General features: G+C 70.7%; 43 protein-coding genes and 1 riboswitch. Of the genes, 26 read left to right on the top strand and 17 right to left on the bottom strand.

Annotation, left to right across the window (positions count from 1 at the left end; all coding sequences use genetic code 11):
• Positions 1-114 precede the first annotated feature (114 nt).
• From BGO46_RS09635 to BGO46_RS09615, 5 genes are all read left to right on the top strand, one after another.
• Positions 115-1,311, top strand: coding sequence for an ATP-binding protein (locus BGO46_RS09635; protein ID WP_292678397.1), 1,197 nt, complete (start codon positions 115-117; stop codon positions 1,309-1,311).
• Positions 1,304-1,963: a response regulator transcription factor gene (locus BGO46_RS09630; RefSeq protein WP_292678395.1), complete on the top strand. Its 660-nt coding sequence runs from the start codon at positions 1,304-1,306 to the stop codon at positions 1,961-1,963. The genes BGO46_RS09635 and BGO46_RS09630 overlap by 8 nt, the downstream gene beginning before the upstream one ends.
• A 37-nt stretch (positions 1,964-2,000) precedes the next feature.
• Positions 2,001-4,460: a UvrD-helicase domain-containing protein gene (locus tag BGO46_RS09625; RefSeq protein WP_292897836.1), complete on the top strand. Its 2,460-nt coding sequence runs from the start codon at positions 2,001-2,003 to the stop codon at positions 4,458-4,460.
• A 29-nt stretch (positions 4,461-4,489) separates the two neighbouring features.
• The gene (locus BGO46_RS09620; RefSeq protein WP_292678325.1) at positions 4,490-5,536 is read left to right on the top strand and encodes an SseB family protein; all 1,047 of its coding nucleotides are present in this window, start codon (positions 4,490-4,492) and stop codon (positions 5,534-5,536) included.
• Positions 5,537-5,719: 183 nt separating this feature from the next.
• Complete coding sequence (locus BGO46_RS09615) at positions 5,720-6,748, top strand: ATP-dependent DNA ligase (RefSeq protein ID WP_292678321.1); 1,029 nt, start codon at positions 5,720-5,722, stop codon at positions 6,746-6,748.
• Positions 6,749-6,756: 8 nt separating this feature from the next.
• Here BGO46_RS09615 and BGO46_RS09610 read toward each other — a convergent pair whose 3' ends face one another.
• Together BGO46_RS09610 and BGO46_RS09605 are read right to left on the bottom strand one after the other, a co-directional pair.
• Positions 6,757-8,091, bottom strand: a complete 1,335-nt coding sequence (locus BGO46_RS09610; protein WP_292678319.1) for a threonine/serine exporter family protein — start codon at positions 8,089-8,091, stop codon at positions 6,757-6,759.
• Between the two features lie 202 nt (positions 8,092-8,293).
• Complete coding sequence (locus BGO46_RS09605) at positions 8,294-9,346, bottom strand: ATP-dependent DNA ligase (RefSeq protein WP_292678318.1); 1,053 nt, start codon at positions 9,344-9,346, stop codon at positions 8,294-8,296.
• Between the two features lie 224 nt (positions 9,347-9,570).
• On the opposite strand from BGO46_RS09605, the gene BGO46_RS09600 reads away from it, so the two are divergent.
• Entirely contained in the window at positions 9,571-11,298 is a 1,728-nt protein-coding gene (locus tag BGO46_RS09600) for an acyl-CoA dehydrogenase (RefSeq protein WP_292678316.1), read from the top strand.
• Between the two features lie 81 nt (positions 11,299-11,379).
• On the top strand, positions 11,380-12,537 hold the full coding sequence (locus BGO46_RS09595) for a pyridoxal phosphate-dependent aminotransferase (protein ID WP_292678315.1): 1,158 nt from the start codon (positions 11,380-11,382) through the stop codon (positions 12,535-12,537).
• Positions 12,538-12,846: 309 nt separating this feature from the next.
• Here the strand turns inward: BGO46_RS09595 and BGO46_RS09590 are convergent, their stop codons facing one another.
• The gene (locus BGO46_RS09590) at positions 12,847-13,521 is read right to left on the bottom strand and encodes a TetR/AcrR family transcriptional regulator (protein WP_292678313.1); all 675 of its coding nucleotides are present in this window, start codon (positions 13,519-13,521) and stop codon (positions 12,847-12,849) included.
• A gap of 187 nt (positions 13,522-13,708) precedes the next feature.
• Between BGO46_RS09590 and sucC the strand changes: the two genes are divergently transcribed.
• Both sucC and sucD read left to right on the top strand, forming a co-directional pair.
• Complete coding sequence (gene sucC, locus BGO46_RS09585) at positions 13,709-14,875, top strand: ADP-forming succinate--CoA ligase subunit beta (RefSeq protein ID WP_292678311.1); 1,167 nt, start codon at positions 13,709-13,711, stop codon at positions 14,873-14,875.
• A gap of 64 nt (positions 14,876-14,939) precedes the next feature.
• Positions 14,940-15,842 carry a succinate--CoA ligase subunit alpha gene (gene sucD, locus BGO46_RS09580; protein WP_292678309.1) on the top strand — a complete coding sequence of 301 codons (903 nt, stop codon included), beginning with the start codon at positions 14,940-14,942 and terminating at the stop codon, positions 15,840-15,842.
• An 83-nt stretch (positions 15,843-15,925) separates the two neighbouring features.
• Here the strand turns inward: sucD and BGO46_RS09575 are convergent, their stop codons facing one another.
• The 6 genes from BGO46_RS09575 to BGO46_RS09550 form a co-directional block, all read right to left on the bottom strand.
• A complete protein-coding gene (locus BGO46_RS09575) occupies positions 15,926-16,255 on the bottom strand; it encodes a hypothetical protein (protein ID WP_292678307.1) in 330 nt (109 codons plus the stop codon).
• A gap of 13 nt (positions 16,256-16,268) precedes the next feature.
• Positions 16,269-16,820 (bottom strand): hypothetical protein, encoded by a 552-nt coding sequence (locus BGO46_RS09570; RefSeq protein WP_292678305.1) that lies wholly within the window; start codon positions 16,818-16,820, stop codon positions 16,269-16,271.
• Positions 16,817-17,413 (bottom strand): hypothetical protein, encoded by a 597-nt coding sequence (locus BGO46_RS09565; RefSeq protein WP_292678303.1) that lies wholly within the window; start codon positions 17,411-17,413, stop codon positions 16,817-16,819. The genes BGO46_RS09570 and BGO46_RS09565 overlap by 4 nt, the downstream gene beginning before the upstream one ends.
• Positions 17,401-17,916 carry a hypothetical protein gene (locus BGO46_RS09560; RefSeq protein WP_292678301.1) on the bottom strand — a complete coding sequence of 172 codons (516 nt, stop codon included), beginning with the start codon at positions 17,914-17,916 and terminating at the stop codon, positions 17,401-17,403. Before BGO46_RS09560 ends, BGO46_RS09565 begins: the two co-directional genes overlap by 13 nt.
• Positions 17,913-19,229, bottom strand: coding sequence for a hypothetical protein (locus tag BGO46_RS09555; RefSeq protein WP_292678299.1), 1,317 nt, complete (start codon positions 19,227-19,229; stop codon positions 17,913-17,915). Before BGO46_RS09555 ends, BGO46_RS09560 begins: the two co-directional genes overlap by 4 nt.
• A gap of 124 nt (positions 19,230-19,353) precedes the next feature.
• Positions 19,354-20,775 (bottom strand): NCS2 family permease, encoded by a 1,422-nt coding sequence (locus tag BGO46_RS09550; RefSeq protein WP_292678297.1) that lies wholly within the window; start codon positions 20,773-20,775, stop codon positions 19,354-19,356.
• Between the two features lie 81 nt (positions 20,776-20,856).
• On the opposite strand from BGO46_RS09550, the gene BGO46_RS09545 reads away from it, so the two are divergent.
• From BGO46_RS09545 to BGO46_RS09515, 7 genes are all read left to right on the top strand, one after another.
• On the top strand, positions 20,857-22,395 hold the full coding sequence (locus tag BGO46_RS09545; protein WP_292678296.1) for a DUF6350 family protein: 1,539 nt from the start codon (positions 20,857-20,859) through the stop codon (positions 22,393-22,395).
• Positions 22,396-22,424: 29 nt separating this feature from the next.
• Positions 22,425-23,087, top strand: a complete 663-nt coding sequence (gene purN, locus BGO46_RS09540; protein ID WP_292678294.1) for a phosphoribosylglycinamide formyltransferase — start codon at positions 22,425-22,427, stop codon at positions 23,085-23,087.
• 26 nt (positions 23,088-23,113) lie between these two features.
• A complete protein-coding gene (gene purH / locus BGO46_RS09535; protein WP_292678292.1) occupies positions 23,114-24,721 on the top strand; it encodes a bifunctional phosphoribosylaminoimidazolecarboxamide formyltransferase/IMP cyclohydrolase in 1,608 nt (535 codons plus the stop codon).
• 218 nt (positions 24,722-24,939) lie between these two features.
• Positions 24,940-26,601, top strand: coding sequence for an AlkA N-terminal domain-containing protein (locus BGO46_RS09530; RefSeq protein ID WP_292678393.1), 1,662 nt, complete (start codon positions 24,940-24,942; stop codon positions 26,599-26,601).
• Positions 26,598-27,092 carry a methylated-DNA--[protein]-cysteine S-methyltransferase gene (locus tag BGO46_RS09525; protein ID WP_292678290.1) on the top strand — a complete coding sequence of 165 codons (495 nt, stop codon included), beginning with the start codon at positions 26,598-26,600 and terminating at the stop codon, positions 27,090-27,092. Before BGO46_RS09530 ends, BGO46_RS09525 begins: the two co-directional genes overlap by 4 nt.
• A gap of 565 nt (positions 27,093-27,657) precedes the next feature.
• Positions 27,658-29,562 carry an ABC transporter ATP-binding protein gene (locus BGO46_RS09520; protein WP_292678288.1) on the top strand — a complete coding sequence of 635 codons (1,905 nt, stop codon included), beginning with the start codon at positions 27,658-27,660 and terminating at the stop codon, positions 29,560-29,562.
• Positions 29,559-31,376: an ABC transporter ATP-binding protein gene (locus BGO46_RS09515; protein ID WP_292678286.1), complete on the top strand. Its 1,818-nt coding sequence runs from the start codon at positions 29,559-29,561 to the stop codon at positions 31,374-31,376. The genes BGO46_RS09520 and BGO46_RS09515 overlap by 4 nt, the downstream gene beginning before the upstream one ends.
• A gap of 146 nt (positions 31,377-31,522) precedes the next feature.
• On the opposite strand, the gene BGO46_RS09510 is transcribed toward BGO46_RS09515, so the two are convergent.
• Entirely contained in the window at positions 31,523-31,975 is a 453-nt protein-coding gene (locus BGO46_RS09510; protein WP_292678284.1) for a GNAT family N-acetyltransferase, read from the bottom strand.
• A 163-nt stretch (positions 31,976-32,138) separates the two neighbouring features.
• Here BGO46_RS09510 and BGO46_RS09505 point away from each other — a divergent pair, with 163 nt between their 5' ends.
• Together BGO46_RS09505 and BGO46_RS09500 are read left to right on the top strand one after the other, a co-directional pair.
• Positions 32,139-34,355 (top strand): NADP-dependent isocitrate dehydrogenase, encoded by a 2,217-nt coding sequence (locus BGO46_RS09505; RefSeq protein ID WP_292678283.1) that lies wholly within the window; start codon positions 32,139-32,141, stop codon positions 34,353-34,355.
• Positions 34,356-34,623: 268 nt separating this feature from the next.
• Positions 34,624-34,863: a hypothetical protein gene (locus BGO46_RS09500; protein ID WP_292678281.1), complete on the top strand. Its 240-nt coding sequence runs from the start codon at positions 34,624-34,626 to the stop codon at positions 34,861-34,863.
• Between the two features lie 106 nt (positions 34,864-34,969).
• Here the strand turns inward: BGO46_RS09500 and BGO46_RS09495 are convergent, their stop codons facing one another.
• Both BGO46_RS09495 and BGO46_RS09490 read right to left on the bottom strand, forming a co-directional pair.
• On the bottom strand, positions 34,970-36,547 hold the full coding sequence (locus BGO46_RS09495) for a L,D-transpeptidase (RefSeq protein ID WP_292678279.1): 1,578 nt from the start codon (positions 36,545-36,547) through the stop codon (positions 34,970-34,972).
• Positions 36,548-36,699: 152 nt separating this feature from the next.
• Positions 36,700-37,182 carry a hypothetical protein gene (locus tag BGO46_RS09490; RefSeq protein ID WP_292678277.1) on the bottom strand — a complete coding sequence of 161 codons (483 nt, stop codon included), beginning with the start codon at positions 37,180-37,182 and terminating at the stop codon, positions 36,700-36,702.
• Between the two features lie 98 nt (positions 37,183-37,280).
• Between BGO46_RS09490 and BGO46_RS09485 the strand changes: the two genes are divergently transcribed.
• From BGO46_RS09485 to BGO46_RS09460, 6 genes are all read left to right on the top strand, one after another.
• Entirely contained in the window at positions 37,281-38,456 is a 1,176-nt protein-coding gene (locus BGO46_RS09485) for an ROK family transcriptional regulator (protein WP_292678274.1), read from the top strand.
• 86 nt (positions 38,457-38,542) lie between these two features.
• Positions 38,543-39,835: an extracellular solute-binding protein gene (locus tag BGO46_RS09480; protein ID WP_292678272.1), complete on the top strand. Its 1,293-nt coding sequence runs from the start codon at positions 38,543-38,545 to the stop codon at positions 39,833-39,835.
• Positions 39,836-39,961: 126 nt separating this feature from the next.
• The gene (locus BGO46_RS09475; protein ID WP_292678270.1) at positions 39,962-40,945 is read left to right on the top strand and encodes a sugar ABC transporter permease; all 984 of its coding nucleotides are present in this window, start codon (positions 39,962-39,964) and stop codon (positions 40,943-40,945) included.
• Entirely contained in the window at positions 40,942-41,898 is a 957-nt protein-coding gene (locus BGO46_RS09470; RefSeq protein WP_292678268.1) for a carbohydrate ABC transporter permease, read from the top strand. Before BGO46_RS09475 ends, BGO46_RS09470 begins: the two co-directional genes overlap by 4 nt.
• Positions 41,898-42,848: an ROK family protein gene (locus BGO46_RS09465; protein ID WP_292678266.1), complete on the top strand. Its 951-nt coding sequence runs from the start codon at positions 41,898-41,900 to the stop codon at positions 42,846-42,848. The genes BGO46_RS09470 and BGO46_RS09465 overlap by 1 nt, the downstream gene beginning before the upstream one ends.
• Positions 42,841-43,620, top strand: a complete 780-nt coding sequence (locus tag BGO46_RS09460) for a glucosamine-6-phosphate deaminase (protein WP_292678263.1) — start codon at positions 42,841-42,843, stop codon at positions 43,618-43,620. The genes BGO46_RS09465 and BGO46_RS09460 overlap by 8 nt, the downstream gene beginning before the upstream one ends.
• A 117-nt stretch (positions 43,621-43,737) precedes the next feature.
• Here BGO46_RS09460 and BGO46_RS09455 read toward each other — a convergent pair whose 3' ends face one another.
• From BGO46_RS09455 to BGO46_RS09435, 5 genes are all read right to left on the bottom strand, one after another.
• Entirely contained in the window at positions 43,738-45,105 is a 1,368-nt protein-coding gene (locus BGO46_RS09455) for an FAD-linked oxidase C-terminal domain-containing protein (RefSeq protein WP_292678260.1), read from the bottom strand.
• Positions 45,102-45,515 (bottom strand): YrdB family protein, encoded by a 414-nt coding sequence (locus BGO46_RS09450; RefSeq protein WP_292678258.1) that lies wholly within the window; start codon positions 45,513-45,515, stop codon positions 45,102-45,104. The genes BGO46_RS09455 and BGO46_RS09450 overlap by 4 nt, the downstream gene beginning before the upstream one ends.
• A 38-nt stretch (positions 45,516-45,553) precedes the next feature.
• The gene (locus BGO46_RS09445; protein WP_292678256.1) at positions 45,554-47,443 is read right to left on the bottom strand and encodes a sigma-70 family RNA polymerase sigma factor; all 1,890 of its coding nucleotides are present in this window, start codon (positions 47,441-47,443) and stop codon (positions 45,554-45,556) included.
• Between the two features lie 396 nt (positions 47,444-47,839).
• The gene (gene nagA / locus BGO46_RS09440) at positions 47,840-48,976 is read right to left on the bottom strand and encodes an N-acetylglucosamine-6-phosphate deacetylase (RefSeq protein WP_292678254.1); all 1,137 of its coding nucleotides are present in this window, start codon (positions 48,974-48,976) and stop codon (positions 47,840-47,842) included.
• Entirely contained in the window at positions 48,973-50,529 is a 1,557-nt protein-coding gene (locus BGO46_RS09435) for a family 20 glycosylhydrolase (RefSeq protein WP_292678252.1), read from the bottom strand. Before BGO46_RS09435 ends, nagA begins: the two co-directional genes overlap by 4 nt.
• A 93-nt stretch (positions 50,530-50,622) precedes the next feature.
• Positions 50,623-50,705, top strand: a riboswitch (ZMP/ZTP riboswitch).
• A gap of 89 nt (positions 50,706-50,794) precedes the next feature.
• On the opposite strand from BGO46_RS09435, the gene glyA reads away from it, so the two are divergent.
• Together glyA and BGO46_RS09425 are read left to right on the top strand one after the other, a co-directional pair.
• On the top strand, positions 50,795-52,078 hold the full coding sequence (gene glyA / locus BGO46_RS09430) for a serine hydroxymethyltransferase (protein ID WP_292678250.1): 1,284 nt from the start codon (positions 50,795-50,797) through the stop codon (positions 52,076-52,078).
• Positions 52,075-52,956, top strand: a complete 882-nt coding sequence (locus BGO46_RS09425) for a bifunctional methylenetetrahydrofolate dehydrogenase/methenyltetrahydrofolate cyclohydrolase (protein ID WP_292678248.1) — start codon at positions 52,075-52,077, stop codon at positions 52,954-52,956. The genes glyA and BGO46_RS09425 overlap by 4 nt, the downstream gene beginning before the upstream one ends.
• Positions 52,957-53,107: the final 151 nt, after the last annotated feature.

The following is a 53,107-nucleotide window of genomic DNA, read 5'->3' as shown; positions in this document are numbered from 1 at the left end:
GCCGCCGGCGCTGCCGCGCCCGCAGGCCCCGCGCGAGCCGCGGCCCCGGCCCGACCGCCGCGCCCCGCGGCCCCGGCCCGCCCGCGGCGCCCCGCGCGACCGCCGCGCTCGCGCGTGCCCGCGGCGCCGCGGCCGGCACTGCAGCGCCCGCGCGAGTGCGCTGTCTCCGGTGTCTCGGCTGGCCTCGCGCGCCACCTGGGCGCACCCGTGTGGGCCGTGCGCGCGCTGTTCGTCGTGCTCGCGCTGTGCGGCGGAGCGGGCATCCTGCTCTACCTCTGGTGCTGGGCGTTCATGCCGTGGGAGCACGGTGAGGTCGCGACCACGCGCACCGTGCCTGTTGCCTGGGTGCTCGTCGCGGGCGGGGCGGCGGGGTTGCTCAGTATCGTCATCGCCACCCGTGACCCGTACGAATCGTCGTGGATGCTGACTCCCGCACTGCGCTTCCCGTTCCCGTGGCTGCTCGTGGTCACCGTCGGCGCGACAACAGTCCTTGCCACCGCCGCGGGAGTATGGGCGGCTCTCGTCGATCGCAAAGATCCCGCGCGGGGGCCACGGCACGCGACCTGGGTGCGCGCGGCGGCGACGGGCATCCTCATCGTCGCGTTTCTGCTGCCGCTGCCGGCGCAGGGGTCGACGTACGGTGGCGCACCGACCGTGCTCGTCCCGCTGATTCCACTCGTCGGCATCGCCGCGCTGCTCTCCTCGAACCTCGTGGAGCGCTGGCGCGAGCTGTCGGGCGAGCGCGTCGCGCGCGTCCGCGAAGAGCAGCGCGCCGAGATGGCCGCGCATCTGCATGATTCGGTGCTGCAGACCCTCGCGCTGATCCAGAACCGCGCCGGGGCCTCGAGCGAGGTCGCGCGCCTCGCCCGTGCGCAGGAGCGCGAGTTGCGCGCGTGGCTCTACGACGGCGACCAACCCGCCGACAGCGACCTGCCGACCGACCTGCGCGACTACGCCGGAGCGCTCGAGCTCGACTATCCCGTCCGCATCGACGTCGTCTCAGCGGGGCTGTCGACCGAGCGTGCGAGCGGCGAGCTCGCGGCGGCGGCCCGCGAGGCGATGCTCAACGCGGCGCGCCACGCGGGCGGCGAGGTCTCGGTCTACATCGAGGGCGGCGCGACGGGCGTCGACGTCTTCATCCGCGACCGCGGCGACGGATTCGCGATGGATGCCGTGCCGGCCGACCGCCTCGGCATCCGTCAGTCGATCATCGGGCGCATGCGCCGCGCGGGCGGCATCGCGACGGTGCGCTCGACGGATGCCGGCACCGAGGTCCACCTGCACTTCGGCGGAGGTGACGACCGTGGGTGATGCCGTGCGGGTCGTGATCGTCGACGACCACTCGATCTTCCGGTCGGGGCTGCGCAGCGACCTCGACGAGACCGTCGTCGTCGCGGGCGAAGCCGCCGATGTGCCGTCCGCGATCGCCGTCATCGCCGAGGCGCGGCCCGACGTCGTGCTGCTCGACGTGCACCTGCCGGGCGGCGCGGGGCAGGACGCGACGGGCGGCGAAGAGGTCATCCGCGGCAGCGGGGGCGTGCCGACGCGGTTCCTGGCGCTGAGCGTGTCGGATGCGGCGGAGGATGTCGTCCGCGTCATCCGGGCGGGCGCGCGCGGATACATCACGAAGGGGTCGTCGGGCGTCGAAGTGAGCCGCGCAGTGCACGCCGTCGCGGGCGGCGACGCCGTGTTCTCGCCGCGGCTGGCCGGCTTCGTGCTCGACGCCTTCGGCGCCGTCGCGGGCGAGACGGCGGCCACGGGCGACGAGCTCGACCGCCTGTCGGCGCGCGAGCAGGAGGTCATGCGCCTCATCGCCCGCGGCTACGCCTACAAGGAGGTCGCGGCCGAGCTGTTCATCTCGGTCAAGACGGTCGAGACGCACGTCTCCGCCGTGCTGCGCAAGCTGCAGCTGTCGTCGCGGCACGAGCTGACCGCGTGGGCGAGTGAGCGGCGGCTGCTCTGACGCCCGTGTCGGGGCGCCGACCTAGACTTGACGGGTTATGAGCGACCCGATCAAGCCCGTCATCGTCGGCATGCCAGCGGCAGGAACGGGTGCGCCCGGCGCCGCCGACGACGACCTGCTCGCGGGCCTCAACGAGCCGCAGCGCGAGGCCGTCACCTACCGCGGCCAGGCGTTGCTGATCGTCGCGGGCGCCGGCTCCGGCAAGACGAGCGTGCTCACCCGCCGCATCGCGTCGCTGCTGCGCTCGCGCGAAGCGTGGCCGAGCCAGATCCTCGCGATCACGTTCACCAACAAGGCCGCCGGCGAGATGCGCGAGCGCGTGCAGGGCCTCATCGGCGACGTCGCGCAGGGCATGTGGATCTCGACCTTCCACTCCGCGTGCGTGCGGATCCTCCGCCGCGAGGCCGACCAGTTCGGCTTCACCAAGAACTTCACGATCTACGACTCCGGCGACTCCCGCGCCCTCATCAAGCGCCTCGTCAAAGAGCACGAGGCGGATGCCTTCGGCCTCACCCCCGCCGGCGTCCAGGGCCGCATCTCGAAGCTCAAGAACGAACTGGCGGATGCCGAGTCGTTCGCCCGCACGGCGAACATGAGCGACCCCGCCGAGCGCCTGTTCGTCGAGATCTTCGCCGACTACCAGCGCGCACTGCAGCGCGCGAACGCGTTCGACTTCGATGACCTGATCGGCCAGACGGTCTACCTCTTCCGCGCGTTCCCGCACGTCGCCGACGTGTACCGCAAGAGGTTCCGGCACATCCTGGTGGACGAGTACCAGGACACCAACCACGCCCAGTACGCGCTCATCCACGAGCTCACCCGGCCGCCGGGGGCGGACGGCGCCGCCCACGACAGCGGCATGATGATCTTCGATGCGCCGACCGAAGACGCGGCATCCCTCACCGTCGTCGGCGACTCGGACCAGTCGATCTACGCGTTCCGCGGCGCCGACATCCGCAACATCACCGAGTTCGAGCGCGACTATCCCGGCGCGAAGGTCGTGCTGCTCGAGCAGAACTACCGCTCGACGCAGAACATCCTGAGTGCCGCGAACGCCGTCATCAGCAACAATTTCGACCGCAAAGACAAGAAGCTGTGGACCGACGTCGGCGCGGGTGACCCCATCATCGGGTTCACCGGCTATTCGCAGCACGACGAGGCGCAGTTCGTCGCCGACGAGGTCGAGGCGCTGCGCCGGCAGGGCGTGCCGTACAGCGAGATGGCCGTCTTCTATCGCACCAACTCGCAGTCGCGCGCGCTGGAGGAGATCTTCATCCGCTCGGCCGTGCCGTACAAGATCATGGGAGGCACCAAGTTCTACGAGCGCGCCGAGATCAAGGATGCCCTCGCGTACCTCATCGCCGTCGCGAACCCCGCCGACGAGTTGAGCGTGCGGCGCATCCTCAACCGGCCGCGCCGCGGCATCGGCGACGTCACCGAGACCTCTATCGCCCGCTACGCGGCGGAAGAGGGCATCACCTTCCGCGACGCACTCGCGAATGCGTCGGCGCTCGGCGTCGGGCCGAAGATCCAGCAGGCGATCGCGCAGCTGGATGCCGTGCTGGTCGAGGCATCCGCCATCATGCTCCCCGCCTCGGGCGAGATCGCGCCGCCGACCGCGGTGACCGACGGGCTCAACGTCCTGCTGAACAAGAGCGGGTACCTCGACGCGCTGCGGCGGTCGAAGGACCCGCAGGACGAGGCGCGCGTCGAGAACCTCGACGAGCTCGTCGCTGTCACGCGCGAGTTCGCCCGCAACAACCCCGAGGGAACGGTGCTCGACTTCTTGGCCGAGACGGCGCTCGTGGCGGATGCCGATGACCTCGCCGACGCGACGGGGTCGGTATCGCTCATGACGATGCACACGGCGAAGGGCCTCGAGTACGACGCGGTCTTCGTCACGGGTGTCGAAGAAGACCTGATCCCGCACCGGATCTCAGCCGGTGAGCCGGGTGGCCCACAGGAGGAGCGGCGCCTGTTCTACGTCGCGCTGACCCGCGCGCGCAAGAAGCTGCATCTCTCGCTCGCGATGACCCGCGCGCAGTTCGGCGAGGTGTCGGCGGCGATGCCGAGCCGGTTCCTGCAAGAGATTCCGCACGATCTCATCGACTGGCGGCAGTCGCCGGGCGACGTCAACTCGCGCGGCGGCATGCAGTCGCGCGCGCTCAACGCGCGGCGCCCCGGCTCGGGGTTCGGCGGGGGCAGCTCGGCAGCGGGTGGGCGCGGCTCGCGGTACGGCGATGACCTCGTGCCGCTGCCGCGGCGCGAGAAGCCTGCGGGCGACATCGCGAAGTTCGCCAACCGCATTCCCGCGAAGGTGCGCGACAACGGCGACCTCGAGCTGGCGCCGGGCGACCGGATCCGCCACGACGACTTCGGCGAAGGCCGGGTCGACATGGTGACCGGCGAGGGTGCCAAGCGCGTCGCGCACGTGCGGTTCGACACGGCTGGGCCGAAGAAGCTTCTCATCAAGATCGCGCCGATCGCCAAGATCTGACACCGGCCGCGCCGGGTTACGCTCGATGCATGGCTCTGTTCTCGCGTCGCAACAAGCGTGACGACTCCGCACCCGTGCCGGCCGGTTCGACCGGCCCCGACGCCGCCCGCGACGCCGAGGCCGTGCCGGACGCGGTCGCAGCCGAGGCGGCGGACCCGGCTAGCGAGGCGGTAGCCGCCGAGGCATCCGTCGAATCCGTGCCGCAGGTCTCGATCTCGGTCAGTACCTTCGGACAGCCCGATACAGCCCGCCCGATCGGCACGCCGAGGCCCGCTGCGACGGCGCCGGCGCCGACCGAGACCGTACCGGGGATGCCCGACAACGTCGTGCTGCAGGCTGCTCTCGCAGCGCTTCCCGAGCAGCCGCAGAACACCGACATCATGAACGTCATGCGTCAGGCGCTGCAGGGCCAGCTGTACATGCGCGCGCAGGGCGACGCGCAGGCGCTGCTGGCCGAGGGCAAGGGTCTGAACCTCGCGATCACGACCTACCAGGACAAGCGCTTCCTGCTGGTGTTCAGCGGCGGCGGCCCGATGCGGGTCAGCACAGCCGCCGAGGGATCGGAAGCCGTCTCGGCGATCGGCCAACTGGCGCACAACGTGTTCCGCACGGCGGTCGACTCCGGTTACGACGGTGTGTACCTCGATCACGCCAACCCGGGGGCGCGGCTGATCCTGCCGATCGCGCTCATCCGCAAGGCGCTCGAAGAGGGCGTCCCGCCGTTCGAGCTGAAGTCGCTGCTGGTCGCCGAGCGCGGCGATGCCACGCCGCTGCAGGCCGCCGAGGTGCTCACCCGGACGCGCATCTGGGTCGCGGGCGGCACCGACCCGGAAGGTCGCGTCGGGCTCGCCGAAGCCCGCGGCGCCGACGGCGTGCGCCGTCTGGAGATCTACTCGCACCCCCTCGAGGTCATCGCGATGGGCCGCGGCGACCGCCCGCTGCCGCTCATCCCGGAGCAGTTGGGCAAGACCCTGGCATCCGAACCCGGACTCACCGGCGTCGTCCTCGACGCCGCCGGCCCCTGGATCGAGCTCGACCGCGACGCGCTCGCGCCCGTCATCGCCCTCGGCGCCTGACGGGGCGCTGCCGTCGGGCCTGTCGCCGCGCCCGGCTACCGCGTCTCGCGGACCACAACTCAGGCAGAATGCCCACCCCAGGCCGCCAGCGGCGCCGAAACGGCGATTCTGCCTGAGTTATGCGCCGGTGCCACGCCGCACCCGCCCCTGTCGCCGGGTGGAACGCGGTCGTAGGGTCGAGCCATGGCATCCGAGCGCATCAGCCTGACCGTCCCCGGACCCGACGGCGACCGCGAGATCTCGCTTTCGAGCCCGAACCGGGTGATCTGGCCCGCGCTGGGCATCACGAAGCACGAGCTCGCCGAGTACGTCATCGCGGTGTCCGAGCCGTTTCTGCGCGCGAACGGGCATCGGCCCGTGTCGCTCGAACGCTTCGCCGAGACGGTCGACGGCGAGCGGTTCTTCTCGAAGAACCCGCCACGCGGAGCGCCGGACTACGTCCACGAGGTGATGTGCACCTACAACAGCGGGCGCCGCCACCCGCAGGTCGTGCTCGACGAAGCCGCCGCGATCGTGTGGGCTGTGCAGATGAATACCGTCGTCTTCCACCCGTGGGCGTCGCTTGCCGCCGACACCGACAACCCCGTCGAACTGCGCATCGACCTCGATCCGCAGCCCGGTACGGGCTTCGCTGACGCCGCTGCGGTCGCCCCGGCGTTGCGCGAGGTGTTGCGTGAAGCGGGGCTGGATGCCTGGATCAAGACGAGCGGAAACCGCGGCATCCATGTGTTCTGCCCCATCGAGCCGATGCACGAGTTCCTCGATGTGCGGCACGCCGTGATCGCGGCGGGCCGCGAGCTCGAGCGGCGGATGCCGGATCGGGTCACGATGAACTGGTGGAAGGAGGAGCGCGGCGAGCGCATCTTCGTCGACTTCAACCAGGCCAACCGTGACCGCACGATGGCGGGCGCCTACAGTCCGCGCGCGTTGCCGACTGCCGCCGTTGCGGCGCCGATCACGTGGGACGAGCTCGCCTCGGGTGTCGACCCGGCCGCGTTCACGGTGCGTAGCATGCCCGAGCGGTTGGCTGAGCGGGGCGATCCGTGGGAGGGGTTGCAGGCGGCGCCGGGCCGCATCGACACGCTGCTGGAGTGGTGGCAGCGCGATGTGGATGCCGGGCTGGGTGAATTGCCGTTCCCGCCGGAGTTCCCGAAGATGCCGGGGGAACCGCCTCGCGTGCAGCCGAGCCGCGCGAAGAAGGCCGAGGAGTAGCGGGCGCGTCAGCCGCGCGCGGGGCGCGACCATTCGCGCTCGGTGAGCACGCGGGCGACGGTGAGCCCGATCGCGAGCGCCACAACGACGAAGACGGCAGTGAACCCGTTCTGTATCGCGGCGAGGGTGTCGCCCGAGATCACCCCCGTGATGGCCCGGTAGGCGGCGGCGCCCGGCACCATGATGAGCACCGCCGGCACGGTCAAGGTGACGCGCGCGGCGCGCAGCCGGTCGCCGAACAGGTAGGCGCCCAGGCCCACGAGGAGCGCCGCCGCGACAGCGGCGAGCGGGGGAGTGACGTCGGCATCCACCATCGCCAGGCGCCCCGTGTTGGCAACGGCTCCGAGCGCCGCCGCCGTCAGCGCGATCGCGGGCGGAGTGTCGAACAGCACGGCGAAACCGAGCACGCCGACGAACCCGGCGAGCAGGCGTACGACCGACAGCAACGGTTCGTCGAACAGCGGTGACGCCGTCTGTGTCACGGTCGCGTGGAAGACCGTCGCGACGCCCCACACGGCGGTGCCGGTCGCCAGCAGGATGAGCGTCGCGTACGCGACGCGCGCGATGCCGGCGTTCAGATCCAGGCGTGCGAGGTCGAGGGCGCCCGTCACAAGCGGGAATCCGGGCACGAGGAACAGCACGGCGCTCGTGACGGCGGCGTCGTGCTGGCCGCCCGGGACGCCGACGGCAGCCAGCAGCGCCGCGACGCCGAGGTAGACCAGCAGGGCAGCCATCGCGGCGAGGAACACGACGAGGAACTCGTTCGTGCGCAGCCGCGCCAGCCGGATCCGCACGAGCTGGCCGATGCCGGCAGCGACGCCGACGGCGGCGAACTCCTGCCAACCGCCGTTGTTGAGCAGGGCAAAGGCCGCGCACGCGAGAGCGGCGCCCAAGACACGAACACTGTCGGGAAAACGTCGAGGCTTGGCCTCGACGGCGTCGAGCTCGCGCTGCAGGGCGGCCGGAGTCAATCCGGCGTGCAGCCGGTTCGTGAGTCGCTTGAGCGCCGTGAGCCGGTCGGCATCGACCGCGGCGCGGCGGATCTCGGCGACGCGCGTGCGGAACATCTGACCGCGACCGGTCGTCGCGACGATGTCGGTCATCCCGATGCGCGTGTGCAGTTCGTCGATGCCGATGGCATGCGCCGCGCGCTCCATGCTGTCGCGCACCCGGGCGGCGGAGGCGCCGGCGCCCAGCATGAGCGAACCGAGGCGCATGACGGCGTCGGTGCGGGCGATGAACTGCACGGGCTCGAGGCGCAGCTCTTGCGTGTCGCTGAGCTTCGCATCGGCATCCGCGCCATCGTCCCTACCCGCGGCGGGGGGCTCGGAAGGGTCGGACATGCCTCGATCCTGGCATCCCTGAACGGGCTCGTGCACCTCGCCGTTATTCACGGCGAAGCCGGGCGTGTCGCGTTCGCCGACGCGGCTAAGGTCGATCGCAAGAAGCACGGCGGAAGCCCCGCTTCGCACCTCGGGCCCGCATGGCCGGCCGCCGGAGTCCGGCGCCGATGCGGGCCCGAGTTGCGTCCGCCGCCGCGCGGCGCTAATCCAGGACGTCGGCCAGGTCGTACGCCGCGATCTTCTCGAGCTGGTCGTAGGTGCACGACCCCGGCTCGCGATCGGGACGCCACCGCTCGAACTGCACCGTGTGCCGGAATCGCCGGCCCTCGAGCTGGTCGTAGCGCACCTCGAGTACGCGTTCGGGGCGCAGCCGCACGAACGAGGTGTCTTTGTCGGATGCCGTGAACCGCGACCGCTCTCCGTCGCCGCGCACGGCCTCACCCGAGGCATCCGTCTCGACCCAGGGTGCGAGTTCGTCGACGAGGGCGAGCCGGCGGGCATCCGAGAAAGCGGACACCCCGCCGACCTGGTTGAGGCTGCCGTCGTCGTAGAGGCCAACGAGCAGCGAGCCGACGCCCGCGCCGCTCTTGTGGATGCGGTACCCGAGCGCGACGACGTCGGCCGTGCGCGCGTGCTTGATCTTGAGCATCGTCCGCTTGCCGGGCGCGTACGGCTGGTCGAGCGGCTTGGCGACGACGCCGTCGAGCCCCGCGCCCTCGAACTGCGCGAGCCACTGCCGTGCGAGCCCCGGGTCGGTCGTCGTGCGGGTCAGGTGGATCGGATGCGGGATGGCCGCGAGCAGCTCTTCGAGCGCGGCGCGGCGGGCGGCGAACGGCTCGGCCTGCAGGTCGCGGTCGCCCGTGGCGAGCAGGTCGAACGCGATGAACTGCGCCGGGTCGGTGCGGCTCAGCAGCTCGACCCGCGAGGTGGCGGGGTGGATGCGCTGCGACAGCGATTCCCACGACAGGCGCGCGGGCTCGCCGTGGGCGACCACGATCTCGCCGTCGAGCAGGCACGGACCGGGCAGGAGTTCGGCGAACGCCGCGACGAGCTCGGGGAAGTAGCGCGTGAGCGGCTTCGCGCCGCGCGAGCCGATCACGACGCCGCCCGGGCCCGTGCCGTCATACGCGATGAGGGCGCGGAAGCCGTCCCACTTGGGTTCGAAGCTCAGCCCGCCCGGCGTCTTGGCGGGGTCAGGGATGCCCGGGACGGCCTTGGCGAGCATCGGCGCAGGGATCTCGTACACGCTGCCCATCCTCGCGCGCGGCGGGGCCGGGCGCCACGGCCTTCGTTCGAGGAGCGCAAATGGTCGCGTTCGGCGCCGGAACAGAGCCATTTGTGCTCCTCGAAACGGCGGGAAAGGGGAGGGCGGCGGCGCGAGGGATAGCCAGTGAGACGCAGTGTCAGCTATCATGGGCTGGAGTCTCACCCTATTGCTGCGCGCGACGACGCGCACGCAGCCCTGCCGAAGGAGCCGCCATGGCCGCCGACTACCAGCCGCCCACCTCGGATTACGCCTTCCTGTTCGGCGAGGCGTTCGGCACCGACATCATCGCGCGCGCCACCGGCGGCGAGCTCACGGCAGAGGATGCCACCGACGTCATCGCCGGCGCCGGCGAGTTCGCGGCATCCGTCCTCGCACCGCTCGAGACGGTCGGCGACCGCGAGGGCGCGCGCCTCGTTGACGGCCAGGTGCATCTGCCCGACGGGTTCGCGGATGCCTATCGGGCATTCGTCGAGGCCGGCTGGGTCACCGCCGAGGCGCCCGCATCGGCGGGCGGCGACGGACTGCCCGGGGCGATCCGTGCGGGTCTCGGCGAGATCTGGAACGCCTCCAACGCCGCGTTCGCGCTGTGCTGGCTGCTCAGCGCCGGTCAGATCCACGCGTTGGATGCCGCGGCATCCGACGAACTCCGCGAGGTCTACCTCAGCAAGCTCGTCTCGGGCGAGTGGACCGGCACGATGAACCTCACCGAGCCGGGCGCCGGCACCGACCTCGGCGCGATCCGCACGATCGCGACGCCGCGCGGCGACGGCTCGTGGTCGATCAAGGGTCAGAAGATCTTCATCACGTGGGGCGATCACGACGTCGCCGAGAACATCGTGCACCTCGTGCTCGCGCGCACCCCCGACGCGCCGGAGGGCGCGAAGGGGCTGTCGCTGTTCGTCGCGCCGAAGTTCCTCGTGAACGCGGACGGGTCGCTCGGTGCGCGCAACGGGGTCGAGACCGTCGCGATCGAGCACAAGCTCGGCATCCACGGGTCGCCGACGTGCGTCCTCTCGTATGAGGACGCGACCGGCTACCTCGTCGGCGAGGTCCGCGGCGGGCTTGCCGGCATGTTCGTCATGATGAACTCGGCGCGCATCGGTATGGGCTTCCAGGCGACGGGTATCGCCGATCGCGCCTACCAGCAGGCCGCGGCATATGCCGCTGAGCGCATTCAAGGCTCCGTGCTGGGTCGCGACGGCGTGACCCCGATCGCCGAGCACCCCGACGTGCGCCGCCTGCTGCTGTCGATCTCGAGCGAGGTCTTCGCGATGCGCGCCCTCGGCGTGTACGTCGCCGACCTGTTCGACCGCGCCGAGGCATCCGAGGATGCCGCGACGCTCGCGCTCGCCGAGTTCTTCGTGCCGATCCTGAAGGGGTGGGCGACGGAGGATGCCGTGGTTCTGACGAGCGAGGCGATCCAGGTGCACGGCGGCATGGGCTTCATCGAAGAGACGGGCGCCGCGCAGCACTACCGTGACGCGCGCATCATGCCGATCTATGAGGGCACGACCGCGATCCAGTCGAACGACCTGATCGGCCGCAAGGTGATCCGCAATCAGGGGGCGACCGCCGAAGCGCTGTTCGCGCAGATCGACGAGACGATCGCCGCGCTGCGTGCCGACGGCGGCGAGGTCGAGGCGCGGACGGCAGACCGCCTCGAGCGTGCCGTCGCCTCCGCCCGCCGCGCGACCGTCGACCTGGTCGGGTTCGCATCGTCGCCGCGCGACGCGGCCGCCGTCAGCGTGCCCTACCTGATGCTGCTGGGCGTCCTCGCGGGCGGCTGGATGCACGGCCTCGCCGTGGTCGCCGTAGCCGCGCACGAGGACGTGCAGGATGCCGATGTCGCGCGCCTCACCGCGGCGGACTTCTACGGCGCCCACCACCTGCCGCGCGTGCACGCCCTCGCCGAGACCGTCGCCTCCGGCGAGATCGCCTGACCGCGCGCGTGGACGGGGCCGTCTCGCGGCCCGCGCCGTCTCGCGGTCATGACGGAGCGCCGCCGCGCGTAACCTGAAGCGGTGCCTGAGATCAGCTCCCACTCGCTCGCGGTGCCGGCCAGCGGCATCCGTCGCCTCTTCGAGATCGCGCTCGAACTCGAAGATGTGACCTTCCTCGCGGTCGGCGAGCCCGACCTGCCGGTCGCGCCGCACATCGCCGCGGCGGCGAAGGCGGCGTGGGATGCCGATGAGACGAACTACACGCACAATGCGGGCATCCCGACGCTGCGGCGTGCGTTCGCCGATCGGTTCGCCGCCGACTACGGCGTCGCCCTCGACCCGGAGCGCATCTGGACGACGATCGGCGGCACGCAGGCTCTGCATCAGGCGCTGGGGCTGGTGCTCGATCCCGGCGACGAGGTGCTCGTGCCCGACCCCGGCTACACGACCTTCTCGATGAGCCCGCGCATGCTGTCGGCCGTGCCGGTGCCGTACGCGCTGCGCGACGAAACCGGGTTCCTGCCCGAGCTCGACCGGCTCGAGACGCTCGTGACACCGCGCACGCGCGCGATCATCGTGAACTCGCCCTCCAACCCGCTTGGGACGGTGCTCGACGCGGATGCCGCACGGGGCATCCTCGCGTTCGCACGGCGCCACGACCTGTGGGTCATCAGCGACGAGGTCTACGGCGCACTCACGTGGGACGGCCCGCACGTCAGCCTCACGGCGCTGGACGCCGCGGACGGCGACGGGCGGGTGCTCGGGGTGTTCTCGCTGTCGAAGACGTATGCCATGACGGGCATCCGTGTCGGATTCCTGACGGCGCCGGAGGAGTGGGGGCCGCACCTGCGCAGCGCGCAGGAGGCGATGATCTCGTGTGTCAACGCGCCGGCGCAGCGCGCGGCGATCGCGGCGCTGACGAGTGACCAGAGCGATGTCGCGGCCGCCCGCGCGCACTATCGCGACAACCTGCGCGCCGCGATGGCGCTGCTGGATGACCGAGGCATCCGATACCTCACGCCGTCCGGCGCGTTCTACCTGTGGATCGACATGCGGCACGCGACCGGCGGCGACGTCGCCGCGTGGACCGAGACCTTCCTGCGCGCAGAGCGGGTCGCCGTCGCGCCGGGCTCGGCGTTCGGCGCCTCCGGCGAGGGGTGGGTGCGCGTCTGTGCCGCCGCGTCCCGCGACGACCTGCTGCGCGGCCTCGCGCTGCTCCCCGCGCCGCCCGCGCCCTGACCCGCCGGCCCGTGCGTCGGTCGCCCGTGCCCCGGCATCCGCCCGCCCAACCGCGAGACTGCAGTGCTGCACCGAGACAGCATCCGCCGCATGCAGTCTCGGTGCGCCACTGCAGTCTCGCGGTCAGAGGGTGGGCCGGCCATCCGCCCACCAGGCAGCGAGACTGCGTCCCGGCGACGAGACTGCGGACGCTGCACGCAGCCTCGTCGCGAATACGCAGTCTCGCGCTCAGAGGGTGCGAGCGCCCGGCGCCCCGGCGCCCGCCCGCGTCCCGGCGCGGCCGGCCCGGCGCGACCGCGCGACCGGGCGCTACAGCGCGTCGCGGAGGCGGCGGGCGACCTCGGCGGAGGGCATCCGGCGGGGGAACGCCGCGATGACGACGTCGTCCTCGCGGGACGTCTCGCCGTCGGGGTGCACGCCGAAGCGGTGCAGCAGCACGTCGTACGCGTCGGTGAGCACACTCTCGGGGATGTCGTCCGTGCCGCGCAGCAGGCGCCGCAGCACGTGATTGTGCACGGCGGTGACGGCCGCGGCGAACGCGACGGCGTCGATCGGGTCGATCCCCGGCATCGCCGCGCGCAGGTAGTCGTCGAACAGACGCTCGTACTGGAACACCGTCACGATCTCGCGCTCGCGCAGCACCGGCACCTGCCGCACGACGGCGTAGCGGCGGCGGGCGAGCTCGGGCTCGGCGGCGAAGTGACGGAACACATCGACGGATGCCTCGCACGCGGCCGCCCACGGATTCTCGTGCGGGTCACGCTGCAGCTTCGTCAGCGATTCGCGCAGCTGCGCGAGCAGCACGTCGTGGTCGCTGAAGACGACGTCGTCCTTGCCGCCGAATTGGCGGAAGAACGTCGAGCGGGACACCCCGGCCGCCTGCGCGATCTGCTCGACGGAGGTCGCCTCGAAGCCCTGCGCGACGAACAGATCCAGCGCAGCGGCGACGACGGTGTTGCGGGCGGAAGTGGGAGCGGCGGTCATAACGGAGCCAGCCTAGTCACCCGCCCCCGAAAACGGCGGAGCATCCCCATGCAGATCACGGCACGGGATGCCACGAAGGCGGTCAGCGCGCTCAGGCGTTCGTATTAGGCTGGGGCACTGGTCGATATCTCGACATCGAGACTTTTTCGGCACCGAAAGCCCACAGTCGCCCAGCGAAGGATTGCACGTGGATCTCTACGAGTACCAGGCACGAGACCTGTTCGAGAAGTACGAGGTGCCGGTGCTCCCCGGCATCATCGCCGACACCCCTGAGGAGGCGAAGGCAGCCGCTGAGAAGCTCGGCGGTGTCGTTGTCGTCAAGGCTCAGGTCAAGACCGGAGGTCGCGGCAAGGCCGGCGGCGTCAAGGTCGCCAAGACCCCCGACGAGGCGTACGAGGCGGCGAAGGCCATCCTGGGCCTGGACATCAAGGGTCACGTCGTCAAGCGCGTCATGATCGCCGGCGGTGCGCAGATCGAGAAGGAGTTCTACTTCTCGGTGCTGCTGGACCGTGCGAACCGCTCGTACCTGAGCCTGTGCTCGGTCGAGGGCGGCATGGAGATCGAGCAGCTCGCGGTCGAGAAGCCCGAGGCGCTCGCCAAGGTCGAGGTCGACCCCCTCACGGGCATCGACGCGGCCAAGGCGCTCGAGATCGCGAAGGCCGGCGGCTTCGACGACGAGCTGGCCCCCAAGGTCGCCGACGTCTTCGTCAAGCTCTACAACGTGTACACCGGCGAGGGCGCGACCCTCGTCGAGGTGAACCCGCTGATCCTCGACGCGTCGGGTGCGATCATCGCCCTCGACGGCAAGGTCTCGCTCGACGACAACGCGTCCGAGGTGCGGCACCCCGAGCACGAAGAGCTCGAGGACAAGGATGCCGCTGACCCGCTCGAGGCGAAGGCGAAGGCATCCGGTCTCAACTACGTCAAGCTCGACGGCCAGGTCGGCATCATCGGCAACGGCGCGGGCCTGGTCATGTCGACGCTCGACGTCGTCGCCTACGCCGGTGAGAACCACGGCGGCGTGAAGCCCGCCAACTTCCTCGACATCGGCGGCGGCGCCTCGGCGACCGTCATGGCCGCCGGCCTGGACGTCATCCTCGGTGACGAGCAGGTGAAGTCGGTCTTCGTCAACGTCTTCGGCGGCATCACCTCCTGCGTTGCCGTCGCCGAGGGCATCGTCAAGGCGCTCGAGATCCTCGGTGACGCCGCGACGAAGCCGCTCGTCGTCCGCCTCGACGGCAACCAGGTCGAGGAAGGCCGCGCGATCCTCGCGGCCGCGAACAACCCGCTCGTGACCCTCGCTGCCGGTATGGACGAGGGCGCCGACAAGGCCGCCGAGCTGGCGAACGCCTGACCCTATTCGCTGATCGAGTGCCGCCGCAGGCGGTGTATCGAGATCACAAGGACTGAGAACAGACATGTCTATCTACCTCAACAAGGACTCCAAGGTCATCGTCCAGGGCATCACCGGCGGCGAGGGCACCAAGCACACGGCGCTCATGCTGAAGGCGGGCACCAATGTCGTCGGTGGCGTCAACGCACGCAAGGCCGGCACGACCGTCTCGCACACGGACAAGGACGGCAACGCCGTCGAGCTGCCCGTCTTCGCAACGGTCGCCGAGGCGATCGCCGCCACCGGCGCCGACGTGTCGATCGCGTTCGTGCCGCCGGCATTCACGAAGGATGCCATGGTCGAAGCCATCGACACCGACATCCCCCTGCTCGTCGTGATCACCGAGGGTGTGCCCGTCGGCGACACCGCCGAGGCGTGGGCGTACGCGAAGAGCCGCGGCAACAAGACGCGCATCATCGGCCCGAACTGCCCCGGCATCATCACGCCGGGCGAGGCGCTCGTGGGCATCACGCCCGCGAACATCACAGGCAAGGGCCCGATCGGCCTCGTGTCGAAGTCGGGCACGCTGACCTACCAGATGATGTTCGAGCTGCGTGACCTCGGCTTCTCGACCGCGATCGGCATCGGCGGCGACCCGATCATCGGCACGACGCACATCGACGCGCTCGCCGCGTTCGAGGCCGACCCCGAGACGAAGGCGATCGTCATGATCGGCGAGATCGGCGGCGACGCCGAAGAGCGCGCGGCCGACTACATCAAGGCGCACGTCACGAAGCCGGTCGTCGGCTACGTGGCCGGCTTCACCGCCCCCGAGGGCAAGACGATGGGCCACGCCGGCGCGATCGTCTCGGGCTCGGCGGGCACGGCGCAGGCCAAGAAGGAGGCCCTCGAGGCCGCCGGCGTCAAGGTCGGCAAGACGCCGTCCGAGACCGCCGCGCTGATGCGCGAGATCATCACGGCGCTCTGACGCAAAGACCGCGCTCTGACGCGCTGATACGAAGAAGGGTGGATGCCGCGCGGCATCCACCCTTCTTCGCGTTTCGCTGCGGCTCAGTACGCCTCGAGCTGGTGCCCGCCGCCCGATGCGGGCTGCGGCGGACGGGTGAGGGCGTCGGCGAGCTGCGAGTCGACGTCGGTGAACGCGTCGACGAACGCCTTCGCCTCCTGCTGCAGCTGCGTGACCTGCTCGATCAGCTCCTTGCGGCGATCGTCCCACTTGCCCGCGAAGTCGGTGCTCGCGTTCGCGAGCTCTGTGACGGGTATCGCGTCGGCCAGTGCGTCGGAATCGGCCTGCGCCGACTCGAGCCGCCGCACGATGGATGCGAGGTTCGTCGTCACCAGGTCGACCTCGTCGAGGTCGACCTTCAGTTGATCACCCATGGGTGTCCCTCCGTCAGTCCGCCATGCCGATGGCACGGGCCAGGGTGTCGTAGTCGGCGCGCAGCGCCTCGAAGCGGGCGAGGTCGAAATCGCCGACGATCATCAGCACGTCGCGCTCGCCGAGGCGCCACACCCAGTGCGTCACGACGCTGACGGTGCCGTCATCGTCGGTGACATGACGCGTCGCCGACAGGCCCGCGCCGAGTCGTCCGCCCGAGAAGGGGGCTGCCACGACAGGCCGCGTCGCGCGCGGATCGCCCACGCCGACGAGCTCTTCGAGCGGAGTGTCGGGCCGTGCCGGCAACTCGTAGATGCTCGCGATGCCGATCGCCTCGTGCGGGCGTGACAGGTACGCGAAGCGGTGCTCGTTCTCGTCGGCGCTGCGCGACAGGCCCTGCACGGTCGCGGTCAGCCACTCGCGCATCGACGTGTCGTAGCCGTACGCCTCGGACAGTGCGCCGACGAGCGTGCCCGACCATTCCTCGAGCGAGTCGAAGCCCTCCCACGGCCACTCGGTCGGCACGTACACCCACAGGTCGCGGTCGAAATCAGCGTGCAGAGTCATGGCTGCGTCTCCTGTCGGGGCGCGGGATCGAACGTCACGGCATCCAGCATCGTCGTGATGAGGAGCGTGAGCGCATCGGTGACGGGGGCGTAGTCGGGGTCGGCGTCGCCCGTGATCGAGGCGAAGGCGACGAGGTACGCGTCCTCGCGCACCCATGTGTAGTCGAGCGTGCGCAGCGGCACGAGTTCGCCCGCAAGGGCGTCGGGCGACACCGGCGCGTCGAGAATGCGGCGTCGGGCGGTGCCGGCATCCGTGTCGACCTTCTCGCCGACCTCCGGCAGCACGGGCGTGCCGGTCGGGGGTGTCACGACGCTGAACGCGATAGAGGTGGACACCGGCACCTCCCAGGGCCGGCCGAGCGGCAGCGCGACGGCGAACGAGCCCGCGCGGAACGCATCGTCGAGCTGTGTCTGGAGGGCGCGCTCGAGCTCGCGCGCGAACGGCGTGATCGAGTCGCGCGGGCCGAGTTCGCGGATCGATGCGAACACCCGGCGGGCGGTCTCACTGTTGTCCGGCGCGGTCCGGAGGAGCTGCCAGCCCGGGGGAAGGATCAGGCGCGGCATCCCGATGGATGCCGAGGTCACGGCCGCCACAGTCGCCACGCTTCCCGCACGAGCTCCCATGTGCCGCGCACGGCCAGCAGCACGATCGCCAGCAGCCACGGCACTCCCGCCCACAGCACGATCATCAACTGCGGGCCACCGTACGCGGCCGCACACTCCAGGGTGATGCACAGGCCGACGAACGCGAGGATGGCGAGCTCCCATCGCGCCGGAATCAGCCACAGCGGCTGCGGCTTGCCCGCGCCCAGGGACAGGACGGCGGCGGCGAGCATGAGCATCGCCGGGATCCACAGCAGCCAGAACGGCGGCTGGAACAGCGGGAACGTGTCGGAGGAGCCGAGGATGCCGGCGGCCGGGATGTCGCCGCGGATGATTCCGATGATGCCGAGCAGGATCTGCGGGCCGAGCCCGAGGACGACGACGAGGACGATCGCCCAGAGCGCCGCCCGCCCCGCCCAGAGCTCCGTCGTCGTGCGGGATGCCCGCCGCCGCGTGTTCCGCCGTGCGGGCGCGGATCGACGTGGCGCGGTCATGAGCCGATCCGCCAGGTCGCCGCATCCTTCATGCCCTCGTACCAATCGGCTATGTCGCCGAGCACGGGCATCTCGTGCTGGGTGTCGCCGACGAGGTCGAGGATCTTGGGGAGCGCGGTGCCGAGCGCCGTGTCGACGCCTTTTGCAGCCGCCGTGATGCCCGCCGACACCGTGATCTTCAGGATCTCCTGGCGGCCGATGTTCAGCAGGATGTCATCGAGGGGGCCGCCGGCGCCGGCCTTCGCCGACTGCACGATGCGCAGGAAGTGCGCGTTCGTCATGCCCTTGGCCGAGTTCACCTGGCGCAGCCAGGTGACGGACGGCAGCTTCAGCTTGCCGCCGAACAGCGACAGCCCGTTCTTGCCCTTGAGCACACCGTTGAAGCTGCCCGTGACGACGCGCAGCGGGTTGTTCGTGCCCTGCGCCGCGAGCCGGGCGACGCGCGTGCCCTTCAGTGCCGTCACGACACCGCTGATCGTGCGGGATGCCGCAGCGGCAACCCCCATCGTCGCGACCGCGAGGACGTCCAGGGCGAAGTCGATCCAGGAGATCTGGCCGGTGGCTGCCAGCACGAGACTGAGGCCGGCCGTGATCGCCGCGGCGGCGAGGGCGAACGGCGCGAGCACCGGGAAGAAGAAGCTCAGCACCGACAGCGCCAGCGTGATCTTCTGCAAGATGCTGTGGATCGCCTTGAGGATCTCGGCGTGCTCGGCGACCCAGCCGGAGAAGTCGTCCCACAGGCTGTCGTTGAAACCGTCGCCGTCGGCGGCGTCGCGCATCTTGCGGGCCGCGTCGCCACCGGACTGTCGCAGCCCCTCGATGATGCGGTCGAAGCGGGCCTGCGCATCGGCCGCCTGCGCGGCCTGACCGTCGCGACGCTGCGTCAGCGAGAGCAGGTGACGGTTGATGTCGGCGGCCTCGACGGGGTCGGTCGCGCGTGCGCGCTCGTCGCGGTAGTAGGCGATCTGCCGTTCGTACGACGACTGTGCCTGTGCGGCATCCGCGTGCTCGGCGACGAGGTTCTGCGCATCGCGCTGCGCCGTCTCGAGATCGGTCGCGAACGACGTGAGGGCATCGGATGCCTCGTCGTAGCGGTTCTGCAGCGAGCCGAGCCGATCGGCGACCTTCGTCGCGTTCTCGGCGAGCTGGTCGAGGGCGTCGCTCTCGTGCTGCCGGGTGTCGGCGATCGCGGTGCGCAGGCCGCTGACCGCCTCGAGGATCGCGTCAGCGGTCGCGGCGAATCGCGCGGCTTTCGACCTGATGGTCGTGACGCTTCCCGGGATCGGCCCGATCTGGGTGGGCAGTGTGGCCATGGCGCTCTCCTTTCGGTACCCATCGTAAGGATGCCGCGCACCGCCCCTCGATGGGGAGCACTGCCCATGACGGACGGACGGGCGCACGGCCCGGCCCGGCGCGAGCCGGGCACGGGCGTGCGTCTCAGGCGACGCCGAACAGCGCCTCGAGGGGGCCGCGCGCGAAGAACAGCACGAAGCCGATGCCGACGACCCACAGCAGCGGGTGGATGGTCTTGGCCTTGCCCGAGAACGCGTGCAGCACGATCCAGCTGACGAATCCGGCGCCGATGCCGTTGGCGATCGAGTACGTCATCGGCATGACCGTCGCCGTCAGGAACACCGGCAGCAGTACGCGGAAGTCGCTGAAGTCGATGTTCTTGATCTGCGACAGCATCATGGCGCCGACGAGCACGAGGGCGGCCGCGGCGACCTCGCCGGGCACGAGCGAGGTCAGCGGCGTGAAGAACATCGCGAGCACGAACAGGCCGCCCGTGACGACCGACGCGAGGCCCGTGCGGGCGCCCTCGCCGATGCCGGCACCCGACTCGACGAACACCGTCGCCGACGACGACGAGGTTCCACCGCCGACGATCGCGCCGACGCCCTCGACGACGAGGGCCGACTTGATGCGCGGGAAGTCGCCCTTGGCGTCGGCGAGGTCGGCCTCTTTCGCGAGGCCGGTCATCGTGCCCATCGCGTCGAAGAAGTTCGAGAACAACAGCGTGAAGACGAACATGATGAGCGCGACGCCGCTGACCCGCTGCAGGTCGAAGCCGAAGTCGACGGCCCCGATGAGGCTCAGGTCGGGAAGGGCGACGATGCCGCCGGTGAAGCCGAAGTCGAGACCGAAGGGCCAGATCGCGTTGACGATCGCCGCGATCACGGTGCCCGTCACGAGCGCGATCAGGATCGCACCGCGCACGCGCAGGGCGATGAGCACGCCGCCCAGCAGCAGCGTGATCACGAACATGAGCGTCGGCACGGTCGCGACCGACCCGCCGATGCCGAGCCCGACCGGCGGCGAGCCGCCCTCGGTCGCCGTGACGAAGCCCGAGTCGACGAAACCGATGAACGCGATGAACAGGCCGATACCGACGGTGATCGCGAGCTTGAGCTGGACGGGGACGGCGTCGAAGATCATCTTCCGCAGGCCCGTCGCGGCGAGGATCACGATGATGACACCGTTGATCACGACGAGCGCCATCGCCTCGGGCCACGTGACCGAGCCGACGACCGAGAAGGCGAGGAACGCGTTGATGCCGAGGCCCGCCGCGAACGCGAACGGCAGTCGCGTGACGAGGCCGAAGACGATCGTCATGACGCCCGCGGTGAGTGCCGTCGATGCAGCGACCGCGTGTGCGTCGAGGGTCGTGCCGACGGCATCCGGTGTCGACAGGATGATCGGGTTGAGGATGACGATGTAGGCCATCGTCACGAAGGTCACGATGCCGCCGCGGACCTCTGCGCCGAGGGTCGAGCCGCGTCGCGTGATCTCGAAGAAGCGATCGAGTGCGCTCGCCCCCTCGTCGGTGCGGAGCTCGGGCGACGTGGACGGGTGCGACATGGTGGATCCTCCTCACAGAAACGTAGTGGCTCTGCGCGCCCCGCCGGTGTCGCGGCACACGCTGGGTAGGGTCGAACCCGCATGAATCGCCTTCTCGTCGCCTTCCTGGCCGCCGTCGACGCACTGATCGCGGCGGCCGTCGGCGTTGCCGCCGCACTCGCCCCTCTCACGGTCTTCTGGGTGCTCGGCCTCGGGGGCACAGCCGATTGGGGCGCACTGTGGCCGGCATCCGTGCGCCTGTGGCAGTTCGGCAACCTCGTACCGCTGCAGATCACGCTGCCGCCCGAGTACCTCACCGCCGTCGGGATCGACGCGGATGGCGCGACGTTCTGGCTCTCGCTCGCGCCGCTCGCCTTCGCGGGGTTCGCGGCCCTGTTCGCGGCGCGCTCGGGTGCGCGCGCGGCGCGCGCCGGCGCGTGGGCCATCGGCGTGCTGGCGGGATCGGTCGTCACGGCGGTCATCGCGTGGTTGCTGTGGCGCACGTCGGCGAACCCCGTCGCGGCCGTGTTCGGGTGGCAGGCGCTCGTGCTGCCGACGGTCGTCTTCGCGGTGCCCGCCCTGCTCGGCGCACTCGTGGGAGCCTGGCGACACGGCGATGACGGTGTCATCGACGCGCTGCGCATCCGTGCCGCGCGTGACCTCCGCTGGGCGGCCGTGCCCGAAGCCGCCGCACGCGGGCTCGGCGTAGCGGTCGCGGGCTTCGTCGGGGTCGGCGCTCTGTTCGTCGCGGTCGCGACCGTGCTGCGCGGCGGCGAAGTCGTCGCCCTGTACGAAGCGGCGCACGTGGATGCCCTCGGTGCGACCATGCTCACGCTCGGGCAGCTCGCGTACCTGCCGACCCTCGTCGTCTGGGGCGGCGCGTTCGCGGCCGGCCCCGGGTTCGCCCTTGGGACGGGCACCGCGGTGTCGCCCGTCGGAACGAACCTGGGCGTGCTGCCCGGGGTTCCCGCGCTCGGGATCATCCCCGAGTCGGGCTCGCAGTGGATGCTGCTGAGCATCCTGCTGATCATCGGGGTCGGGTTCGCGGCGGGCGCCGCGGCGCGCGGCCGCCTGTTCGCGACCGCGCGCGCGGGTCGGTCGGTCGGCGCGGGTGCGGGCGGGTGGCCGGGCGGGTCGGGCGGCGCGGCGGTCGGTGTCGGCTCGGCGCACGAGGCATCCATGCCCCGGCTCGTCGTGCTGGCAGCCATCGTCATCCTCGGCGCGGCGGCTGTCGCGCTGCTGGTCGCCGTGGCCTCGGGTTCGGTCGGACCAGGCCGGCTCGCCGACATCGGCCCCGCGGCGGGGCCCGTCGCGTTCGCCGTCGGAGTCGAACTGCTCGTCGGCGCCGCCATCGCCCTGTTCGCGCCGGTGCGTGCGGCCGGCGGCCGGGTGGCCCGCGACGCTGTGGATGCCCCCGTCGATGTCGCCGTCGTGCACGATCCGGCACCGCTGCCGAGCGCTGTCGCCTTTGAGCCGGTGACCGATGCCGCGCGCCCCGTCGCGGTCGAACTGGTGACGGACGCCCCGCGCCCCGTGGCCGTCGCCGTGGCCCCCGACGATGCGACCACCGAGCCATTCGCCGCGGGCGAGATTGACCCGATCGAGACCCTGCCTGACGGCCCGGACGCCCCGGCTCAGTGAGCACGGACGCCCGCCGGTAGACTGGGCGCGTGCTCACGGTCGCCGTCCTCATCTCGGGCACGGGCTCCAATCTCCGCGCGCTCCTGGACGCAGCTGCCGAACCCGGATTCCCCGCCCGTGTCGTCGTCGTCGGCGCCGACCGGCAGGCCGACGGCTTCGCGCACGCCGAAGCATTCGGCATCCCGACCGTCATGGTTCCGTTCCGCGAGTTCGAGACCCGCGAGCAGTGGGGCGAGGAACTGCGGCGTCAGATCGACGTCTGGACGCCCGACCTGATCGTGCTCAGCGGCCTCATGCGTCTGCTGCCCGATGCGCTCGTGGATGCCTGGGCGCCCGCACTCATCAACACCCACCCCGCGTATCTGCCCGAGTTCCCCGGCGCGCACGGCGTGCGCGACGCGCTCGCCGCGGGCGTCAGTCAGACCGGCGCGAGTGTCATCGTCGTCGACACGGGCGTCGATTCGGGGCCGATCCTCGCGCAGGAGCGCATCGACGTGCTCCCCGGCGACACCGAGCACACGCTGCACGAGCGCATCAAGCCCGTCGAGCGGCGCCTGCTGATCGAGGTCGTGCGCGGCATCGCTGCGGGCGAGATCGATCTGTCCGCGTACGCGCCGGCCATCCCTTCCGCCGACGTCGCGGAAGCCACCGAAACTCCGGATGCCGCCGCCGTGGCATCCGACATCGCCTGACCCACTCGAGCACTCTGGAGCCCCGCATGGCCGGTCCGTCCATCGATCCCGCCCTCTACCGCGACCGCGACGTCGTCCCGATCCGTCGCGCCCTCGTGTCGGTCAGCGACAAGACCGATCTGCTGCCGCTCGCGCAGGCGCTCGCCGCCGCCGGCGTCGAGATCGTCTCGACCGGCGGCTCGGCCGCGCTGCTGCGCGACGCCGGTCTCACCGTCAAGGACGTCGCCGAGATCACCGGCTTCCCCGAGTCGCTCGGCGGCCGCGTCAAGACGCTGCACCCGAACGTGCACGCGGGGCTGCTCGCCGACCTGCGCCTGGAAGACCACGAGAGCCAGCTCGCCGAGCTCGGCATCCTGCCCTTCGAGCTCGTCATCGTTAACCTCTACCCCTTCGTCGAGACGGTCGCCTCCGGTGCGACCGGCGACGCCGTCGTCGAGCAGATCGACATCGGCGGGCCGGCGATGGTGCGTGCTTCCGCGAAGAACTTCGCGAACGTCGCGATCGTCGTCTCGCCCGAGTCGTACCCGGCCGTCACGGCGGCGCTCGCCGCCGGTGGCACGACCCTCGGCCAGCGTCGCGAGCTCGCCGCGCGCGCCTTCGCGCACACCGCCGCCTACGACCGCGCCGTCGCGACGTGGTTCTCGGAAGAGTCGCTGCAAGACGAAGGCGACCTGCCCCAGCACCTCACGATCAAGGCCGAGCGTCTCGAGACGCTGCGCTACGGCGAGAACTCGCACCAGCGCGCCGCGCTGTACGAGCGCGTCGGCGGCCACGGCATCGCCCAGGCGACGCAGCTGCAGGGCAAGGAGATGAGCTACAACAACTACGTCGATGCGGATGCCGCGCTGCGTGCCGCCTTCGACATGGTCAAGCCTGCCGTCGCGATCATCAAGCACGCCAACCCGTGCGGCATCGCGATCAGCGCGCCCAACGCCCTCGACCCGATCGCCTCGGCGCACCTGCGCGCGCACGAGTGCGACCCCGTGTCGGCGTTCGGCGGCGTCATCGCCGCGAACCGCACCGTCACGCTGAAGATGGCCGAGAACCTGCGCGACATCTTCACCGAGGTCATCGTCGCGCCCGACTTCGAGCCCGAAGCGCTCGAGGTGTTCAAGCTCAAGAAGAACCTGCGCGTGCTGCGCCTGCCCGCCGACTGGCGGCAGGAACTGATGGACGTGCGACTCGTCTCCGGCGGCCTGCTGCTGCAGGATGCCGACCGGTTCCCCGCCCAGGTCGAATCGCTCGTCGACACGTGGGAACTCGTCACCGGCGAGATGCCCGACGAGTCCGAGAAGAGCAACCTCGCCTTCGCGTGGAAGGCGTGCCGCGCCGTCAAGTCGAACGCGATCGTCCTCGCCCAGGGCTCGGCCACGGTCGGCATCGGCATGGGCCAGGTCAACCGCGTCGACTCGTGCCGCCTCGCCGTCGAGCGGGCGGGCGACCGGGCCGCCGGGTCGGTTGCGGCATCCGACGCGTTCTTCCCGTTCGCGGACGGTCCGCAGGTGCTCATCGACGCGGGCATCCGCACGATCGTGCAGCCGGGAGGGTCGGTGCGCGACCAGGAGGTCATCGACGCCGCCCGCGCCGCGGGAGTCACGATGTTCTTCACGCGCGAGCGCCACTTCTTCCACTGAAGCCGGGGTTGCGGTGCGCGGCGTGCTCGCTGGGTGGCGCCGCTCTGTCGCGTTGAGCTGCTCGAAAGCAGGCTCAACCGGCCGTGACGGGTCTGAAGAGCGCCGCGCACGACGATACAGCCTGCTTTTGAGCAGGCGAGCTCGGGAACAGTGATGTCCGAAAACCGCGAGTGAGACGTCGCCGGCCGTGACAGGCTGGGGTTGTGAGCATGAGCGGCATGACCTTCGACGAGCGGTACCGCGCGATTGACGCGCGCGACCAGCGCTTCGACGGGCAGTTCGTCACCGCCGTGCGCTCGACGGGCATCTACTGCCGGCCGAGTTGCCCCGCGCGCACGCCGAAGCCGGAGAACGTGACGTTCTACCCGACGTCGGCGGCGGCGCACGAAGCGGGGTATCGCGCGTGCAAACGGTGCTTGCCCGAAGCTGCCCCGGGGTCTCCCGAATGGAACCTGCGCGGTGATGTCGCGGGTCGCGCGATGCGCCTCATCGCCGACGGCGTCGTCGAACGCGAGGGTGTGGGGGGACTGGCATCCCGCCTCGGCTACTCGTCGCGGCACCTCACCCGGTTGCTGACCGCCGAACTCGGCGCCGGCCCACTCGCCCTCGCCCGCGCGCAGCGCGCGCACACCGCACGGATGCTGCTGGTCGCGACCGACCTGCCCGCGGCCGACGTCGCGTTCTCGGCCGGATTCGCGAGCGTGCGGCAGTTCAACGACACGGTGCGCGAGGTGTTCGGGATGCCTCCGCTCGAGCTGCGCGCGCGGCGGCCTCTGACCTCCGGGGCCTCCGCGGCCTCGACGGGGCGCCGTGGCGCGGCTGCCGCCGGCACCCCGGGCACTGATGCTGCCGCGAACGCACCCGGAGCGATCGACCTCGTGCTGCCGCACCGCGGCCCGTTCGACGCGGCCGGACTGTTCGCGTGGATGGCGGCGCGCGCCGTCGCCGGCGCCGAGGCGGCGACCCCCGACTCCTTCGCCCGGACGCTGCGGCTGCCCGGCGGTCCCGCCTGGTTCGCCCTGCACGTCGACGGGGCGGGCCGCGTGCGCTTGCGCGCGAAGCTGACCCACCTGCGCGACCTGCCGGTGCTCGTCGCGCGGACGCGGCGGCTGTTCGACCTCGACGCCGACCCGTTCGCCGTCGACGCGGCGCTCGCGGCGCACCCCGCACTCGCCCCGCGGGTCGCGGCGATCCCGGGCATCCGGGTGCCGGGTGCCGTCGACCCGCACGAGATGCTGATGCGGGCGATGATCGGCCAGCAGATCACGGTCGCCGCCGCGACGACGGCGCTGTCGGCGCTGACCGACGCACTGGGGGAGCGGGTCGCGGGCTTCGACGGCCTCGACCGGCTGTTCCCCACGATGGAGGCGATCGCCGAGCACGGGGCCGACGTGCTGCGCGGCCCCGCGGCGCGCATCCGCGCGATCACGGCCGCGGCGGCCGCGCTCGCCGACGGATCGCTCGTGCTCACGAGCGGCGACGACGGCGCAGAGCAGCGCGCCGCTCTGCTCGCCCGGCCCGGGATCGGGCCCTGGACCGCCGACTACGTGCGCATGCGCGTGCTGGGCGACCCCGACATCACCCTGACCGGCGATGTCGCCGTGCGCGCGGGCGCCGCGGCCGTCGGCCTGCCCGCCGACCCCCGCGGCTTCGAAGCCTGGGCGGCGCACGCCGCGCCGTGGCGCAGCTACCTCACCGCCCACCTGTGGCGGGCGGTGCCGCCCCGCGCGGCCGCCGCTCCCTCCCGCACGGCCGCCGCTCCCTCCCGCAACAACTCAGGAACAGCGGCCCGGCGAAGCCGGAGTCAGCCGCCCGCAGGCCCTTTGGCCCCCGAAACTCCTGAGTTGTTGCGTTCGACCTCCGGAAGGACCACCCCATGACCGCCACGATCCAGACCATCGAGACCCCCGACGGCGCCTTCACCCTGCTCGCCGACGACCGCCAACGCGTCCTCGCGAGCGGCTGGACCGACGACGCCGAGACGATCCTCGGCCGGCTCAAGACCCCGCCGGCGGACGTCCGCGACGGTGCGACGGATGCCGCGGACGCCGTCGCCGCCTACTACGCGGGCGACCTCGCGGCGATCGACACGGTCGCCGTCGCCCAGTCGGGCACCGCGATGCAGCTCGCCGGCTGGGCGGCGCTGCGCCGCATCGAGCCGGGGCAACCGCTGACCTACGCCGAGTTCGCCGTCGCGCTCGGGCATCCGAGCGCGGTGCGCGCCGCGGCATCCATCTGCGCGCGCAACGCGCCCGCGCTGTTCGTGCCGTGCCACCGCGTGCTGCGCACGGGCGGCGGCATGGGCGGATTCGCGTGGGGCACCGACGTCAAGCGCGCGCTGCTCGCGCGCGAAGCGCGCCCGGCGGCCTGACCCGAGCGCGCGGGCGGCGGCGCCCGGCGTTCATCCGTCCCGTTCGGCAGCTCGGCCGCGCTCCTTGCCGCGTGTCGGGACGGATGAAGTGCAGGCGCACAGAGGGATGCCCGCGCCAAGGGATGCCCCGCACCGGGCATCCACCCGAGGCTTGCACGCGGCGAACGTGCGGGTCTATTCTGGAGGGCTGTCGCCCGTGACCCGGTGCGACGGTCCCCGCCCACCGATCCCTGGAGGAAGCAATGTCCACGGCCATCGTCATCACGAAGCCCGCTGTCCTCCGCCCGTTCGGAGCCGGGGAGCTGAGGGGATAACGCGCTCGCGTTCCTCGTCGGTGGCATAGTTCCGCCGCACGCCGCGTTGTTCCCCAGCGTCCCCTGACGGGGCTCGCTGTGCGCCGCTGTGCCGTCGAACCGCCGCAAGCAACCGCGCAAGGAACCGCGCAAGGAACCGCCGACCCGCGCGTCAGGCACCGCACACCGCCCCGCACACATCCCACCGACACACACCGCCGGCTCGCACTCCCGGCATCCGCACCACAGACACCAGAGCCATCACAGGGACCATGACCTCCTCCACTGACTCCACCGAGACCACACAGTCCACCCAGACGACCGCGACCACCCCGCCCACCGAGAGGCTCTCCACTCCGCGGGCCCTCGCCCGCCTCTACCCGTTCGCGAAGCCCGTGCTGGGCCGGCTCACGTTGGGTGCCGTCAGCGCGCTCGCCGCGAGCCTGCTCGCGCTGTCGATCCCCCTCGTGCTCGAAGTGCTGGTGCAGGGCCCGATCGCCTCGGGCGACATCGCCCAGCTCACCTGGGGAGTCGCGCTCATCCTCGTGCTCGGCCTGCTCGAAGCGCTCATGGTGTGGCTGCGCCGTTGGTTCGTACTGGGGCCCTCGACCGCCGTCGAGTACGACATGCGCACCGGGTTCTACGAGCGCCTGCAGCGCCTCCCGGTCGCCTTCCACGACCGCTGGCAGTCGGGTCAGCTGCTCAGCCGCATGATGCAGGACATCAGCATGCTGCGCCGCTGGCTCGCGTTCGGCCTCGTGCTGCTGGTCGTCAACGTCCTGACGATCATCATCGGCATGGCCCTGCTGTTCCGCTGGCACTGGGCCCTCGGGGTCACGTTCCTGATCGTCTGCGCGCCGCTGTGGTACGCGGGCTACCGCTTCGAGAAGACGTACGGCACGCTCGCGCGCCAGAGTCAGGACCAGGCAGGCGACCTCGCGACGAGCGTCGAGGAGTCGGTCCACGGCATCCGCGTGCTCAAGGCCTTCGGCCGCGGCAAGCACGCCCTTGTCAAGTTCACCCGTCAGGCCGAGACGCTGCGGCAGACCGAGCTTCGCAAGGCCGGCGCGGTGGGCTGGATCTGGTTCTGGCTCGTGCTGCTGCCCGACCTCGCTTTCGCGCTGTGCCTCGGCGTCGGCATCGCGCTGGCCCAGACCGGGCAGCTGCAGGTCGCCGAGCTCGTCGCGTTCTTCGCGATGGCGACCGTGCTGCGCTGGCCCATGGAGTCGATCGGGTTCCTGTTCTCGTTCCTGCTCGACGCGCGCACCGCGACCGACCGCATCTTCGAGGTGTTCGATGAGCAGAACACGATCACCGACCCCGCGCAGCCGCAGACGATCTCCGAGCCGCGCGGCGCGCTCGCGTTCGAGGGCGTGCACTTCCGGTATCAGGATGCCGCGGCATCCGAACGCGATCTGCTCGACGGCATCGACCTGACGCTCATCCCGGGCGAGACGATGGCGCTCGTCGGGCTCACCGGTTCGGGCAAGACGACCCTGACGACCCTGCCCGCGCGCCTCTACGACGTCACGGGCGGCCGCGTCACGATCGACGGCGTCGACGTGCGCGAGCTGAGCCTGCACGAGCTGCGCACCCACGTCGGCATGGCGTTCGAGGACTCGACGCTGTTCTCGCAGACCGTGCGCGAGAACGTGCTGCTCGGCCGCGAAGACCTCGAGCTCGGCAGCGCAGCGGCGGATGCCGTGCTGCGCGAAGCGCTCGCGGTCGCCCAGGCCGGCTTCGTCGACGACCTGCCGCAGGGGGTCGACACGATCATCGGTGAAGAGGGACTGTCGCTCTCGGGCGGCCAGCGCCAGCGCCTCGCGCTCGCGCGCGCCGTCGCGGCCCGCCCGGCCGTTCTCGTGCTCGATGACCCGCTGTCGGCGCTCGACGTGGAGACCGAGGCGCTCGTCGAAGACGCGCTGCGCGAGGTCATGCAAGACACGACGACCCTCGTGATCGCGCACCGTCCGTCGACCGTCATGCTGGCCGACCGCGTCGCGCTGCTCGAGTCGGGCCGCATCACGGCGGTCGGCACGCACAGCGACCTGCTGCGCACGTCCGACCACTACCGGCACGTCATCTCAAGCCTTGAGGATGCCGAGCGCGAGGGTGCGGCACACCGCGAAGAGACCGACACCAGACCCGTCCGCACGAGTGAGGAGGTGGCGCGATGACCACGGCATCCGTCGCAGGAACGACCGGCGAAGACCGGTCGGACTACACGCGCGAAGAGTCGCGCGCCATTCGCAAGCGCTCACTGCGGCTGCTCGGCTCGCTCGTGTCGCCGCTGCGCTGGCAGCTCGTGCTCGCGGGCGCTGTCCTCGTCGTCTCGACGGCGCTGCGGGTCGCCGGACCCGCGCTGATCGCGTTCGGTCTGAACCAGGCGCTGCCGCAGGTGATCGATCACGGCGACTGGATGCCGACGTTCATGATCGTCGCGGTATATCTCGTCGCGGGCGCCGGCGGCGCCGCGCTGATCGGCTGGTACGCCGTCGTCTCGGCGCGGCTGACCCAGGCCGTCCTGCTCGATCTGCGCAAGCGGATCTTCGTGCACACACAGCGGCTGAGCCTTGAATTCCACGAGTCGTATACGTCGGGGCGCATCATCTCGCGCCAGACGAGCGACCTCGACTCGATCCGCGAACTGCTCGACGGCGGTCTCAACGAACTCGTCTCGGGCGTGCTCTACGGCGCTTTCACGCTCGTCGCGCTGCTGCTGATCGACTGGCGCTCGGGCGTCGTGCTCGCTGTCGCGGGCATCCCGCTGTTCTTCCTGATGCGGTGGTTCTACCTCAACTCGCAGCGCGCGTACCGCGAGTCGCGGGTCGTGAGCGCGAAGGTCATCGTCAAGTTCGTCGAGACGATGACGGGCATCCGCGCCGTCAAGGCGTTCCGCAAGGAAGAGCGCAACGACGACGAGTTCGGCGACCTGTCGGGCCAGTACCGCGACGTGAACATGCGGTCGCTGCGGCTGTTCGGCACGTTCGAGCCCGGCATGATGGCCGTCTCCGCGTTCGCCGTCGCCGGCGTGCTGCTGTGGGGAGGCATCCGCGTCACCGACGGTTCGCTGCTGGTCGGCACGCTGCTGGCGGCCGTCCTGTACGTGCGCAACTTCTTCTCGCCGCTGCAGGAGGTGGCGATGTTCCTGAACTCCTACCAGTCGGCGACCGCCGCACTCGAGAAGGTGTCGGGCGTGCTCGACGAGCAGCCGACCGTGCCCGATCCGGTGCACCCCGTCGACCTGTGGGAGTCGCGCGGGCACGTCGAGTTCCGCGACGTCGTGTTCGGGTACTCGGACGAGCGCACGATCCTGCCCGACTTCTCGCTCGACATCCCCGCCGGGCAGACGATCGCCCTCGTCGGCACGACCGGTGCGGGCAAGTCGACGCTCGCGAAACTCGTGTCGCGGTTCTACGACCCGACGCGCGGAGCGGTGACCCTCGACGGGGTCGACCTGCGATCGCTGCACCCGAAGGACCTGCGCCGCGCGATCGTCATGGTCACGCAGGAGGCGTATCTGTTCAGCGGAACGGTCGCCGACAACATCGCGCTCGGCAAGCCCGACGCGACGCTCGAAGAGATCAAGGCCGCCGCGCGGGCGGTGGGGGCGGATGCCTTCATCGAGCGCCTGCCCGATGGGTACGGCACCGACGTGAACAAGCGCGGCGGGCGTGTCTCGGCGGGGCAGCGACAGCTGATCTCGTTCGCGCGCGCGTTCCTCGCGAACCCCGCCGTGCTGATCCTGGATGAGGCGACCGCGTCGCTGGACATCCCGAGTGAGCGGCAGATTCAGGATGCCCTGCAGACGCTGCTGGCAGACCGGACGGCGATCATCATCGCGCACCGCCTGTCGACGGTCGCGATCGCCGACCGCGTGCTCGTGATGGAGCACGGCCGCATCATCGAGGACGACGCCCCCGCCGCGCTCATCGCCGGCACCGGCAAGTTCGCGCAGCTGCACGCCGCCTGGCAGGACTCGCTGGTCTGATCACCGAACCATGTCCCACTTTCGGTTGCTTCGCAGGCGTGGGAGCAACCGAAAGTGGGACATGGTGTGCCGTAAGTGGGACACGGAACAGCGGCAGGATGCCGGAGTCAGCGCAGCGACGAGACGAACAGCGGCGGGATGCCGGGTCAGAGGAGGACTTCGGCGACGACCTCGCCGTACTCGGTCTCGCCGACCGGCACGAACCCGACGCGCGTGAAGAACACCTCGGGGCCGCCCTGGCCGGCCTCGTAGATGACGTCGACGCGGTCCATGCCGCGGTGGCGGGCCTCTTCGATGAGCTGCTCGACCGCGAACCGGCCGACGCCGCGGCCCTGGTCATCGGCGTCGACGTTGATGCGCCACAGCACCGAGCGGAAGCGCTCTTGCACGGCATCCGCATCGAAGTTCGCACTGATGAAGCCGACGACCTCGTCACCGTCGAGCACGACGCGCTGCCATGCCGTCGCGGGGTTCACGACGGCGCCGGCGACGGCGTAGCTGGTCGGCGCGATGAACTGCTCCTGACCTGGCTTGAGCGACAGCATGTTGACCGCGACGATCGTCGAAGCAGACAGTTCCACCAGGCGCAGTTCGGTCATGGGGCCAGGCTACCCGGTCAAACCTTGCCGTGGCATGAGGGTTTTCACTCTCTAGACGATGGTCGCAGTCAGTCCCGCGGGAGATATCTCGACATCGAGATACTTTCACGCGGTGCGGTAGGCTGGACCCCGACCCCTCGACGCTCACAGAGAGAGTTCACGCGTGCCCGAGTCCACCATCATCTATACCCACACCGACGAGGCTCCGGCACTGGCCACCGCTTCGTTCCTGCCGATCGTTCAGGCCTACGCCGGACAGGCCGGCGTCGAGATCGACACGCGGGACATCTCCCTCGCGGCCCGCATCCTGGCTGCGTTCCCGCAGCGGCTGACGCCCGAGCAGCAGGTGGGTGACGCACTCGCCGAGCTCGGCGGGCTCGCGACGCTGCCCGAGGCGAACATCATCAAGCTGCCGAACATCTCGGCATCCATTCCCCAGCTCAAGGCCGCGATCGCGGAGCTGCAGAGCCAGGGCTACGACATCCCGGAGTATCCGGACGAGGCGGCGACGGTCGAGCAGAAGGACATCCGCGCCCGCTACGACCGCATCAAGGGGTCGGCCGTCAACCCCGTGCTGCGCGAGGGCAACAGCGACCGCCGCGCGCCCCTGTCGGTGAAGAACTACGCGCGCAAGCACCCGCACCGCAACAAGCCGTTCGCGAGCGGCTCGAAGACGCGCGTCGCGACGATGACGGCGGGCGACTTCATGCACAACGAGAAGTCGTGGGTCGCCGCGCACGACGACGTACTCACGATCCGCCACGTGCAGGCCGACGGCACCGTCACGGTGCTCAAGGAGAGCCTCAAGGTCCTGCCGCGCGAGATCATCGACGGCACGACGATGTCGGCGAAGGCCCTCGACGCCTTCCTCGCCGAGACGCTCGCACAGGCGAAGGCCGAGAATGTGCTCTACTCGGTGCACCTGAAGGCCACGATGATGAAGGTCAGCGACCCGATCATCTTCGGCCACGTCGTGCGCGCGTTCTTCAAGGACGTTTTCGACACGTACGGCGCACAGCTGGCCGAAGCCGGCCTGAACGGCAACAACGGCCTCGGCGCGATCCTCGCCGGGCTCGGCGAGGTCGACGGCGGCGAGACGATCTCGGCGCGCATCGCGCAGGACATCGAGAACGGCCCGCGCCTGTCGTACGTCAACAGCGACAAGGGCATCACGAACCTGCACGTCCCGTCGGACGTCATTGTGGATGCCTCCATGCCCGCGCTCATCCGCAACGGCGGAAAGCTCTGGGGCGTCGACGGCGGCGAGGATGACACGATCGCGGTCATCCCCGACTCCTCGTACGCCGGGGTCTACCGGGCGGTCATCGATGACGTCATCGCGAACGGTCCGCTCGACCCGGCCACGATCGGCACGGTTCCCAACGTCGGGCTGATGGCGCAGGCCGCGGAAGAGTACGGCAGCCACGACAAGACGTTCGAGATGGCGGCGGACGGCGTCGTGCAGGTCGTCGACTCGTCGGGCGAGGTCGTCATCGAGCACGACGTCGAGGCCGGCGACATCTGGCGCGGCACGCAGACCAAGTACGTGCCGCTGGTCGACTGGGTGCGCCTCGCGGTCAGCCGTGCCCGCGCGACCGACGTGCCGGCCGTCTTCTGGCTCGACGTCAACCGCGCGCACGACGCACAGGTCATCGCGAAGGTGTACCAGGCACTCGCGACCATGGACACGCACGGCGTGCAGATCTCGATCCTCGCGCCTGCCGAAGCCGCGCGCTACACCGTCGCGCGCATGCGTCACGGTCTGGACACCATCTCGGTCACCGGCAACGTGCTGCGCGACTACCTGACCGACCTGTTCCCGATCCTCGAGGTCGGCACGAGCGCCAAGATGCTCTCGATCGTTCCGCTGCTCGCCGGCGGCGGACTGTTCGAGACCGGCGCGGGCGGCTCGGCTCCCAAGCACGTGCAGCAGCTGCTCGAAGAGGACTACCTGCGCTGGGACTCGCTCGGCGAGTTCTTCGCACTGGCGGCCTCGTTCGAGCACCTGTCGGAGTTCACCGGCAACGCGAAGGCGAAGGTCCTCGCCGACACCCTGGATGCCGCGACGGGAACCTTCCTCGAAGAGGACCGCTCGCCCGGCCGTGCCCTCGGCACGATCGACAACCGCGGCAGCCACTTCTACCTCGCCCTGTACTGGGCGCAGGAGCTCGCGCAGCAGACCGCCGACGCGGAGCTTGCCGCAGCGTTCGCTCCGGTCGCCGAGAAGCTCGCCGCCGACGAGCAGGCGATCGTCGCTGAGCTGAACGCCGTGCAGGGCAGCCCCGTCGACATCGGCGGCTACTACCACCCCGACGCCGCGAAGGTCGCGCAGGTCATGCGCCCGTCTGCGACGCTGAACGGCGTGATCGACGCGATCTGATCGCGCGCCCACGCTAAGAAGGGGTCCGGATGCCTGGCATCCGGACCCCTTCTCGTTGGGGCGGCGCGTGCACCGTTCGAGGAGCGCAAATGGCTGCCGATCGCGGGGAATCGGAGCCATTTGCGCTCCTCGGAACGTCGCGGCGGCGCGTCAGGCGCGGGACGCCCGTCGAGCCACGCGCACCGCGCCGAGGCCGGCCGACAGCAGGAGCGCGGCGATTATCAGGACCGGCGAGAGTGCGGCAGCGTCGCCACCGGTCGCGCTGAGCGTGCCGGATGCCGCAGCGCCGGTGCCGCTCGTCGAGCCGGTGCCGCTCGTCGAGCCGGTGTCGCCGGTCGAGCACACGCTGCCGCCGCTGACCGCCCTCAGCCACGACGTCGTCGCGACAGGCGCCCACGTCGCACGGCGACTGTTCGCCGTCATCGACGGCGCCGAGCCTGGCGCGTTCCTCGACTCTACGCCGACGCTGAATCCGCGCGGCTCGACGGGCCCCGCCCCGCAGCGCTGAGCACCGACGGGCCCCGCCCGCAGCGCTGAGCACGCGTCAACATGGCGGGAGGTGCTGCCTCCCGCGACGGGAGACAGCACCTCCCGCCAGCTGAACGGCGTGAAGCTCAGGCGTGGATCCAGACGTCGGCGCCGTTGGGGGCCCAGTCGTAGATCTGCTTGGCGCGGTAGTTGGGCATGCCGACGCAGCCGTGGCTCATCGCGGTGCCGAAGTTGTTGTGCCAGTACACGCCGTGGAACGCCTGGCTGCCGTTGAAGTACATGATCCACTCGATGTTGGGGACCTCGTAGTTCCAGTACGGGTCGGTTGCCGAGGTCGAGCTCATGGTCTGCACGCGGTAGTGGCTGTTCACGCGGTAGTGGCCCGTGATCGTGGGGGAGCGCGACTCGCCGCTCGAGATCAGCCACGAATCCACGACGACGTCGTTCTCCTTGAGGTACAGCCGCTGCTCGCTGAGGTCGACCTCGAGCACGCGCGCCAGGGTCGTCGTGACCGCCGGCGTCACCTCGACCGGCAGCGCGAATGCGCTGTTGCCGTCGGCGAGCTGGTTGGCGAAGTCCTGCGCGACGGTGCTCGTGTCGCCCAGCACGCGGCCGTCGGCACCGGCGACGGTGGTCTCGAGCACGGTGCCGTCGGAGTTGGTGATGACGGTGCCGTTCGCGGCGGCGCGGTCGACGAGCGGCTGCAGCGTGTCGACGACGGGCTGGATCTTCGAGGCATCCGCCGTCAGCGAGAACGTGCCCGCGTCGTCGGCGGTGATCGTGATCCAGCTCGCGGCTGTCGCCGCGTCGACGGGGACGGTGCGCTCGTCGCCGACGTAGAAGCCGACGGTCGCGAGCATCGCGTTGGCGCTGTCGGCGATCGCCTGGGCCGCGTCGGTGGTCGCGACGGCGTCGATCGAACTCGGGGTCGGGTCGATCGTGACCGACGTCTCGCCCGCGACGAACGCGTCGTGCAGTGCGGTCGTGATCGCGTCGACGTCGATGCCGGTGCCGGCGACAGCCGGAGTCACCACGAACGACGTGCCGTCGAAGGCGACGGATGCCCCGACGGGGTCGACGTAGTCGGCGGGCAGTGCGGCGCGCAGCGCGGCCGTGGCGGTCGCGGCATCCACCGTGACCTGGGCGTCGATCGCGTCGCCGCCCCACTGGCCGATGTTCCACATGGGGCGGTCGGCGAACGCCTCTTCGGCGATGGCGGCCGCATCGACGGTCGCGCCGAGCTCGGCGCCCGTGATGCTGGGGCCGCCCGCGCCGAGGACGAGCGTGGTGTCAGCCAGTCGCTGCGTGATCGCGTCGGTCGCGGCGCCTGCCGTCATGAACCCGACGGGCACGCCCGCGACGGCGGTGCCGGGGGCGATCAGCACGAGCGACGCGGCGACCGCGCCGGCGGTGAGCACCGCGACGGGCGCGCCGATCCACAGCCAGAGACGCTTCTTGCGGGGTGCGGGCTCCGCCGGAGCCCACTGCACGGGGCCGGTGCCTGTGCCTGACGTGCCTGAGGCGCCCGAACCGGTGTCGAACGCCTGCGTCGCGAGCGCGGTATCACCGGCAGGCAGGGCGGCGGATGCCGGGGCATCCAGCACAGCCGTCGCCGTCGTAGCGGGCTCGAGGCCCGTCTCGCCCATGGTCGACGAAGCCTCCGTCGAGCCGTCGGACTCGGATTTCGTGGCCAGATCGGTCACTGCAGCACCCCCCGGTGTTGACGCTGTGTCATGCGCTGTTGGTTGACGTAGTGGTGTCGGAACTGTGGTGCAGACAGTGCTTTCCGGCGCCACCGCGCCCCTCTATGGTACGGGATCGCGGGATTTCGCCGCTTCCTGCAAAGGTCGGATTCTCAGCCGGCGCCGCAGAGGTCAGAGAACGCTCTCAGCGAGGCCTGGATGTCAGCCGTCGCCTGCTGCAGTGCGGGCAGCTGCGACAGGTCGCCGCCCGCGATCGCCTGCAGGGCCTCGGCGGCTGCGGTGAAGCCCGACTCCAGGCCCGGCAGGACGGCCGCGACGTCTGCGTTGTCGACCGCGGTGGCGCCCGCACCGATGCTCGCGGCCACGTTCGACATGCTCTCGACGGCTGCCTGGGGGTCGCCGGCATCCAGTGCCTGCAACTCGGCGGTGGCGTCCTGCACGCTCGACGCGACGACGGCGCACGCGTCGGCGACGCTCTGCGAACCGGCGGTGGACGGTGCCGGAGACGGCCCGGTGCCCGTGCATCCGGCCAGCGTGCCGCCCAGAGCGGCCGTCAGTAGAACGGCCAGCCCGGCAGCCCGGAACCGGGACCGCAAGCGCGGGTGAGGGAAGGTGACGCGGCGGCGGTGGATCATTTCGTGCTCCGAAGCGGAATGTAACAGTTTTGTAAACAGCCCTACCAAATAGGGTGCGAAGGTTGCGGACCGGGGGTTCGTAAGGTCTACTAACAAACATGTCCGGAACTGACGTGCAAGGCAGCACCGCCGAGAACGCCCCTGCGGGGCGCTCGTTCGGTCAGGCCCGACCGCTGCGCCGCGCAGCCAAAGTGCTGCCGGAGCACGCCCGCGCACACAACCGGTCGCTCGTGCTGCAGACCCTCTTCCACCAGGGTGCCATGTCGCGCGCCGACCTGGCGCGCGAGACCGGACTGACGCGCGTCACGATCTCCGACCTCGTCGCCGGCCTCATCGACGACGGCTACGTCGCCGAACTCGGCGTGCGCGAAGCCACCGGCCCCGGCAAGCCGGCGATCCTCGTCGACCTCGACCGCGAGGGACACCGCATCATCGGCCTCGACCTGTCGCGCAGCGACCGGTTCCTGGGCGCCGTGCTCACGCTCGACGGCGAGATCGTCGCGCGCCACGACGTCGCCGTCCCTGCCGACCCCGCCGACATCGTCGCCACCGTCGTCGCGCTCACCCACGCCCTCGTGGACGACGCGCACGCACCGGTCCTCGGTGTCGGCGTCGGCACCCCGGGCATCGTCGACGATCACGGCACGGTGCTGACCGCACCGGGTCTGCGCTGGACAGACGTCGACCTCGAAGGCATCCTGCGCGACGCCGTCTCACTGCCGATCCTCGTCGCCAACGACGCCAACGCGGCGGTGCTGGCCGAGTACACCTTTGGCGGCGCGCCGGATGACGTGATGCTGGTGCGGGTCGGCCGCGGTGTCGGCTCGAGCCTGCTCAGCGGCGGTCAGCCCATGCGCGGCAGCCGCTTCGCCGCGGGTGAGATCGGCCACGTCACGGTCGGCACCGACGGCGGGCCGGTGTGCGTGTGCGGCAAAGTCGGGTGCCTCGAAGCGTGGCTGTCGGCACCGTCGCTCGAGCGCGCGCTCGCCGAAGACGGCGCCGATCGCGACGCCGTGCTGCGCGACGCGGGGGAGCGGCTGGGCATCGCCCTGGCGCCCGTCGTCGGTGCGCTCGATTTGTCGGAGATCGTCCTCTCCGGCCCGGAAGAACTTCTCGACGGACCCCTCGCTGAGGCGACCGTCGAGACGCTGCGCACCCGCACGCTCGCCGAGTTCCACGACGGCGTGCAGGTGCGCATGACGGCGCAGGGGGAGGACATCGTCCTCCGCGGCGCCGCCGTGATGGTCCTGTCAGGACAGCTCGGGGTGTCCTGACGTCCATATCCCGAGGGCACAGGCCCCACCTCCCCGGAGTCGCACGCTCCGCGGGAGCCACCAAGAGAAAACACAAAGGAACAACCATGAACACCAAGCTCGGAGCCCTCGCGCTCCTCGGCGCTTCGGCTGTCGTTCTCGCTGGATGCTCGGGAGGCGGCAACGATGCGCCTGCTGAGAGTGAAGCGGCCACCGGGGATCTCACCGTGTGGCTCGTCGGCACCGACACGCCCGACACCGCTCGCCAGTACCTGAAGGACACCTTCGAGGCCGAGAACGACGGCTGGACCCTCACGATCGAGGAGAAGACCTGGGCCGACACGAACGACACCTACACCGCCGCGCTGTCGTCCAATGATGCCCCCGATGTCGTCGAGGTCGGCAACACGCAGGCGCTCGGCTTCGCTGACGCGGGTCTGTTCGCCGACCTGACCGATATGAAGGACGAGCTCGGCGGCGACGACCTGCTCGGTGGTCTCGTCGACGCCGGCACGCTCGACGGCCAGCTGTTCGCCGCGCCGTACTACGCGGGTGGACGCATCGTCTTCTACACCCCGCAGATCGTCGGCGACGAGCTGCCGACGACTCTCGAGGACTACGTCGCCAAGGGCGAGTCGCTCAAGACCGACTCGGTCTCGGGCATCTACGCCCCCGGCAAGGACTGGTACAACGCGCTGCCCTACATCTGGGCCTACGGCGGCGAGATCGCCGTCCAGGACGGTGACACCTGGGATGCCCAGCTGTCCAGCGCCGAGAGCCTGAAGGGCCTCGAGCTGCTGCAGACGGTGTACACGAAGGCATCCGCCGCCCCCGTCGACGGCAACGAGCGCATGGGCAACATCGCCTTCTGCGCCGGCGAGGTCGGGTTCCTCTCCAGCCCCGCGTGGGCCGCGGGCAACATCACCGGCGCATGGCCGTGGGGCGACGAGGCGGCCGGTGAAGAGGTGTCCAACGGATGCCCCGACACCTACGGCAAGGACCTGAGCGCCTTCCCGCTGCCGGGCGCCAAGGCCGGTGAGACTGCGCCGATCTTCGCGGGCGGATCGAACATCGCCGTCGCCTACAAGTCGGACGCACAGGGCAAGGCCAAGGCCGCGCTGAAGATCATGCTCTCGGAGGACTACCAGAAGCTGCTCGCCGAGCAGGGTCTGACGCCGGGCATCAAGTCGGCCGCCTCGGCACTGCCCGACACCGACATCGCCAAGGCGCAGGCCGAGGCGCTGGCCAACTCCAAGGGCACGCCGGCGAGCCCCAACTGGGCTGAGGTCGAGGCCGCGCAGATCATCCCCGACGCGCTCGTGAAGATCGCGCAGGGCGGCGACGTCACGCAGATCGCGACCGAGCTCGACTCGGCCATCGAGGCGATCCTCAACAAGTAATCCCCGGTCGCAGGGGGTTCCGCACCCGACGGAGCCCCCTGCCTCCCGGCCCCACCTGGCCACTTTCTGGCCTCACCTGGCCACACGAGAACCCCACCGAGCACACCACCGAGAGGAGGCGAGCCCATGACGAGCACGACCGCAGCGCCGACCGGCGCTGGCCCGGCCCCCGCACCGACCGCGCCCGAGCGCGACGCGCTGCAGCGCGAGCGACACCGCCGCCGCCGCGACGCCCGCGGCGGCTGGGGACTGCTGTCACCGGCGACGATCATCCTCGCAGTCATGGTCGGCTACCCCGCCGTCCTCATGGTGATCCAGTCGTTCACCGACTTCACCGTCAAGAACAAGGTCCAGGGGACGCTGCCCGACTTCATCGGCCTGCAGAACTACATCGACCTGTTCACGAAGTCGGACTTCCCCGCCGTCCTCACCCGCAGCCTCGCGCTCATGGTCGTGCTGACGGCCCTCATCATCGTCTTCGGCGTGCTCGTCGCCGTGCTCATGACACGACTGGGTCGCGGCTGGCGCATCACGGTCTCGGTCGGTCTGCTGCTCGCCTGGGCCATGCCACCGCTGACAGCCACCGTCGTCTGGGGCTGGATCTTCGACACCCAGTATGGCCTCGTCAACTGGCTGCTGAACACGCTCACCGGGACGACCAACTGGACCAACCACTCCTGGCTGCTCGAGCCCCTCTCCTTCTACTTCGTGCTCGTCATCATCGTCGTCTGGCAGGGCATCCCGTTCGTGGCGTTCACGACGTACGCCGGTCTCGGGCAGGTGCCCGGCGAAGTGCTGGAGGCGGCATCGCTGGACGGGGCATCCGGCCTTCGGCGCTTCCGCTTCATCGTGTTCCCCTACCTGCGCAGCATCCTCACGGTCGTGCTCGTGCTGCAGATCATCTGGAACCTGCGCATCTTCACGCAGGTGTACTCGCTTCAGACGCGCGGTGGCATCGCCGCCGACACGAACGTGCTCGGCACCTACCTCTTCCGCCAGGGTGTGGGCGAGTTCGGTGCGACCGCGGCGATCGGTGTGTTCATGGTGATCCTGCTGCTGATCCTCTCGTGGGGATACGTGCGCACGACGCTCAAGGAGGAAGAGCTGTGAGCACTCAGGTAAGCGTCGGGACGCAGCTCGGCACAGCGGGCGTCGAAGACACACTCGACCGGCCCGCGCGGCGCAGGTCAATGGATGCCCGGCGCCCGCCCGCCCGCAAGAAGCTCACCCGGTTCCTGCTGAACGCCGCCGCGCTCATCGTCTTCGTCTGCTCGGTGTTCCCCGTGTACTACATGGTGAACCTGGCTTTCACGCCCAACAACAAGATCGTCAGCCGCACGCCGAGCCTGTTCCCGACAGACTTCACGGTGAGCAACTTCACGACGGCGTGGAACCGCGAAGCGGCGCCGGGTCAGACCGACTTCCCGCACGCGCTCGGCACGACCGTCACGGTCACCGCGGGCGTGCTCGTGGTCACGCTGCTGGTCGCCTTCCTGGCATCCGTCGCCCTCGCGCGCTTCCGCTTCAAGGGCCGGCGCACCTTCATCGTCTCGGTGCTCGTCGTGCAGATGATCCCCGGCGAGGCGATGATGTTCACGATCTACGGCATGATCGACGACTGGCACCTGATGAACACGCTGCTGGGCCTGGGCATCGTCTACACCGCCGCCGTCATCCCGTTCACGATCTGGACGCTGCGCGGCTTCGTCGCGGGAGTCCCCGCCGACCTCGAAGAGGCCGCCATGATCGACGGCTGCACGAAGTCGCAGGCGTTCTGGAAGGTGACCTTCCCGCTGCTGGCACCGGGTCTCGTGTCGACCGGCATCTTCGCGTTCATCCAGGCGTGGAACGAGTTCACGATGGCGCTGCTGCTGATGAGCGGCTACAACCTGACGCTCATGCCGTGGCTCAACGCCTTCCAGTCGTCGTCGGTCGGTGGTGCGGTCAACTGGGGCGCCGTCATGGCGGGCTCGACGATGATCGCCCTGCCGGTCATCATCTTCTTCCTGATCGTCCAGGGGCGGATGACGGGCGGACTCGTGTCGGGAGCGGTGAAGGGCTGATGCGACTCGGGTTCGACGTCGGTGGCACCAAAACCGACGCGGTGGCCGTCGCGCCCGGCGGCGAGATCGTCGCGCGCCTGCGCCGCCCCACCGGCTGGGGGCCCGCGGCGGTCGTGCAGACGATCACCGGCCTGATCGACGAACTCGCGGTCGAGGTCGGGGCATCCGACTTTCGTTCGATCGGCGTCGGGATGCCGGGACAGGTCGCCGCAGGCGGCGCCGTCGTCACCCACGCTGTCAATCTGGGGCTCGACGAACTCGACCTCGCGCAGGCGATCGGCGCGGCCTACGGTGTTCCCACGCGCGTCGAGAACGACGTGAAGGCCGCCGCGGTTGGTGCGTACACGCTGCACGGGTTCGGGGGCGCGGGTGCGGGCTTCGGGGCGGGCGCGGATGCCATCGCGTATCTCAACCTCGGCACGGGGATCGCTGCCGGCTTCGTCAGCAACGGCCGGCTCTGGCGCGGCGCGCACGGCACGGCCGGCGAGGTGGGCCACATCTCGGTCGATCCGCACGGGCCGCTGTGCCGGTGCGGTCAGCGGGGCTGCATCGAGGCCTTCAGCGGCGGCGCCGCGGTCGCCGAGCGGTGGGGAAGGCCTGCCGCGCTGCCGGTGCTCGACGTCTTCGATGCCGCCGATGCCGGCGACCCGCGCGCCATCGAACTGCGCGACGGACTCGTATTCGGGGTTGCATCGGCGGTGCGCGTCATCGTCCTGGCGAGCGACGTCGCGACCGTCGTGCTCGGCGGCGGAATCACCGCCCTCGGCGACCGTATGCTTCATCCGGTGATGAGCAGTCTCGCGCGCAGCGCGGGCACATCTCCGTTCATGCGCTCGCTCCGCCTGGCGGAGCGGGTCGAGCTGCTGCCGCAGGGATCGCCCGCGGCGGCCCTGGGCGCCGCCCTCATCGGCGCCACCGCAACCGAGCAGGAAGCAGTTGTCCATGGCTGAGATCGTCATCGTCCCGTCGCCCGCAGACGCGGGCGCGCTCGTCGCAGACGAGATCGTGCGCCTGATCGCCGAGCGCCCCGACACGGTGCTGGGCCTGGCGACGGGGTCGACGCCGCTGCCCGTGTATGAGGCGCTGCGCTCGCGCGTCGAGGGGCTTGATGTGTCGCGCGTGCGCGGCTTCGCGCTCGACGAGTACGTCGGGATCGACCCGAATCACCCCGAGAGCTACCGCTCGGTCATCACGCGCGAGGTCGTCGAGCCGCTGGGCTTGAACCCCGACCTCATCCACACGCCCAACGGCGCGCTCGAGACGATCTCGCACGCCGGCGAGGACTACGAGCGTGCGATCGCCGAGGCGGGCGGAATCGACCTGCAGATCCTTGGGATCGGCACCTCGGGCCACATCGGGTTCAACGAGCCCGGGTCATCGTTCGCGTCGCGCACCCGCGTGAAGACGCTCATCGAGCAGACCCGCAAGGACAACGCCCGCTTCTTCGATCGGGTCGAGGATGTTCCGATGCACTGCATCACACAGGGCCTCGGCACGATCCTCGGCGCCAAGCACCTCGTGCTGCTCGCCTTCGGCGAGGGCAAGGCGGCCGCCGTCGCGGGCGCCGTCGAGGGCCCCGTCACGTCGTCGCTGCCGGGTTCGGCGATCCAGCTGCACCCGCACGTGACCGTCGTCGTCGACGAGGCCGCTGCTTCGCAGCTCGCCCACGCCGACTACTACCGGTACGTCGCCGCCAACAAGCCCGCCTGGCAGGGGCTCTGACCTCGCGCGCCTGAGCCGCGGCATCCGTTCGTCCGTCCCGTGTTGTCGGGTGCTGGGCGCGGAGGCCGCAGATCGGGACGGATGAAGGGGCGGATGCCGCGCGCACGCGCGCCGGGGTCAGCGCGCGAACACCTTGCCGGGGTTCAGGATGCCGGTGGGGTCGAAGACGCGGGCGATCTGGCGCTGCAGCTCCCACTGGTCGTCGCCGAGTTCGTCGCGTAGCCAGCGCCGCTTGAGCACACCGATGCCGTGCTCGCCGGTGAGCGTGCCGCCGAGCCGCAGCGCGGCGCGGAACAGGTCGTCGGCCGCTGCCCAGATGGCATCGGGCACCTCAGCGCCCTCGAAGATGAAGTTCGGATGCAGGTTGCCGTCACCCGCGTGGCACACCGTCGGGACGACCAGGCCGTGTTCACGCTCGATGCGGGCGATCTCGTCGAACATCGCGGGCAGCGCGCTGCGCGGCACCGATACGTCCTCGATGAGCGTCGTGCCGAGCGTCTCCATCGCCGGGTGCATCGACCGGCGGATGCGCCACAGCAGCTCCGCCTCGGCGTCATCCGCGGCAAGCCGCACGACCCCTCCCGCGGCGGTCAGCGTCGCGGCGATCGCATCGGCCTCGTCCGTCGCGGCGGGCCCGTCGGTCTGGATCGTCAGCTGCGCGGCGCCCGGCTCGGGCGCGTCGAGGCCGAGCAGTCGGTGCACGGCCGCGAGCGACGTGGCATCCATCAGTTCCATGATCGCGGGCTGCACTCCCGACGCCGTGACGGCGGCCGCGCCGGCGGCGGCCGCGCGCACGTCGGGGAAGGATGCCGTCAGCGTGCGCGCCCGGCCCATCGCGAGCCGACGGAGTTTGAGTGTCGCCGCGACCACGACGCCGAGCGTGCCCTCCGACCCGATGACGAGCGACGTCAGATCGAGCCCCGTCACGCCCTTCACACTGCGATGGCCGAGGCGCAGCATCCGTCCGTCGGCGAGGACGAGATCGACGCCGAGCACCGCGTCGCGCACGACGCCGTACTTCGCACACAGCAACCCGCCCGCTCCCGTGGCGATGTTGCCGCCGACGGTCGAGATCTCGCGGCTCGCGGGGTCGGGCGCCCACCACAGGCCGTGCGCGGCGAGCGCACGGTTCAGGTCGGCGTTGAGGATGCCCGGTTCGACGACCGCCAGCAGGTCGTCGGGCCGCACCTCGAGGATCCGGTCCATCGCCCGCACCGACAGCACGATCTCGCCGCTGCCGGCGTTCGCGCCGCCCGCGAGCCCCGTGCCCGCGCCGCGCGTGACGACGGGAGTTCCGCTCGCGTGTGCGATCCGCAGCGTCTCCTGCACATCGGCAACGGATGCCGCGTGCACGATCGCGAGCGGCATGCCGGCGGCGGCATGACCGGACTTGTCGGCGCGGGCGGCGTCGAGATGCGCGGGGTCGGTGTCGACACGGTCGCCCAGCTGCGCACGCAGCGCGACGACGATGTCGGCGGTGGTCATGCCAGGCGGCGGCGTCCTGCGACGAGGCCCACGGCGACGGCGACGACGGCGAATCCGAGACCGATCCAGGCGCTGCCGCTGGTCCACCACACGATCGTCGCCGACGCGTAGACGAGCAGTTCGACCAGCGCACGCACGAACGGATGCACGCGGATCACGGCGCGCGGCGAGACGAACAGCGCCCACAGCAGGATTGCGATCAGCGGAGCGCCGATGCCCGCCACGATGTTCCACGGGAACGGCCACGCGGTGAAGCCCCAGACCGCGAGGGTCGCGAATGCGAACAGCTCGCACAGGAACGCGAGCACGTCGACGGCATCCAGCGCCGGACGCGTGCCCGCGGGCAGCGACGCAGGCAGCGGTGCGGGCTGCTCGGGCGCGCTCGGGCGGACAGGGGGCAGATCGGCCATGTTCCCAGTCTACGCGGGGCGATGACGGATGCCGGAGCTCACCAGATCGGCGTCGAGGTGGAGGATGCGGCACCGTCCACAAGGTAGGAGACCTGCGCCGTTCCGAAGATGTACTGGGTGAGTGTCACCGTGAACGCGACCGACACGGTGCCGTCGTCGCCGACCGTCGCTTGCGCCACCGGGCGCGAGCCCGAGAGGAGCCCGGTGAAGGTGACGACGACCGTCTCACCGGGTGTTCCGGCGAGCTGGATCGTGGTGGTCACGTCTGACCCGATCGCGAGCGTGGGGGATCCCACGAGCGTCGGCGCTTCGTCCTGCGGGGTCGTCGGGGTTTCGGCCGGTGTCGGGGTCGGTTCCGCCGTGGCGGTGGGCTCAGGTGTGGCCGTCGGTTCGGGCGTGGCCGTGGGTTCGGGGGTCGCCGTGGGTTCCGGCGTGGCCGTCGGTTCGGGCGTGGCCGTGGGTTCGGGGGTCGCCGTGGGTTCGGGCGTCGCAGACGGTTCGGGCGTGGCCGTGGGTTCGGGGGTCGCCGTGGGTTCGGGCGTCGCGGTCGGTTCGGGCGAGGCCGTGGGTTCGGGCGTGGCCGTCGGCTCCGGGGTCGCCGCCGGCTCCGGCGTCGCAGACGGCCCGGGATCCGGCGTCGGGGTGCGCTCGGGGGTCGGCGACAGCGTGGGTGTCGGTGCGGCCGTCGGCGTCGGCTGAGGCGTGGGCCTCGGCACCGTCGCCGACGGCTGCGGCATCGGCATGATCGGCAGATCGCTCGGCGTCGGGCCGGGCGCGGGCAGCACGAGAGAACTGCCGTCGTCGGCGGCGTCCACGATCACGGCATCGGGCAGCGTGCCCGCGGCGGCCTGCGCGACATCGCGCGTCGCGGCATCCGCCGCTTCGGGCGACGACGTGAGCTGCGGGATCGCTATCGCCGCGGCGACGCCGCCGACCGCGACGACGGCCGCCACGCCGACAAGCGCCCCGATTCCACCCGTGGCGCTACCGACGGTCGCGACGCCGACAACCGTCCCGCCCGCGGCGCCGGCCGCAGTCAGGCCGCCCGCGGAACCCGCGCCGGCCATGACGGCGCCCGGCATGCCGGGCACGGCACCCCCGGCGAGAGCCGTGAGGGGAACCCCACCGCCCTGCAGCGCGGCGAGGTACGCCGTCGCGCCGCCCGCGCCGAGCACGAGCGGAAGCAGCACAAGCGCGAGGCGGTGCGACACGTCCTTCGCCTCCGCCGCGACGATCGCGCACCGCGTGCACTCGGCGAGGTGTGCGTCGACCTTGCCCGCGTCGCGTCGACCCAGGTTGCCGCGCGAATAGGCGCCGAGCCGCTCGATCGTCCACTGGTGGTAAGAGCCGTCTGCGACTGACTGCAGGTGCGCCTGGATCCACGCCTCGCGCAGCCCCTCGCGGGCGCGGAAAGCGAGCTGCGCGACAGCCGTCGCCTTCAGCCCGAGCAGCGGTGCCACCTCGGCGGGCTTCATCTGCTCGATCTCGGTGTACCAGAGCACTTCCTGCCAACGCGTCGGCAGACTGCGGAACGCCCGTGTCGTCAGTGCACGATCGAGCGCGTCATCCGTGGCGTGCGCTTCGGCATCCGGATCGGCGACGGACTCGAGCTCTTCGATGTTCGACTCGCGTCGCGCGCGGCCCCAGCTGGCCGCCGTGTTGCGGATGGCCGTGAACAGATATGCGCGGAACGACCCCGTCGGTCCACCGCCCGCCGCGATCGAGCGGTAGATGCGGGTGTACGCCTCTTGCACGAGGTCGTCGGCGTCGAAGCTCGACGTGATCGACCCTGCCACGACGATGCCTGATCGGTAGTGCCGCCGCCACAGTTCCCCGAATCCACTGCTGTCACCGGCGCGCGAGCGCAGCACGAGGTCCGCGTCGGCGATGTCGGCGACATCGGGGCGCGGCTGATCGTGTTTGTCCATGTGGGATCCGCTCGAGGAGAGATGCTCACTGAAGAGACGACGTCATGTCGGTTTCATGACGCGGTTTCGGCCCGTGACCTCACCATTGTCCTCCCTGCGGGACGTCGCCGGCGCACGGCTGGCATGGGCACACCCGACGGGTGCGAAAAAAGATCGCGATTTCGCGTCATAGAACGTGCGCTCGGTCATCTCATGATCAGAACGGTTGTGCGCCTCCGCTCTGAGGGAAGCAGAAGGGCGCACACCGTTCTCGGGGGGACGGAGCGATCCGGACCCTCGCCTGGGCGCCGTGGAACGACTCTGGGGGGAGAGGTTCCGCGGTGCCGGGCTGGGGGTTGAGCGGGGTGGGGGACGGGGCGTACGCCACCCCGCTCTCACCCCGTCATCCGGAGCAGTTCAGACGCGCACGCCGTCGACCCACACCGCGACGACGTTCAGCCCCGCATCCAGCAGCACCGCGTCGGCGGCCGCGCCCGGCACGAGGCTGCCGTAGCGCCCCGCGGCGCCGATCGCGCGGGCGGGAACCGTCGTCAGCGCCGCGACCGCGTCGGCGATCGGCCGTCCGCCTGCGACGACGAGACGCAGCGCGGCATCCTGCGTCAGCGTCGACCCGGCGATCGCGCCGTCGGCGTCGAGTCGAGCGACGCCGTCGCTGACGGTGACCGACAGTCCACCGAGCTCGTAGTGCCCGTCTTCAGCCCCGGCGGCGGCCATCGCGTCGGTGATCAGTGCGATGCGTCCGGGCGCGCCGGCGAACGCGAGGGCGATCACGTCGGGATGCACGTGCACGCCGTCGGCGATCAGCTCGAGCGTCACCCGATCGTCGCGCATCGCCGCCACGATCGGCCCCGGTGCGCGGTGATGGATGCCCGGCATCGCGTTGAACGCGTGTGTGAGCAACGTCGCACCGGCGTCGAACGCAGCGGATGCCTGTTGCTCGGTCGCCGCCGTGTGCCCGACCGCGACCGCGACACCGCCCGCGACGAACTGCGCGACGGCGTCGAGACCGCCGGGCAGCTCGGGTGCGAGCGTGACCTGGCGGACCGTGCCGCGGCCCGCGTCGAGCAGACGGGCGATCGACGTGGCATCCGGTGCCCGCAGCAGTCCCTCGGTGTGCGCACCCTTGTGCGCGACATCGAGGAACGGGCCCTCGAGATGTGAGCCGAGGATCGTCGCGTCGCGCTGCGCGAGGTCGGCGACGAGGCCGACCCGCTCGGCCAGATCGTCTATCGATGCGGTCACGAGCGAGAGCACGGCGCGTGTCGTGCCGTGCGCGCGGTGCAGCGCGCGGGCCGCGTGGATCGCGTCGGCGCCGTCGTCGAACGAGGCGCCTGCCCCGCCGTGCCCGTGGATGTCGATGAAGCCGGGCGTCAGATACGCGCCCGCGGCGTCGATCGCGTCGCCCGCGGGGAGCGCCCGCCAGCCGTCGCCCGTGCCGGTGCGCAGAACGACGCCGTCGGCGAAGGCGACCCAGGCATCCTCCGTGACGCGACCTTCATCGACGAGGCGGACCGAGTGCAGGACGGTGGTCATGGTGTCGATTCTCTCGCGGTGGCGCCCCAGGCGATCTCCGGCAGGGGAGTGAAGCCGATGCCCTGGCTGGTCCACAGGGGGCCGAGCGCGCCGACGCGGGCGGCGAACGAGTCCCACGTGCGCAGCGGGCTCGTGCCGAGGGCGGGCGACCACGCCGCCTCGGCGGCGGCGGCGATGCGGGGGAACGCGAGCGCGTCGATGTCGGCGAGGCTGCGCGCCGTCTCCGACCACAGGGGCGCTTCGACGCCCAGGATGCCCGCGTCGGTCACACCCTCGATGACCGTCGCGGGGTCCCATTCATACGCCCGGCGCACGCGCGTCACGCCCGCCCAGGTGAGGCCCAGCGGGGCATCCGCGTCGAACTTCATGTCGAGGTAGATCGCGTCGGCGGGCGACAGGATCAGTTGCGCGCCGCGTTCGATGAACGCGCGTGCCTTGTCGTCGGCGCCGCCGGTGGGCATCACGAAACCCCAGTACTGGCCGACGGTGCCGGGGGCGAGTCGCGCGGCGGCGCCCGCCTCGTGCCACGCGACAGGGATCTTGCCGAGCCCGGCGACGAGGTCGGTCACGCGCTGCAGGAACAGCTCGTAGTCGGCGGCGGGCGTGCCGAGCGCTTCGTCACCGCCGACGTGCAGGTACCGGCCTGGGGTCAGCTCAGCGAGCTCGCCCAGCACGTCAGCCAGGAACGCGTACGTGCGCTCATCATGGATCTTCAGCGATGAGAAGCCGACCGCGACGCTCTCGTACGGCACCCCGTTGACGGGCAGTTGGCCGCCGAAGTCGTGCGTCGTCTGCCGGATCTGCTCGCTCAGCACGGGTTGCTCAGACAGCTCGGGATACGCGAGCGATACCGCGTGCGTGTGCCCGGGCAGATCGATCTCGGGGACGACCGTCATGTGGTGCGCGGCGGCATACGCGATGATCTCGCGGTAGTCGTCCTGCGTGTAGAAGCCACCGGGGTCGCCGAAAGCGGCGGTCGCCGAGGCCTTCTCGGTGAGCACCGGCCGTGAGCGCAGCTGCAGGCGCCAGCCCTGGTCATCGGTCAGGTGCAGGTGCAGGTGGTTGAACTTGAGGGCGGATGCCCGGTCGATGTACGCCTCCACCGTGTCGACGCCGTGAAAGTGGCGGGCGACGTCGAGCATCACGCCGCGGTAGGCGAACCGCGGGGCATCCGCGATCTTGATGGCGGGGATCTGCCAGCCGGTGTCGTCCGGGGCGCGTTCGATCAGTTGGCCGAGCGTCTGCACGGCGTAGAACAGCCCTGCCGCGTCGGCGCCGGAGACTCGGACGGACGCCGCGGTGACCTCGACGCGGTACGATTCGGGAGCGCCGCCCGGCTCGATCACGAGCGCGATGGTGCCGCTCGTCGGCGCGCTTGGCTTGGTCCCCGAGCTTGTCGAGCGGCCGGAGCCGGTCCGCACCGCGATGAGCTCGCGCAGCACCGTGCACGCGTCAGCGTCGCCGACGATCTCCGCCCCAGCGGTGAGGGCGAACGTCGCTTCCCCCGACGCCTCAATGGACGCGGGCGCGGGGACGACAGTGGGGGTTGTCACGGTGTCTCCATTCTGAGCGGTGCGGCAGCGGATCGCTTGATGTAAGGAGTCCTAACAAATCGGATGTCGCCAGCATAGCGGCATCCGATATGCTCATCTCGTCGCAACTGGCGTTGAGGTGGGTCACCACCGGGGAGCGACCAATCGGCAATCGACCGTTCGCCTGGGTCGAGGCCTCGGTACGCTTCCATATGCGGCGAATCGGTCTCGGCCGGCGCCGCGATGGGACATCCGTCCGCCTCGTGACCCAGGAGATGCAGCCATCATGACCGATCCCTACTTCAACGCCCCGCTCGCCGAGGTCGACCCCGAGATCGCACAGGTGCTCGAGCGCGAGCTCGAGCGTCAGCGCGGCTACCTCGAGATGATCGCCTCCGAGAACTTCGTCCCCGTCTCGGTGCTGCAGTCGCAGGGCTCGGTGCTGACGAACAAGTACGCCGAGGGCTACCCCGGCCGCCGTTACTACGGCGGCTGCGAAGAGGTCGACGTCGCCGAGGAGCTCGCGATCGAGCGCGCGAAGGCGCTGTTCGGGGCCGAGTTCGCGAACGTGCAGCCGCACTCCGGGGCATCCGCCAATGCCGCTGTCCTGCACGCGATCGCCCGCCCCGGCGACACGCTGCTCGGCCTCTCGCTCGACCACGGCGGGCACCTGACGCACGGCATGAAGATCAACTTCTCGGGCCGGCTCTACAACATCGTCGCGTACGGCGTGAACCCCGAAACCTCGACGATCGACATGGACGAGGTCGAGCGCCTCGCCGTCGAGCACTCGCCCAAGGTCATCATCGCGGGCTGGTCGGCCTACCCCCGTCAGCTCGACTTCGCACGCTTCCGCGAGATCGCCGACAAGGTCGGCGCGCTGCTGTGGGTCGACATGGCGCACTTCGCGGGCCTCGTCGCGGCGGGCCTGCACCCGTCGCCCGTGCCGCACGCGCACGTCGTGTCGTCGACTGTGCACAAGACGATCGGCGGCCCGCGCTCGGGCTTCATCCTGACGAACGACGCCGACATCGCGAAGAAGATCAACTCAGCCGTCTTCCCGGGGCAGCAGGGTGGCCCGCTCATGCACGTGATCGCCGCGAAGGCGACCGCGTTCAAGCTCGCCGCGACGCCCGAGTTCAAGGAGCGTCAGGAGCGCGTCGTGCGCGGTGCGGCACTGCTGGCCGACCGGCTGTCGCAGCAAGACGTCGTGGATGCCGGGATCGCCGTGCGCTCCGGCGGCACCGACGTGCACCTCGTGCTCGTCGACCTGCGTGACGCCGCGATCGACGGCAAGCAGGCCGAAGACCTGCTGCACGAGATCCACATCACGGTCAACCGCAACGCCGTTCCGAACGACCCGCGCCCGCCGATGGTCACGTCGGGTCTGCGCATCGGCACGCCCGCGCTCGCGACCCGCGGCTTCGGCGACGCCGAGTTCACCGAGGTCGCAGACATCATCGCGCTCGCGCTCGTGGGCGGCGCCGACGGCGCCGATCTCTCGGCGCTGCGTGCCCGTGTGGCCGCCCTGACCGCGGCATTCCCGCTCTACCCCGGGCTGCAGCAGTGACGGCGATCCGTCTTGACGGCCGGGCTGCCGCCGCGGCGATCGCTGAGGAGCTCACCGAGCGCGTCGCGGCGCTGAAGGCCCGGGGCGTCGTCCCGGGCATCGCGACCGTGCTCGTGGGTGCTGACCCGGCCTCGCAGCTGTACGTCGGCATGAAGCACCGGCAGTCCGAAGCGGTCGGCATGAACTCGATCCAGGTCGAGCTGCCGGCCGAGTCGACGCAGGCCGAGGTCGAGGCGGCGATCGACGCGCTCAACGCCGACCCGGCCTGCCACGGGTACATCGTGCAGCTGCCGCTGCCGAAGCACCTCGACACCGATGCGATCCTCGAACGGATCGACCCTGACAAGGATGCCGACGGCCTGCACCCGACCAACCTCGGTCGCCTCGTGCTGAACGTCAACGCGCCGATCACCTCGCCGCTGCCGTGCACGCCGCGCGGTGTGATCGAACTGCTCGTGCGCAATGGGTACGACCTCAACGGCAAACACGTCGTCGTCGTCGGCCGTGGCGTCACGATCGGGCGGTCGATCGGACTGCTGCTGACGCGCCGCGAGTACAACGCGACCGTGACGCTGACGCACACCGGCACGGTCGACGCGGCGCAGTACCTGCGCCAGGCCGACGTCATCGTCGCGGCGGCCGGGGTCAAGCACCTCGTCACGGCAGCCGACGTCAAGCCCGGCGCCGCCGTGCTCGACGTGGGCGTCACGCGCGAGACCGACCCCGAGACCGGCAAGACGCGCGTCTTCGGCGACGTCGCCCCCGACGTCGCCGAGGTCGCGGGATACCTGTCGCCGAACCCTGGTGGTGTCGGCCCGATGACCGTCGCGCTGCTGCTCACGAACGTGGTCGAGGCCGCCGAGCGCGCCGCGGGCTGAATCGGCGCCGTCTCGCGAGCTTGCCCTTCTTGCGCCGAGCTTGCCCTTTTCGCGTCGAGCTTGCCCTTCGTTTCGCCATGTCATGTCTCAGGACATCGGTGACGAATCTGTATCAGGACATCGGTGACACGTGGGTGGTCGTTGGTGGTGA

This window comes from Microbacterium sp. 70-16 (assembly GCF_001898315.1).
GTDB lineage: Bacteria > Actinomycetota > Actinomycetes > Actinomycetales > Microbacteriaceae > Microbacterium.
Note: the sequence above shows the minus strand (reverse complement) of the source record. Positions and strands in the feature narration are given on the sequence as shown.

What these genes read in the sequence shown, in the direction of transcription:
- BGO46_RS09605 (WP_292678318.1), bottom strand. Translation starts at nt 9,346, where the DNA reads ATGGGCAGCGTGTACGAGATCCCTGCGCCGATGCTCGCCAAGGCCGTC.
- BGO46_RS09485 (WP_292678274.1), top strand. Translation starts at nt 37,281, where the DNA reads ATGTCCGGAACTGACGTGCAAGGCAGCACCGCCGAGAACGCCCCTGCG.
- BGO46_RS09530 (WP_292678393.1), top strand. Translation starts at nt 24,940, where the DNA reads ATGACCTTCGACGAGCGGTACCGCGCGATTGACGCGCGCGACCAGCGC.
- BGO46_RS09460 (WP_292678263.1), top strand. Translation starts at nt 42,841, where the DNA reads ATGGCTGAGATCGTCATCGTCCCGTCGCCCGCAGACGCGGGCGCGCTC.
- BGO46_RS09520 (WP_292678288.1), top strand. Translation starts at nt 27,658, where the DNA reads ATGACCTCCTCCACTGACTCCACCGAGACCACACAGTCCACCCAGACG.
- BGO46_RS09515 (WP_292678286.1), top strand. Translation starts at nt 29,559, where the DNA reads ATGACCACGGCATCCGTCGCAGGAACGACCGGCGAAGACCGGTCGGAC.
- nagA (WP_292678254.1), bottom strand. Translation starts at nt 48,976, where the DNA reads ATGACCACCGTCCTGCACTCGGTCCGCCTCGTCGATGAAGGTCGCGTC.
- purH (WP_292678292.1), top strand. Translation starts at nt 23,114, where the DNA reads ATGGCCGGTCCGTCCATCGATCCCGCCCTCTACCGCGACCGCGACGTC.
- BGO46_RS09490 (WP_292678277.1), bottom strand. Translation starts at nt 37,182, where the DNA reads ATGATCCACCGCCGCCGCGTCACCTTCCCTCACCCGCGCTTGCGGTCC.
- BGO46_RS09525 (WP_292678290.1), top strand. Translation starts at nt 26,598, where the DNA reads ATGACCGCCACGATCCAGACCATCGAGACCCCCGACGGCGCCTTCACC.
- BGO46_RS09610 (WP_292678319.1), bottom strand. Translation starts at nt 8,091, where the DNA reads ATGTCCGACCCTTCCGAGCCCCCCGCCGCGGGTAGGGACGATGGCGCG.
- BGO46_RS09455 (WP_292678260.1), bottom strand. Translation starts at nt 45,105, where the DNA reads ATGACCACCGCCGACATCGTCGTCGCGCTGCGTGCGCAGCTGGGCGAC.
- BGO46_RS09445 (WP_292678256.1), bottom strand. Translation starts at nt 47,443, where the DNA reads ATGGACAAACACGATCAGCCGCGCCCCGATGTCGCCGACATCGCCGAC.
- BGO46_RS09475 (WP_292678270.1), top strand. Translation starts at nt 39,962, where the DNA reads ATGACGAGCACGACCGCAGCGCCGACCGGCGCTGGCCCGGCCCCCGCA.
- BGO46_RS09450 (WP_292678258.1), bottom strand. Translation starts at nt 45,515, where the DNA reads ATGGCCGATCTGCCCCCTGTCCGCCCGAGCGCGCCCGAGCAGCCCGCA.
- BGO46_RS09555 (WP_292678299.1), bottom strand. Translation starts at nt 19,229, where the DNA reads ATGGCCACACTGCCCACCCAGATCGGGCCGATCCCGGGAAGCGTCACG.
- BGO46_RS09510 (WP_292678284.1), bottom strand. Translation starts at nt 31,975, where the DNA reads ATGACCGAACTGCGCCTGGTGGAACTGTCTGCTTCGACGATCGTCGCG.
- BGO46_RS09590 (WP_292678313.1), bottom strand. Translation starts at nt 13,521, where the DNA reads ATGACCGCCGCTCCCACTTCCGCCCGCAACACCGTCGTCGCCGCTGCG.
- BGO46_RS09600 (WP_292678316.1), top strand. Translation starts at nt 9,571, where the DNA reads ATGGCCGCCGACTACCAGCCGCCCACCTCGGATTACGCCTTCCTGTTC.
- sucD (WP_292678309.1), top strand. Translation starts at nt 14,940, where the DNA reads ATGTCTATCTACCTCAACAAGGACTCCAAGGTCATCGTCCAGGGCATC.
- BGO46_RS09560 (WP_292678301.1), bottom strand. Translation starts at nt 17,916, where the DNA reads ATGACCGCGCCACGTCGATCCGCGCCCGCACGGCGGAACACGCGGCGG.
- BGO46_RS09620 (WP_292678325.1), top strand. Translation starts at nt 4,490, where the DNA reads ATGGCTCTGTTCTCGCGTCGCAACAAGCGTGACGACTCCGCACCCGTG.
- BGO46_RS09615 (WP_292678321.1), top strand. Translation starts at nt 5,720, where the DNA reads ATGGCATCCGAGCGCATCAGCCTGACCGTCCCCGGACCCGACGGCGAC.
- BGO46_RS09570 (WP_292678305.1), bottom strand. Translation starts at nt 16,820, where the DNA reads ATGACTCTGCACGCTGATTTCGACCGCGACCTGTGGGTGTACGTGCCG.
- BGO46_RS09465 (WP_292678266.1), top strand. Translation starts at nt 41,898, where the DNA reads ATGCGACTCGGGTTCGACGTCGGTGGCACCAAAACCGACGCGGTGGCC.
- BGO46_RS09550 (WP_292678297.1), bottom strand. Translation starts at nt 20,775, where the DNA reads ATGTCGCACCCGTCCACGTCGCCCGAGCTCCGCACCGACGAGGGGGCG.
- BGO46_RS09480 (WP_292678272.1), top strand. Translation starts at nt 38,543, where the DNA reads ATGAACACCAAGCTCGGAGCCCTCGCGCTCCTCGGCGCTTCGGCTGTC.
- BGO46_RS09575 (WP_292678307.1), bottom strand. Translation starts at nt 16,255, where the DNA reads ATGGGTGATCAACTGAAGGTCGACCTCGACGAGGTCGACCTGGTGACG.
- BGO46_RS09625 (WP_292897836.1), top strand. Translation starts at nt 2,001, where the DNA reads ATGAGCGACCCGATCAAGCCCGTCATCGTCGGCATGCCAGCGGCAGGA.
- glyA (WP_292678250.1), top strand. Translation starts at nt 50,795, where the DNA reads ATGACCGATCCCTACTTCAACGCCCCGCTCGCCGAGGTCGACCCCGAG.
- BGO46_RS09545 (WP_292678296.1), top strand. Translation starts at nt 20,857, where the DNA reads ATGAATCGCCTTCTCGTCGCCTTCCTGGCCGCCGTCGACGCACTGATC.